We start from the raw sequence: 49,720 nt of genomic DNA on the forward strand, positions 1-49,720 counted from the left end.
CAAGACGCTCGACTGGGATACCCCAGCCGAGCGTCTACGTGATCTACTCACCACCTGAAACCAAGTGGTGTTGCGACGACCCCTTGAACCCAAGAGGACCGTGCGGGGCCCCGACCCGTCACCACCGCGCGACTGTTGCGCTTCCGTGGCCCGGCGGCCCTTCTGGCCTGCCGGGCCGCTCCGCATACTGACCGCGTGAGCATCGTCAAACACCTGCCGGACGCCGCGATACCCACGGGCGGCGCCCCGGCCTGGCGGGTGGCGGACGCCCAGCGCTGGTTCGAAGCGCGCGTACCCGCCGCCTTCGCCCCGATCGCCGTCGGCCGGATCCTCGCGCCGCTGGTGCTCCTCTCGGTCCTCCTCGTCGCCTGGAACCCCTCCGCCGTCCCGGAACCCGGCACCACCTGGGCCGGGTACGTGCCGGCGGTCCTCCTGCTGTGCCTGCCCGCCTGGTACCGGTTCCTGCCGGCCGCCACCCTCGTGTCCACCCCACTGATCGCCGCGGACACGCTGTGGAACGACCGCGTCCTCGATCCCGCCGACGCCGCGGCCCGGGCCGGCGGGGTGCTGGCGCTCGTCCTGTGCCTCTGGGCCTTCGTCGGGTCCGCGCTCAGGCTGCGCGCGCGGCGGCGTCAGCGGGAGCTCTTCCTCGCCGCCGTCGGGGACAGCCGGGTGCCGATCCCCGAGAACCTGCCGGAGGGCCACCGCGGCCGCGGCCGACGGCTGCTCGCCGCCGGGGCCGCGCTGTGCCTGGCCGCCGCCGCGCTGCTGGTGTGGGGTCTCGCGCAGGACCGCGGAGCCGGCCCGGAGCACCCGTACGACGCGACGGTCCAGCAGGTCCTGGCCGTACTGCTGCTCGCCCCGGGCGTCCCGCTGCTCGGCCGCGGCCTCACGGCGCGGCGCGCCGCCCGGCGGCTGCACGACGGGCCCCAGCCGGTGGTGCGTGTGGGCGTCCGGGAGCAGCCCGGCCGGCTCTCCTGGCTGGTCGCGGATGCCGACACCACGACCGCTCGGCCGCTGATCGCCTTCCGGGACCGCTTCGCGGACGGATACAGCAGCCACCTGCCGGAGACCCTCCTCGGAGCCGCGGAGAGCCGACTGCGGCTCGAACACCACGACATCGACAGCTACGCCGAGCCCTACGAGGCGCTCCTGTACGGGGTGCCCTGCGAGGGGGCCGAGGTGATCCTGAGGTACGCCGTCTACCGCGGGGACGGCCGGATCACCGACGCCGTCAGGGCGGTGCCGCTGCTGCCCTTCCGCCGGCACCCCCTGCTCTCGCCCTGGCAGCCGGCGGGCACCTCGTACGCCCTCGGGCTGCGGGCGGAGGCGGAGAAGCGCAAGCAGCGCGCGGCGGACCGGTCGAGCGGCTCGGGGAGCTCCTGCGGTTCCTCCGGCGGCTGTGGCTCCAGCAGTTGCTCCAGCAGTTGCTCCAGCAGCTGCGGTGGCGGCTGCGGAGGCGGCGACTGATCGGGCAGACTCCCGGCATGGCACCCAGGACCCGCAGGTACGCCCCCGTGAAGATCCGTGCGGCCGTGACCGCACAGTTCGCCCATGTCGCAAGAGCCGTGGGGGAGTTGGGCCCCGATCAGCTGGAGCGGCCCAGCGGGCTCGGGGACTGGAGCGTCGCCGAACTCGCCGCCCACGTCGCGTGGATCGCGGACTCGCTGGCCGCCGGCCTCGCACGGCCGCCCGCAGCCGTCCCCGAACTGACCGCGACCGAATGGCCCTTCGCCACCGCGTCCCTCGCCGGGAAGATTTCCGAGGCGGCCCGGGAGACGCTCACCGGCGCCCCCCTGCCCGAGCTGTTCGAGCGGGCGGCCGCAGCCATGGCGGAGGCGCTCGCGGCGAACCCCGGCGGGCGGGTGCTCCAGCTGTGGATCGGCGACATGACCCTGGCCGACTTCCTGGTCACCCGGACCGTGGAGCTGGTGGTCCACACCGACGACCTGAACCGGGCCGCGGGACTGGACATCCCGATCGAGCGGCAGGCGCTGGCCGCCTGCACGCGGCTCCTCGCCGACTCCCTCGCGCTGAAGGCGCCGGGCGGTTCGGTCGAGGTACGGATCCCGCCCTTCGCGGTGGTCCAGTGCGTCGAGGGCCCCCGCCACACCCGGGGCACCCCGCCGAACGTGGTGGAGACCGATCCGCTGACCTGGATCCGGCTCGCGACCGGCCGTACCGCATGGGCCGAGGCGCTCGGTACGGCTCAGGTGCGGGCCGGCGGCGAGCGGGCCGACCTGTCGGCGCTGCTGCCGCTGATGGGCTGATCGGGGGCGCGGCCGGGGTGGAACCTCCCGGAGACAGCGTTCGTCCCAAGGGCATGCGTACCTTCCGGCACGTCCCCATCCCCGCGGGGCTGGCCCTCGTACTCGCGCTCGCCGCGGCCGGCTGCGGCCGGGCCGAGGACCATGGCGCGGGCACGGTGCTCCCCGATCCCGTGGGCCGCTGGGCCGTCGAGTCCCTGACCACGGGCGGCCGCACCCTGCACGCACCCGAATCGGCCCGCCTCGACTTCGGCGCGGACCAGGTCAAGGGCAACTACGGCTGCAACGGCTTCACGGCCGCCGTCTCCTTCTCGGGCACCTCCGCGGTGACCGTGACCCCCGGCGCCACGACCACCATGGCCTGCGAGGACATGGAGTTCGAGACGGCCTTCGCCACGCTGTTCACCGGGCGCCTGACCATCGACCGGGGGCCCGACCGGCTCACCCTGAAGGCCCCCGACGGGAGCACCATCGCCATGACCTCGGCGCCCGCGGACCCGGACGCACCGCTCACCGCGGTCGAATGGACCGTTCAGTCCCTGATCAGCGGCACATCGGTGTCCTCGCTGCCCGCCGGGGCGGCCGGTACGGCGCGGTTCACGATCGCCGCCGACCTGTCCGTGAGCGGGACCCTGGGCTGCAACCGGTTCAGCGCACGGGTCACCCGCGACGGCGACCGGCTCACCTTCGGGCCGCTCACCACCACGCGGATGGCGTGCGACGGCCCGGCGGGCGAGGTCGAGGCGCAGCTGACCGACCTGTTCGCGAGCGGTCCCCTCGCCACCCGGATCGAGGGCCGACGGCTGACCCTCACCGCCGCCGACGGCACGGGCCTGATCGCCGAGGCGCCCTCCGACGCCGAGTAGTCCGCCGGCCGGCGCGATGGCGCCCGGGGCGGCCGGTTCTCGTACGAAGACACAGGCTGCCCGGGTTCGGTCCGCCGGGCGGCTCCGCCCCGCTCCGGGCGGGCTGCCGGGCGGCGCGCGGTGCGGCGGGGCGCGGCGGGGCAGGGCCGGGCGGGGGCGGAATCGGGCAACGTCGCGGCGGAGTTGCGGCGCCGCGGAATGGCAGCGGGCGCCGCTCGCGCCGCGGACCGGGTCCGGTCGCCGGCCCCGGCCGGGGGTGACGGCGCGGTCACCGAGGGGCGGTGCGGTCGAGCATCCGTGCGCATGTCTTCGTAGGTGTCGACAAGGTGATCCGAATACCGGGACGGAGGCGCCCGGTCACCCTCTGTGCTGTGACATTTCCCGGCCATCCCCAATTCGGACCAGTGGTCGATCTCGCCTACACTCGGGAGCGTGCCTCGTGGTGATGGACGACTCAACCACGACCTGCTCCCCGGCGAAAAGGGCCCCCAGGACGCTTGCGGCGTCTTCGGTGTCTGGGCTCCGGGTGAAGAGGTCGCCAAGCTCACCTACTTCGGACTGTATGCGCTGCAGCACCGTGGACAAGAGTCCGCGGGAATCGCTGTGAGCAACGGTTCCCAGATCCTCGTCTTCAAGGACATGGGCCTCGTTTCCCAGGTCTTCGACGAAACCTCCCTCGGTTCGCTCCAAGGTCATATCGCGGTCGGTCACGCCCGCTATTCGACCACCGGCGCGTCCGTGTGGGAGAACGCGCAGCCCACTTTCCGCGCGACCGCCCACGGCTCCCTGGCCCTGGGACACAACGGCAACCTGGTGAACACCGCCGAGCTCGCCGAGCTGGTCGCCGATCTCCCCCGTCAGGACGGCCGTGCCACCCAGGTGGCCGCCACCAACGACACCGACCTGGTCACGGCCCTGCTGGCCGGCCAGGTGGACGCGGACGGCAAGCCGCTGACCATCGAGGAGTCCGCCCGTGCGGTGCTCCCGAAGGTCAAGGGTGCCTTCTCGCTGGTGTTCATGGACGAGGGGACCCTCTACACCGCCCGTGACCCGCAGGGCATCCGCCCGCTGGTCCTCGGCCGCCTGGAGCGCGGCTGGGTGGTCGCGAGCGAGACCGCCGCCCTCGACATCGTGGGCGCCAGCTTTGTCCGCGAGGTCGAGCCGGGCGAACTCGTCGCCATCGACGAGAACGGTCTGCGCACCTCCCGATTCGCAGAAGCGAAGCCCAAGGGCTGTGTCTTCGAGTACGTCTACCTGGCGCGCCCGGACACCGACATCGCCGGCCGGAACGTCTACCTCTCGCGTGTCGAGATGGGCCGGCGCCTGGCCAAGGAAGCCCCGGTCGACGCCGACCTGGTGATAGCAACGCCGGAATCCGGCACGCCCGCCGCGGTCGGATACGCGGAGGCCAGCGGGATCCCCTACGGCTCGGGCCTGGTCAAGAACGCCTACGTGGGCCGGACCTTCATCCAGCCCTCGCAGACGATCCGCCAGCTCGGCATCCGCCTGAAGCTCAACCCCCTCAAGGAAGTCATCCGGGGCAAGCGTCTGGTGGTCGTGGACGACTCGATCGTCCGCGGCAACACCCAGCGCGCCCTGGTCAAGATGCTCCGCGAGGCCGGCGCGGCCGAGGTCCACATCCGGATCTCCTCGCCGCCGGTGAAGTGGCCGTGCTTCTTCGGCATCGACTTCGCCACCCGGGCCGAGCTCATCGCCAACGGCATGACGGTCGACGAGATCGCCACGTCGCTGGGCGCGGACTCCCTCTCGTACATCTCGATCGACTCGATGATCGAGGCGACGACGATCCAGAAGCCCAACCTCTGCCGTGCCTGCTTCGACGGCGAGTACCCGATGGAGCTCCCGGACCCGCAGCTCCTCGGCAAGCAGCTCCTGGAGACCGAGCTGGCCGGCGGCGCGGACGCCGCCGACGCGCTCCGTCGCCCGTAAGTCCCCGGCTCCACCTGCGCGGGGCCCCGTCTTTCAGGCTTTTCCCGGGGCCCCGCACCAACCGCAGTAACGACACGAAAGCTCTCTCCTGTCATGACAGAGAAGACCACCGGTGCCAGCTACGCAGCCGCGGGCGTCGACATCGAAGCGGGGGACCGCGCCGTCGAGCTGATGAAGGAGTGGGTGAAGAAGACGCAGCGCCCCGAGGTCCTCGGCGGCCTCGGCGGTTTCGCCGGCCTCTTCGACGCCTCCGCCCTCAAGCGGTACGAACGCCCCCTGCTCGCCTCGGCCACCGACGGGGTCGGCACCAAGGTGGACATCGCCCGCCAGATGGGCGTGTACGACACCATCGGCCACGACCTGGTCGCGATGGTCATGGACGACATCGTCGTCTGCGGTGCCGAGCCGCTCTTCATGACCGACTACATCTGCGTCGGCAAGGTGCACCCCGAGCGTGTCGCCGCCATCGTCAAGGGCATCGCCGAGGGCTGTGTCCTCGCCGGCTGCGCCCTGGTGGGCGGCGAGACCGCCGAGCACCCCGGCCTGCTGGGCCCGGACGACTTCGACGTGGCGGGCGCCGGCACCGGCGTCGTCGAGTACGACCGCCTCCTCGGTGCGGATCGCATCCGTACGGGGGACGCCGTCATCGCGATGGCTTCGTCCGGCCTTCACTCGAACGGGTACTCGCTGGTCCGGCACGTGCTCTTCGACCGCGCCGGGATGTCCCTCGACAGCCATGTGGAGGAGCTCGGCCGGACCCTCGGCGAGGAGCTGCTCGAACCCACCAAGATCTACTCGCTGGACTGCCTGGCGCTCACTCGGACCGCCGAGGTGCACGCGTATTCGCACATCACCGGCGGTGGCCTCGCGGCCAACCTGGCCCGGGTGATCCCGGACCACCTGCACGCCACGGTCGACCGTTCGACCTGGACCCCCGGCGCGGTCTTCGACCTGGTCGGCAAGGCCGGTCAGGTGGAGCAGCTGGAGCTGGAGAAGACCCTGAACATGGGCGTCGGCATGATGGCCGTGGTGCCCGCCGAGTCGGTGGACGTGGCGCTGACCGCACTGGCCGACCGGGGCGTCGACGCCTGGGTGGCGGGCGAGATCCTGGACCGCGGCGACCACGCCGAGGGTGCCACCCTCACCGGTTCCTACGCGAGCTGAGCAGCACTGAAACCCGGCCCGGGGCTATGCCCTGGACCGGGTTTCAGTTTTTGTCGTGTCGTGCAGACGCCTCGGGGCGTCAAGCGCCGCGACGCTGTGCCGACGGACCGGACTCGTCGTCCTCGTCGTCGTCATCGCTGTTGTAGAGGTCCGCGTACCGAGCGTACGGGTCGTCCTCGTCCAGCTCATCGTCGTCTACCTCGACCGGCTCGCTGACAGACAGCGGTTCCGCGGTCGATGCGCCCAGCTCGTTGGCCAGACGCGACAAGTCAGTCCCGCCGCTGCTGTACTTCAGCTGGCGGGCGACCTTGGTCTGCTTGGCCTTTGCCCGGCCGCGCCCCATGGCTCGACCCCCTCGGTGACGGGGCTCGACGGCCCCAGAGTCTGACACGCGTTCATGGTTCGGAGCGGGCTCTCCGTGGAGAGACCGTCCGTAGGGGTTTAACGGTACCTGCTTCCGCGGCCATACGGTACGCCGCCCGCATGACGCGCCCCGGTGCAGAACCAACGAGGCGCCCCGTCCTCGCTGGTCAGCTGCGATTTTAACCCTTTCCCGACGAGCGACCCGCCGAAGTGCAGTGAGTTCCGTCTCCCCGCACCCCGGCGAGCCCCCCGACGGGCCCCTAGGAGGCCGTCACCGGCAGGGTCCGGCGGCCGTCCGCCATGCGCTGCTCGGCGATCCGGTCGGCCGCGGCGGCCGGCGGGATACCGTCCGACTTCGCACGAGCGAAGATCTCCAGCGTGGTGTCGAAGATCTTCGTGGCCTGCACCTTGCACCGGTCGAAGTCGAAGCCGTGCAGCTCGTCCGCGACCTGGATGACACCGCCCGCGTTGACCACGTAGTCCGGGGCGTAGAGGATGCCGCGGTCCGCGAGGTCCTTCTCGATGCCCGGGTGGGCCAGCTGGTTGTTGGCTGCGCCGCACACGATCGCGGCGTTGAGGGCCGGGACCGTCTCGTCGTTCAGTGCGCCGCCGAGCGCGCACGGGGCGTAGATGTCGAGGCCCTCGACACGGATCAGTGCGTCCGTGTCGGCGACCGCGGTGACCTTGCCCGGGTGTTTGTCGAGGATGCGCTGCACCGACTCCTGGCGGACGTCGGTGATCACGACCTCGGCGCCGTCCTCGATCAGGTGCTCCACCAGGTAGTGGCCGACCTTGCCGACACCCGCGACGCCGACCTTGCGGCCGCGCAGGGTCGGGTCGCCCCACAGGTGCTGGGCGGAGGCGCGCATGCCCTGGAAGACGCCGTAGGCGGTGAGCACCGAGGAGTCGCCGGCGCCGCCGTTCTCGGGGGAGCGGCCGGTGGCCCAGCGGGTCTCACGGGCGACGACGTCCATGTCGGCGACGAACGTGCCGACGTCGCAGGCGGTGACGTAGCGGCCGCCGAGGGACTCCACGAATCGGCCGTAGGCCTCCAGGAGTTCCTCGGTCTTGATGACGTCGGGGTCACCGATGATCACGGCCTTGCCGCCGCCGAGGCCGAGACCGGCCATGGCGTTCTTGTAGGACATACCGCGCGAGAGGTTGAGGGCGTCGCGCACGGCCTCCTCGTCGGAGGCATAGGCGTGGAAACGCGTGCCACCCAGGGCGGGGCCCAGGGCGGTGGAGTGGATCGCGATGACGGCTTTCAGGCCGGTGGCTCGGTCCTGGCACAGCACGACTTGCTCGTGGCCGCCCTGCTCCGTGCGGAACAGGGTGTGCAGGACGCCGTCGGTCATTTCGGTCACGGTGGTGACTCCCATGGAAGAGATGCGGCGGGAAGACGCCCCCCTGCGGGTGGGGGAGGGCGTGCTGTGAGCAGAGTAAGACCTGTGGGCCGGATGGGGGTCTGCTGTCCGGGGATCGAAACACTCTCGGAGTACGGGAGCCGGTCCGGGCCCGGTGGGGGCGGGCCGGAGGTGAACCGGACCCCGGAAGCGGGGAGGACGAGAGGGTGACCGAATCGACCGATCCCCTGCTGCCCTCGGCGCGCTCGGCGCCGGCCGTCCCGTACGCCTCCTACCTGCGCGTCTACGAACCCCTGGCCGCCTTCGCGGAGCCGGAACGCACCCACTGGACGCGGTACGCCCGGCGTGCGACGGCTCCGACCGCCCAGGACGAACTGCGCGGCTCGCTGGCGGACTTGGTGCGGGTGCCCCTGGTGGGGGTGCCGGCGCACGAGAGTGCCGACGCCTTCACCGCGGAGGTCGACGGAGTGCTCCTGGTCTGCCCGTGGCGGACCCGGCTGCGCGGCTGGCTGGCACTGGAGGAACTGGTCGACCAGTTCCCGCGCCCGGTGCTGGACGCGGCGCTCCCGCCCGCGGTCCGCCGCCGGGCCGCCGAGGAGTACGAGCGCTGGCGCGAGCGGAACCCGGACGCCCGCCCGTGGATCCGTACCGGGGTGTGGCAGATCCCACTGCGCTGGTTCGTGCTGGTCGCGGACGAGGAGCGGGAGTACGTGCCGGGAGAGCGGTTGCGCTACCGGACTCCGATGGTGCAGGCGCGCCGGCGCCTCGCGCGGGCCCTGCGGACGCTGCGCGCCGCGGAGGGGTACGGGATGCTCGCCGAGGGGCTGGTCGAGGTGGGGAGCTGGCTGGAGGAGTTCCATCCCCGCTCGATGGTCGAGCTGGACTACGGAGGGCTGGTGCACGCCCTTCCGGCGGACCGGCTCGCCGTCGACCGCTCGGCGGGGGACCTCGCGGCGGGTATCGCCGCCCTGCGGGCGGGGGACGCCGAGGCCGCGGCGGAGAGGTACGGGGAGCTTGCGCAGCGTTGGCGGGCCGTCCGGGAGCGGCTTTTCGCGAATTAGGCTGAAAGTCGACGGTGTGGCTGGTTTCACCTTTCGGAGGTCCGTACGTACCGGAGCGTATCGGTCGTTCAGTTGAAACTGGCTGATCAGAGCCCCGATCGTGGCATTTGGGACGTAGTGCCAGGACCTACGTCCCGATACGGGCCATTGGCCCAAGCGTGACGGACCGCACTAACCACACCCTTGCGCCCTTCCCCTACCCTCGTGCCAAAATAGGACAAGGAGTCCGGGGAGGGTTCCTTCCGCCCAACTAAGGGCGGAATGCTCGGCATTGCACTCTACGGGGGGTCTGACGACTCCTGATCGCTCTGTGACTGATCGTCACAGTGGGGTGACTGTCCGTTATGGGACGGTCCATCGGGCTTCCGCCGCTGATGAACACCTCGGAGGGCAATTCCGTCGGTTTGGCCGTCGAGGCTGGACGGATGGTGTAGTTGTAGTGCCGAGGACAAGCCGTTCGTCCTATAACCGACTCGGCCCGCGTATGTCCATTTCGGGCAACGCGGGCCAAGGTGCAGAATTTAGAGGAAAGAACCGAGATGGTTCGGTTCTCCCGAGGAGGCCGCTCATGACCGCTCGCACCCCTGATGCCGAGCCGCTGCTGACCCCGGCTGAGGTTGCCACGATGTTCCGCGTGGACCCTAAGACGGTCACCCGCTGGGCCAAGGCTGGCAAGCTCACGTCCATCCGCACCCTGGGTGGGCACCGCCGGTACCGCGAGGCCGAGGTCCGCGCACTGCTGGCGGGAATTCCGCAGCAGCGCAGCGAGGCCTGAGGTCGCGTAAACACCCCGCTTTGAACGGGTCGCCATCGGGTCCCCCAATCCGATGAAACCCATATTGCTTCATACGACCCGGCCTGCCCCAACAGGTTCTCGGGTCGTTCGATCGCGCTGGACTCCGCCGGGTCCAGCGCGATCTTTTTATGCCCAGGTCAGGGGAGTGTCGGAAGCTCGCCGGGGCGCCTGACAGGTAGGTGCCATTGCACATATTAAATCGAGCAGGCGTATGGATGCGATAAAAGTGTGAGTCCCAAAAACTCATGCGGTGACACCCGTCACAGATGATCACTCTTGTATATCCGGCAATGCACCCCGTAATGGGGAGGGCTCTCGCGGTGACCATCAGGCGAACGGGGGATTCTCGCCCGGAGGGGCAATGCGGGAGGCGCGAGCGCCTGGCGGGGTTCACGGGCCGTCGTCACGGGCCGCGGTCCAGGGGCAGGAGTCCGACGAGGCCGAAGGGGCCGAAGGGGCCGAAGGGGCCGAAGGGGCGGCGCCGAGCCCGCTACGGGAGCCGGGAGAGGCAGTGTCGGGCCGCGGAGGGCACGGTCCGTGGCGGGTGAACCGGGGGCATCGCCGCGGGAGGCCCCGCGGCTGCCGAGCGGCCGCCCCCCAACCCGGCCTGGATGGAGGCGTCCGTCAACGCGTCAGGGCCCGCATCCCCGAAGGGATGCGGGCCCTGATTTCGCTGCGATCCTGACGGGACTTGAACCCGCGACCTCCACCTTGACAGGGTGGCGAGCTAACCAACTGCTCCACAGGACCTGGAATCGCAGCCGCTCGGCGGCTGCGAATCAGACTGTACAGCAGCTCAGGGGGTGCGGTCGAACCGATCAGGGGGCGGCCGCGTCCACCGCCTTCACGATCCGCTTGTCGGAGATCGGGTACGCCGTGCCGAGCGCGTGCGCGAAGTAGCTGACACGCAGCTCCTCGATCATCCAGCGGATGTCCGTCACGGCGGCGGGGACCGGCCGTCCCTTCGGCAGCTGCTCCAACAGCCAGGCGTACTCGTCCTGCATCTCGTGGACCTTCTCCATGCGCGTGGTGTCGCGCTGGACGCCCGTGGGCATCTGCTGGAGCCGCCGGTCCGCCGCCACCAGGTAGCGCATCAGGTCCGGCAGCCTGCGCAGCCCGGTGAGCGTCACGAAGCCGGCCGGCACCAGGGCCGCCAGCTGCGTCCTGACGTCCTGGATGTTCGCGACCAGCGCGAGGCTGGAGGTGGCCTTCAGGCGCCGCTCACAGGCCTGCCAGGCGGCCAGGACCTGTTGCACCTGGTTCACTGCCCGCACGGTCGTGTCCACCAGGTCCGCGCGGACGGCCTCGTAGAGCTTGCGGAAGCCGGCCTCGTCCCAGGCCGGGCCGCCGTGGTCGGCGATGAGCCGGTCGGTCGCCGCCGTGGCGCAGTCGTCGAACAGCGCCTGGACGGAGCCGTGCGGGTTCCTGGAGAGGGCCAGCTTCTGCTGGTTGCCGAGGTGGTCCGAGGCGAACTTCGCCGGGTTCACCGGGATGTTCAGCAGGATGAGCCGGCGGGTGCCCAGCCACATCGCCTGCTGCTGCTCGGCCTCGGTGTCGAAGAGCCGTACGGAGACGCTCGTGCCCTCGTCCACCAGCGCCGGGTAGGCCTTCACCGGTTGGCCCGCCCGCCGGGTTTCGAAGACCTTGCTCAGGGTGCCGATGGTCCAGTCGGTCAGGCCGGTGCGTTCCACCGACTCCCCGCCCGCCCGTTCGGCGGTGGCCGCGGCGGCCTTGGAGAGGGCCTGGCGGGCCTTCGGCTTCAGCTTGAGCCGCAGCGCCTCCAGGTCCTTGTCCTCGGCGATCTTGCGACGCCGCTCGTCGACGATCCGGAAGGTGATCTTCAGGTGGTCGGGGATCCGCGTCAGGTCGAAGTCCTCGGCCGTGACCGGCACCCCGACCATCCGCTGGAGCTCGCGGGCGAGGGTCACCGGCAGCGGCTCCCGCAGCGGCACGGCCGTGTCCAGGAAACGGCCCGCGTAGTTCGGTGCGGGCACGTAGTGCCGGCGGATCGGCTTGGGCAGCGAGCGGATCAGTTCGGTGACGACCTCCTCGCGCAGGCCCGGGATCTGCCAGTCGAAGCCCTCGCCGGTGACCTGGTTCAGCACCTGGAGCGGGATGTGGACGGTCACGCCGTCCGCGTCCGCGCCCGGCTCGAACTGGTAGGTCACCCGGAACGTCAACCGACCCTGCTGCCAGGAGTCCGGATAGTCGGCCTTGGTAACCCCGGCCGCCTTCTCCGTGAGCAGCATCTCCCGCTCGAAGTCGAGCAGTTCCGGCTCGTCGCGCTTCTTGTGCTTCCACCACGAGTCGAAGTGCGCCCCCGACACCACGTGCTCGGGGATCCGCTGGTCGTAGAAGTCGAAGAGGGTCTCGTCGTCCACCACGATGTCGCGGCGCCGGGCCCGGTTCTCCAGCTCCTCCACCTCGGTGAGGAGCTTGCGGTTGTCGGCGTAGAACTTGTGGTGGGTCCGCCAGTCGCCCTCCACCAGCGCGTTGCGGATGAACAGCTCCCGCGAGACCTCGGGGTCGATCCGGCCGTAGTTGATCTTCCGTTGGGCGACGATCGGCACGCCGTAGAGCGTCACCTTCTCGTAGGCCATCACGGCCGCCTGGTCCTTCTCCCAGTGCGGCTCGCTGTAGGTGCGCTTGACGAGGTGCTGCGCCAGCGGCTCCACCCACTCGGGCTCGACCTTGGCGTTCACCCGGGCCCACAGCCGCGAGGTCTCCACCAGCTCGGCCGACATCACGAACTTCGGCTGCTTCTTGAACAGCGACGAGCCCGGGAAGATCGCGAACTTCGCGCTGCGGGCACCGAGGTACTCGTTCTTGTCGGTGTCCTTGAGCCCGATGTGGGAGAGCAGACCGGCCAGCAGCGAGACGTGCACGACCTGCTCGGGGGCGTCCGCCTCGTTGACGTGGATGCCCATGCTCTTGGCGACCGTGCGCAGCTGCGAGTAGATGTCCTGCCACTCGCGGATCCGCAGGAAGTTCAGGTACTCCTGCTTGCACATCCGGCGGAAGGAGGAGGAGCCGCGCTCCTTCTGCTGCTCCCGGACGTAGCGCCACATGTTCAGGAACGAGAGGAAGTCGCTGGTCTCGTCCTTGAAACGGGCGTGGTTCTGGTCGGCCTGGGTCTGCTTGTCCGAGGGCCGCTCGCGCGGGTCCTGGATGGACAGGGCCGCCGCGATGACCATGACCTCGCGGACGCAGTTGTTCTTGTCCGCCTCGATGACCATGCGGGCCAGCCGAGGGTCGACGGGCAGCTGGGACAGCTTGCGGCCCAGCTGCGTCAGACGCTGCCCCTTCTTCCCCTCCGGGGAGGACTTCCCGCCCGTCTCCAGGGCCCCGAGCTCCTGCAGGAGCTGCACGCCGTCGCGGATGTTGCGGTGGTCCGGCGGGTCGATGAAGGGGAACTTCTCGATCTCTCCGAGGCCGGCGGCGGTCATCTGGAGGATGACGGAGGCCAGATTCGTCCGCAGGATCTCGGCATCGGTGAACTCGGGCCGGGCGCTGAAGTCGTCCTCGGAGTACAGCCGGATGCAGATGCCGTCGCTGGTACGGCCGCAGCGGCCCTTGCGCTGGTTGGCGCTGGCCTGCGAGATCCGCTCGATCGGCAGGCGCTGCACCTTGGTGCGGTGGCTGTAGCGGGAGATCCGGGCGTTGCCCGGGTCGATCACGTACTTGATGCCGGGGACGGTGAGCGAAGTCTCGGCGACGTTCGTGGCCAGGACGATCCGGCGGCCCGTGTGCTGCTGGAAGACACGGTGCTGCTCGGCGTGCGAGAGGCGAGCGTAGAGGGGGAGCACTTCCGTGAAGCGCAGCTTCTTCTTGATGAGGGCGTCCGCCGTGTCACGGATCTCGCGCTCGCCGGAGAGGAAGACCAGGATGTCGCCCGGCCCCTCGGCCTGGAGCTCGTCGACGGCGTCGCAGATCGCGGTGATCTGGTCGCGGTCGCTCTCCTCGCCGTCCTCCTCCAGGAGCGGGCGGTAGCGCACCTCCACCGGGAACGTCCGGCCGCTGACCTCGACGATCGGGGCGTCCCCGAAGTGCCGGGAGAAGCGCTCCGGATCGATGGTCGCCGAGGTGATCACGACCTTGAGGTCGGGGCGCTTCGGCAGCAGCTGGGACAGATAGCCCAGCAGGAAGTCGATGTTCAGGGACCGCTCGTGCGCCTCGTCGATGATGATCGTGTCGTAGGCGCGCAGCTCGCGGTCGGTCTGGATCTCGGCGAGCAGGATGCCGTCCGTCATCAGCTTCACGAAGGTCGCGTCCTGGTCCACCTGGTCGGTGAACCGGACCTTCCAGCCGACCGTCTGCCCGATCTCGGACTTCAGCTCCTCGGCGATGCGTTCCGCGACGGTGCGGGCGGCGATCCGGCGGGGCTGGGTGTGCCCGATCATCCCCCGGACGCCGCGGCCGAGCTCCATGCAGATCTTGGGGATCTGCGTGGTCTTGCCGGAACCGGTCTCGCCCGCGACGATCACGACCTGGTGGTCGCGTATCGCCTCGGCGATCTCGTCCTTCTTCTGGCTGACGGGCAGGTTCTCGGGATACGTGACCTCCGGCATCCGCGAGGCACGGCCGGCCAGTCGCTCGGCGGCCTTCGCGGCCTCCGCGGCGATCTCGTCGAGCACGGCCTGCTTGGCCTCGGGCTTGCGGATGCGGCGGGCGCCTTCGAGGCGGCGGCCGAGGCGGTGCGCGTCACGGAGGGAGATCTCACCGAGAAGCGTCTGCAGGGCGGCGAAGGAAGTAGACATACCTGATCGAGGATCTCACCTGGGCCCTCCGGGTGGCGAACGCATTTGTCGGGTGGACCCGTACCATTTCGGGACGAGTCCCTCGGCCGTACGAGTGAGAGGCAGCCCACCTTGTCCCGCCCCCGCCTGTTCGGCTGCGCCGTGCTCGCGGTCCTGGCGGTGCTGCTGGGCGGGGCGGCCCCCGCTGCCGCCGGACCGCTCCCGGCGGATTCCGCGCAGACCGGCCGCGCCGCGGCCCCGGCGGTGTCCGGCGACCCGCGTGCGGAACCGGCGCCCGGCTTCCCGGACCGGCCCCACGCGGAAGAGGCCCTGCCCGGCGGCGGCCCCTCCTGCGCCCCTGCGTTCCCCGGGCACGGCGGTACCCCCGTCGCCCCCGCGCGCGCCGGCGGCGACCACGCACAGGTCCCGCCCGCCCGGCCGGTGCCGGCGGAGCACCGGCCCCACGCCTCGCCACGCGCCCAGGTCCTCGTACGCGGTCCGGACCGGCCGGCGCCCGGCCCGCTGGAGCTCTCCGTGATGCGGCTCTAGACGGATCGGCCCCACACCGGTCCGTCTCACCACCCGTATCACTGGAGCACCCGCATGCCCTCTTCCACATCCGCCGTGAAGCCCCTGCTGATCTCCGCGGGGGTCGCCCTCGCCGCCGTCACCCTCGGCCTCGTCTCCTGGCAGGCCACCACCCCCGGGGACCGGGACCGGGACCCGGGCACCGCAGGCTCCGCGCCCGCCGCCACCGCGCCGCGCACCGACACGTCCGCCGAGCTCCAGGCCCTGGCCCGCCGGGAGGACGGCGACAAGCTCGCCGTCGGCCGCGCGGACGCGCCCGTCGTGCTCATCGAGTACTCCGACTTCAAGTGCGGCTACTGCGGCAAGTTCGCCCGGGACACCGAGCCCGAGCTGGTGAAGAAGTACGTCGACAACGGCACGCTGCGCATCGAGTGGCGCAACTTCCCGATCTTCGGCGCGGAATCGGAGGCCGCGGCCAGGGCAGCCTGGGCCGCTGGGCAGCAGGACCGGTTCGCCGCCTTCCACGCGGCCGCGTACGCCCACGGTTCCAAGGAGAAGGGCTTCGCCGAGCCGCGGCTGCTGGAGCTGGCCCGCGAGGCCGGGGTCCCCGACCTCGACCGCTTCGCGGCCGACATGGCCGGTGAGCAGGCCGCAGCGGCCCTGAAGAAGGACCAGGAGGAGGGCTACCGCATCGGCGTCACCTCCACCCCGTCCTTCCTGGTCAACGGTCAGCCGATCGCCGGAGCGCAGCCGCTCGGCGCCTTCGCCGCCGCCATCGCGCAGGCCGAGGCGGCGGCGAAGCAGTGACCGACATCGGATACCTGGCCGCCCTGCTGGGCGGCCTCCTCGCGCTGCTCAGCCCGTGCAGCGCGCTGCTCCTGCCCGCCTTCTTCGCGTACTCGATCGACTCCGCCTCACGCCTGCTGGCACGCACCGGCATCTTCTACGCGGGCCTCGCGAGCACCCTCGTACCGCTGGGGGCGGCCGGCTCGTACGCCGGGAGGTTCTTCCACGGCCACCGCGACGAGCTGGTCCTGGCGGGCGGCTGGCTGATCATCGTGCTCGGGGCCGCGCAGATCCTGGGCCTCGGCTTCGCCCCGAAGCGGATCTCCGAGCTGTCCGGGCGGATCCGGCCGACCACTGCCCTGTCCGTGTACGCGCTCGGCGCGGTCTACGGGCTGGCCGGCTTCTGTGCCGGCCCGATCCTGGGCAGTGTCCTGACGGTCGCGGCGGTCAGCGGCAGCCCGGTCTACGGCGGCCTGCTGCTGGCGGTCTACGCGCTGGGGATGGCCGTGCCGCTCTTCGTGATGGCCCTGCTGTGGGAGCGCTTCGACCTGGGCCGGCGGCGCTGGCTGCGGGGCCGTACCTTCCGCGCGGGCGGCCGGGAGCTGCACACCACCTCGCTGCTGTCCGGGTTGTTCTTCATCACCCTGGGCGTGCTGTTCCTCGCCTACGACGGGGCGAGCGCGCTCCCGGGGCTGCTGGACGTGGACGACTCGTTCGCGGTGGAACAGTGGGTGCGGACGCTGGCGGACGCCGTACCGGACTGGGCTCTGCTCGGGCCGGTCGCCGTCGGCGCGGCGGTCTTCGGCGTGGTGCAGTGGCGCCGCCGGGCGCGGGCGGAGGAGGCGCGGGAGTGACCACAGAAGGCCCCGTCCGACGGACGGGGCCTTCTTGGTGGTGGCTGGGGCCGGGGTCGAACCGGCGACCTATCGCTTTTCAGGCGATCGCTCGTACCAACTGAGCTACCCAGCCACGAGACCGTTTCCGGCCTCAGCGATCCTGACGGGACTTGAACCCGCGACCTCCACCTTGACAGGGTGGCGAGCTAACCAACTGCTCCACAGGACCTTGCGGTGTGCGAGACAAAGTCTTGCACACGGTAATGCGTACCCCCAACGGGATTCGAACCCGTGCTACCGCCTTGAAAGGGCGGCGTCCTGGGCCACTAGACGATGAGGGCTTATGGCCCGCCTGGGCGCTTTCCAGCGCGTCGGGGACGTGAGAAGCATATGGGATCCGGGGAGCTATCGCCAAAACGGTTTCCCCCGGAGGGACAATGGCCCGGTGCTGGAGATGACGCGCGAGGAGTTCGAGGAGCTCGTCGCAGAGGCCCTGGACCGGATCCCGCCGGAGCTGACGCGGCTGATGGACAACGTGGCGGTCTTCGTCGAGGACGAGCCGCCGGCCGGCGATCCGGAGCTGCTGGGGCTCTACGAGGGGACGCCGCTGACGGATCGCGGCGAGTGGTACGCCGGGGTGCTCCCGGACCGGATCACGATCTACCGCAACCCCACGTTGCGGATGTGCGAGGACCGGGAGAGCGTGGTCGCGGAGACGGAGGTCACCGTGGTGCACGAGATCGCCCACCACTTCGGGATCGACGACGAACGACTGCACGCGCTGGGGTACGGGTGAGCCGAAGAGGACTCCGGCCCGCCCCCGTCCCCGCCCGCGGCGCCGAGGCGATCGACCCGGACGTCGACCTGCACGTGCCCGCGCAGCGGGCCGAGCCGCAGGGCCGGGTGCTCGCGGCGGTGGCCGCCGGCGCCGCGGTCGGGGCCTCGGCCCGGTACGGCATCTCGCTGCTCTGGCCCGCCGTGCCCGGAGCGTTCCCGTGGGCGACCCTGTGGATCAACGCCTCCGGGTGCGGGCTGATCGGCGTACTCATGGTGCTGATCAGCGAAGGCGGGCGGTCGGCGCCGCATCCGCTGCTGCGGCCCTTCGCCGGGGTCGGCGTGCTCGGCGGCTTCACCACCTTCTCGACCTACGCGATGGACTTCTCGCGTCTGCTGGACGAGGGGGCGGCGCGCTCCGCGCTGGCCTATGCCGGGCTCACGGTGGTCGCCGCGCTGGGCGCGGTCTGGGCCGGGGCCTCGGCGACCCGGCTCGCCGTCCGGGGCCGGGGCGCGGGCCGGGAGGCGGGTCCCGGGCCGGACCGGGTGGTCCGGTGAACTGGCTCTCCGTGGTGGCGGGCGCGGTCGTCGGGGCGCCGCTGCGCTATCTGACGGACCGTGCGGTGCAGCAGCGACACGATTCCGTCTTCCCGTGGGGGACCTTCGTCGTCAACGCGGCCGCCTGCCTGATGCTGGGGGTGCTGGCCGGTGCGGCGCTGGCCGGCGCGGCCTCCTCGGGGGTGGTGCTGCTGCTGGGGCCCGGGCTGTGCGGGGCGCTGAGCACGTACTCGACCTTCTCGTACGAGACGCTGCGGCTGGCCGAACGCGGGTGGGGCTTCCTGGCCGCGGCGAACGTCGCGATGTCGGTGCTGGTCGGGTTGGGCGCGGTGCACCTCGGTTCGCAGGTGGCGCGACAACTGTTCGCCTGAGGGCGTGTCCCTCATGGGGGAAAGGGAGTTGGGCACGTCGACCCGCTGCTGCGGGCCTCATGTCCCCAGGCTCCCCAGGCTCCGGAGGTCCCCCCGTGCGCCAGTTGTCCGCTTCCCTCAGGCTGGCCGTCACCGCTCTCGCGGTCGCGGCGACGGCCGGCTGCATGAGCGTCGGCGAGGACGTGGCCACTCCGGGGCCCTCCGCCGCGGCGGACCGGCGTACCGGGTCGGAGGCGGATGTCGGGGCTGCCTCCGGCCGGGGCTCCGGGATCCGCGGCAACGGGCACGGTGCGAAGGACGGCCTGGAGGGCCAGGCCGGCGGGCAGCAGGAGGACGGCAAGGCCTCCGGTGCGACCGGCGCCTCCCCGAGCCCGGACGCGCCGAGTGCGACGCCGGGAGCGCCCGCTCCGTCGGCGGGACCGGGCGCCGGCGCGGGCGGGCAGAGCCCCCAGCAGCCGTCGACGGGCGGTTCCAGCGGTTCGGGTTCCGGTGGTCCGAGCAGGTCGGGCGGTCCGGGCGGAGGTCACCAGTCGGCGAGCCCGACGCCGGAGCCGCCGCTTCCGACGCCGCCTGTGACGGAACCCACTCCGCTGCCGTCGACCCCGCAGCCGGAGCCCAGCACCCAGCCCGGGCCCCAGGCCTAGGGCGGAGGCCGAACCCGTCTGGATGTCCGGAGGCGCGACCGAGCCCTTCCGATGGGGCGTCTGTGCAGGTCGGGGACGATTCTGCCGGAGCGACTTGCCAGACCCGGGGGAGGGTGCGTATGGTTATAGATCGTTTGATCCCATTGCCCGGCGCCGAATCCGAAGAGCGCCGCGTGGCGCGTACTCTCCCTAGCCGTGGCTGACCGCATTGAGGCGGTCGATTTGCGATTCACGGAGTTTGGGCGCGTGCCGAGACTCCGGAAGGTTTCGCATTTCGCATGTCCATTTCCAGTTCTGACCGTTCCGTCATGCCCGAGAACGACTCCAACGAGCTCATCGACGCCGAGGCCCTCGTGGTCACCGAGGCGATCGAGGCCGCTGAGGCCGAGGGAATCATCGAGGCTCTCGAGGCCGACGTGAGCGGCGGGTCCTTCGAGGACTCCACCGACGACTTCGCCGCCGATGCAGACGCTGACGCTGACGCCGAGCCCACGGTCACCTTCGGCGACCTGGGTCTGCCCGAGGGCATCGTGCGCAAGCTCGCCCAGAACGGTGTCACCACGCCCTTCCCGATCCAGGCCGCGACCATCCCGGACGCCCTGTCCGGCAAGGACATCCTCGGCCGCGGTCGCACCGGTTCCGGCAAGACCCTCTCCTTCGGTCTGCCGACCCTGGCCACCCTGGCCGGCGGCCACACCGAGAAGAAGAAGCCCCGCGCGATCATCCTGACGCCGACCCGTGAGCTCGCGATGCAGGTCGCGGACGCCCTCCAGCCCTACGGCGACGTCCTCGGCCTGAAGATGAAGGTCGTCTGCGGCGGTACCTCCATGAGCAACCAGATCTACGCCCTGGAGCGCGGTGTCGACATCCTCGTCGCCACCCCGGGCCGACTGCGCGACATCATCAACCGCGGCGCCTGCTCCCTGGAGAACGTCCAGGTCGCGGTCCTCGACGAGGCCGACCAGATGGCCGACCTGGGCTTCCTGCCCGAGGTCACCGAGCTGCTCGACCAGATCCCCGAGGGCGGCCAGCGCATGCTCTTCTCCGCCACCATGGAGAACGAGATCGGCACCCTGGTCAAGCGCTACCTGTCCAGCCCGGTCACGCACGAGGTCGACAGCGCCCAGGGCAACGTCACGACCATGACGCACCACGTGCTCGTCGTGAAGCCGAAGGACAAGGCGCCGGTCACGGCCGCGATCGCCGCCCGCAAGGGCCGCACCATCATCTTCGTCCGCACCCAGCTGGGCGCCGACCGCATCGCCGAGCAGCTCGTCGAGGCCGGCGTCAAGGCCGACGCACTGCACGGCGGCATGACGCAGGGCGCCCGTACCCGTGTTCTCGCGGACTTCAAGGACGGCTACGTCAACGCGCTCGTCGCCACCGACGTCGCCGCCCGAGGCATCCACGTCGACGGCATCGACCTGGTCCTGAACGTGGACCCGGCCGGTGACCACAAGGACTACCTGCACCGTTCCGGCCGTACCGCCCGTGCCGGCAAGTCCGGCGTCGTCGTCTCCCTCGCGCTGCCGCACCAGCGCCGCCAGATCTTCCGCCTGATGGAGGACGCGGGCGTCGACGCCTCGCGCCACATCGTCCAGGGCGCCGGCGCCTTCGAGCCGGAGGTCGCCGAGATCACCGGTGCGCGATCGCTGACCGAGGTCCAGGCGGACTCCGCGAACAACGCCGCCAAGCAGGCCGAGCGCGAGGTCGCCGAGCTCACCAAGCAGCTTGAGCGCCTGACCCGCCGGGCCGCCGAGCTCCGCGAGGAGGCCGACCGTCTGGTCGCCCGTTCCGCGCGTGAGCGGGGCGAGGACCCGGAGGCCGCCGTTGCCGAGGTGGCCGAGGCCGCCGAGGCCGAGGTCGCGGCTGCCGCCGCGGCCGCCGCGGCCGAGATCGCCGCGCAGGAGCGCCGCGAGGAGAACCGCGCCCAGCGTGACGACCGCGGCAACTTCGAGCGCCGTGACAACCGCGGTGGCGACCGTGGCGGCTACCGCCGTGACGACCGCCGTGACGACCGTGGTGACCGTGGTGGTTTCCGTCGTGATGACCGTCCGTCGGGTGGTTTCCGTCGTGACGACCGTCCCTCTGGTGGCTTCAACCGTGATGACCGTGGTGACCGCGGTGGTGACCGTGGTGGTTTCCGTCGTGATGACCGTCCGTCGGGTGGTTTCCGTCGTGACGAACGCCGTGATGACCGTGGTGACCGCGGTGGTGACCGTGGTGGTTTCCGTCGTGATGACCGTCCGTCGGGTGGTTTCCGTCGTGACGACCGTCCCTCTGGTGGCTTCAACCGTGATGACCGCGGTGACCGCGGTGGCGACCGTGGCGGTTTCCGCCGCGACGACCGCCCCTCCGGCGGCTTCGGCCGCCGCGACGACAAGCCGCGCTGGAAGCGCAACGGCTGACCTCGGCCGCTGAGCTGACCTCCTGACAGGGCCCCCACGACTCCGGTCGGCGGGGGCCCCGTCGCGTGGTGGGGCGCGGCCAGGAGCCATCGCGGCCGCCCGGGCGCCTTGCGTCGGCGCGCCGTGAACTGACGCCGACAGGCCGGTCGGTCGATACCCGATCGGCTGACCGGCGCTGTCCGGCTATGCTCTGGGGTGAGCACCCGGAGGGCCATTAGCTCAATTGGCAGAGCAGCGGACTTTTAATCCGTTGGTTGTCGGTTCGAGTCCGACATGGCCTACTGCTCGCGAGGCGGAGGAACCTTCCTCTGACCTGCGCCTTGGCGCCCCACCCGATCGCTTCGGGTGGGGCGCTTCGCCGTACCCGGGGCGTCCGCCGGCCTGATGTGAGCCCGAGGTGAGCCCGGCGGCACGAACGGCCCGCCGCGGGACCAGCCCTACGGCGTCCTCGGCAGCCGGCCGCCGCAACTGCGCGGTGACCCTGCCTGGTGGAGCCACCTGCCGTTTTCCTGCGTGCACACGCAGCCGGTGTCGACGTACGCCTCACCCCACGCGAGGCGCTCCCGCATCTGCCGCTTGCGGTGCCTCACACGCACCTTCACCGTCTCGGAGTCGAGGGCGACGACGTCGACCCCGCCCGGCGCGGCAGCAACGGCGTCGTGGCGTTCAGCGGCCGCCCGTACTGCTGCCCCGATGCCGCGACCGCCGAGCGGTGCATCGAGCATGTGCGCGCCGGCGACGAGCGGATGGGGAGTGAGGCGCGTGGCCCTGGGAAAATCGTTGGCCCCGCGGTGGGGCGGGCTGCCTATGATCGCCGCAAGCGGGGTCGTAGCACAGAGGTAGTGCGCCTACACAGCATGGAGGAGGACGCCGGTTCGAATCCGGCCGCCCCGCCCTTCAGCCTTGAGGAGCACGGTCAGCGGGCCGCGCAGCGTCATGGCCGTAGCGGCACGGACTCGCACACCCGCACGATAGGCTGCGCTGAATTGCCTGGTCAGCAGGTGCGTGGGTGCGGGAGTGGCTGTGTCTGAACACGATTCGGAGATGCTTGCGGCGCGGTGGTGGAAGTGGGCGATGTCGGCCCCGTCCGGACGCAGCCCTGTGGAGGACACCACGGGTGAGCACGCGCATTGGCGCCAACCGGCCGACGTCTGGTTCCTCGCAGGCACCTACGGCGGGAGGGTGGTGCGTCGCTGCACGGTCCCGGTCGACCGGCCGCTGTTCCTTCCCGTCTTCAACACGCGGCGCCTGGCCCTCGGCTTCTCTGCCGATCCCTGGCGCATGCCGGCATCGCGCGCCGAGGCAGACCTGAACGGCATCCCGCTGCCCCTCCACGAGGCGGCCTCGAAGCGATTCTTCGCCTCTGGCCTGCCCTGGGTTGCCTGGGGTCTTTGGAGCGCGATCGACCCCCTCGCACCGGGGGAGTACGTGTTGTCCATCAAGGCTCAGTCTGGCGATTTCTGGGTGGACACGACCTATCACCTGGAAGCCGTACCGTGCGGCTAGAACGGACGGACGCGCAGGTCAGGCCATAGGCGAAGGGAGCCCGCTGTGAGCTCGGACGCCTCGTACGACGTTTCGTACGGCGGTTCCCGGGGCCGCGGGCGGTGCGGGGATGCTGCGGTGGTGCTGGTGCAACGGATCGCTGAGGTGGCGGACGAGCCCCTGGTGCTGGAGCCGGATGACCGTCGGGTGGAGCGGGAGACCAACACCTGGTGGCCCAAGGTGGTGACGTTCTCCGTGTGGCATGACGCGCAGGCCGGTTAACGGGGTGAACGTCCTGGGTGGCGGCGGTAGCGTCGCCACCGTGACTCCGGTTCTGCGTACCGAACGCCTGCTGCTCGACCCGTACACCCCCGAGGACGAGGAGGCCTTCGTGGCCCTCTTCCAGGACACCCGGGTCTCCCGGTGGATGGGGGACGGCCCCGCCGCCGAATCCGAGGACCGTGCCCTGTTCGGGCGGGTCTTCACGAAGGTCTATGCCGAGGGCCTCTTCGACGTCTGGGCCGTGCGCAGGGACGGGCGGTTGGTCGGGCACGCCGAGATCAAGCGGACCGACGAGGTCGACGGCCACGAGATCATCTACGCCCTGGCCCCCGAGGCATGGGGATCCGGTCTCGGCACCGAGATCGCGGAGGCGGTCGTCGCGTACGCGTTCGCCCGGCTCGGGCTGACCGAGGTGCATGCCACGGTGGCCGCGCCCAACACCGCCTCCCTGGCCCTGCTGACCCGCATCGGCTTCGAGCACGTCCGCGACGTACGCGAGGACGACGGCTCCACCACCCGTGTCCTGACCCGCAGACGCGAACGGGCCACCGCCTGACGGCACGCGCGCCCAACGTGAAGCGCCCCGCCCGAGGGATCGGGCGGGGCGCTTCGGGGTGTGGGGAAGTGCGATCAGACGTTGGTGCGGCGGCGACGGCCGAGCCAGACGGTGGCCGCGCCGAGCGCGACCAGGGCCGCGGCGAGGCCGGCGTACAGGCCGGTGGACGAGCCGGCGCCGGTGGCGGCCAGGGAGCCCGTGGAGGAGCCCGTGGCGGCCAGGTTGGAGTTGCCTGTGGTGGTGGCGACGGCCTGCCGGACGTCGGTGGTGGAGGACGGGTTGGGGGTCGGGGACGGGGTGGTGGTCGGGTTGGTGGTCGGGTTGGCGGTCGGCTCGGTCGGCGCCGGCTCCGTGATCGGGGTCAGCGGGAACTGCACCGGGACGGTCACGAGCGGCCAGGTGTTGCCCTCGGCCTGGCGGACCTCGGCCTCCATCGTGATCGTGGTGCGCCCGGTCAGCTTGGTGTGCTTGCCCAGGCTGAGGCGCAGCGGCTGGGTGTGGACGCCGGAGGCGGCGCCGAAGCCCTTGGCGATGAGCGGGAGCTCGTAGCGGCTGTCCTTGGGGCTCAGGTCCTGCCAGCGGCCGCCGATCAGGGCCTGGAGCCGGAAGTCGGCGTCCTGCTGGCCCGGGTGCGACAGGGTCAGGCTGGTGGCGAGGGCGGTGCCGAAGGTGCCGTCACCGGTGGCCTGGTAGTTCAGGTCCAGGTAGGCGCGCTGCTCCTGGCCGTCCTTGCCCGAACTGACCTGCTTGAACCACGTCTTCAGCTCGCCCGTTTTGATCCGGGGGTCGACCGTGAAGAGGTGGGAGTCGGCGCCGCCGGGAGCGACCGAGTTGTTGGAACTGGTGGCGGTGAGTCCGAAGTCGCCGTTGTTGGTGGGGTAGTCCGCGCCGAGGCCGATGGTGACCTTCCAGGTCATCGCGCCGTTCGCGGGGATGTCGAAGCCCGCGCCGGGTCGGCCGGCGGACGGGGAGAACTCACCCTGCCACTCGCCGTCCTGCTGGCCGACGTGGGACGTGGTCGCCGGGGCGTCCACCGCCTCGACCTTGAAGACGATGTCGTTCTCGGCGAGCCTGCTCGGCCCCTTCGGGTCCAGCAGCAGCCACGGCTTGTACTCGACGGCCTTGCCGGTCGGGTTCTTCACCGTGAGGTCGAAGGTCTCGGCGGCGCCGCCGCGGGTCAGCGGGCCGCTGGGGACGGGAGCGCCCATCTCCGTGCGCAGCACGGCATGGCCGTCGGTGGCGGGTGCGGCGGACGCGGCAGTGGCCGAGAGCGGCAGCAGAGTGGTGACGACGCCGGCGACGACTGCGATGGCTGCTGTGGTGCGAACGGACATGGTGGACTCCCCCCAGGAATCGCGAGAGCATCGGCGGAGCGCCGAGGCGGTTGGTGTGGTCTGTGTCGTCCGGCCGGTTCGTGGTCCCCCTGGCCGCGGCGACAGATGAATCTTCACCCGGATCCGATCGCGGAATCATCCCCGCAGTGTCACCGCCGTGCAACAGAGATGATCTTGGTTCTCGGGTGCCGGCTTCAGGTCGGTTTTAGGTCTTTGAGCTGCGGCGATGTCGGCTTCGAGGCGGTCCGGCGAAGAATTGGCGAAGAGGCGCTCAGGGATGGCGTAGAGTTGTGTTCATCGACGCGGGGTGGAGCAGCTCGGTAGCTCGCTGGGCTCATAACCCAGAGGTCGCAGGTTCAAATCCTGTCCCCGCTACTCATAGCCGAAGGCCCGGCCCTCTTGGGGGTCGGGCCTTCGGCGCGTTCCCGGCCGCCGAAGGCTCGGCCCCTCCGCGTGTCCCACCGTCCTGACGGCCGCCGTAGGGCCGCCGCCATGCCGCTGCCGGGGGCGTGGCGGGCGGGCGGAGCAAAGATCCAATGTGACAGCGGGTAATGGAATCGCCGCTCTGTGCAAGCTGATTGACGGCCCATCATGGCGCTTTGGTGGCCGACGAGATGGCGTACTCGGCTGATTTTTGCCCGACTTGGCCGCTTTTTGAGCGAAAAGAGATGGCCAAAGCAAGCCAGGGCGTGGTCGATTGCCAGGAACGATCAAGCGCAACGGCTTGGAATCACTCCCCCACTTCTATTACCTTTCGATAACGCAGCGCGGTCGTCCCGGCCGTCGCAAGAGACGGCACCGTGCGCGTGCGTGTCCATGAGGAGTGTGCCCCGGTGGCCTCCAACTCGCCCGCTCCTGAAGGCATCGAGATCCAGGATCCGCCCACCGCGGGTGCCTGGGGCGAGTGGAACCCCACCGAGGACTCGGTCCGCCCGGTGAAGGGCAAGCACCGTGTCGCCAAGCAGCGCGGGGGACTCGCCCGCAGCTCCACCGTGCTCGGTGTCGGTGTCATCGCGGCCGTCGGTGCCAGCGGCATCGCCACCGCTCAGGACCGGCCTCAGGTCGCCATATCCGTGCCCTCCCTCCCCGACCTGCTGACCGGCGACGACGAGCGCCAGAGCGGCGGAGATTCCGGCGAGGACACCGCACGCGGTGGGACGGCGGGGGTCACCACCCAGCAGGCCGACCGCGGCGCGGACGCCGGCGAGGTACTGCGCAACCGCATCCTCCAGCAGGCCGAGTCGCAGTACGAGGCCGCCGAGGCCGAGGCGCGCGCGGAAGCCGAGCGCGTCGCCCGGGAAGCGGCGGCCCAGGAGGCCAAGGACAAGCTGGAGGTGGCCCGTCAGGCGGCCGAGGAGGCCAGGGCCGAGGCGGAGGCGAAGGCCGCGGAGGAGGCCGAGTCCGCGAGGAAGGCCGCCGAGGCGAAGGCCGCGCAGGAGCGCCGCGAGGCCTCGGCCGGGAGCTGGTCCCTGCCCACCTCCGCCTACACCCTCACCTCGCACTACGGAGTCTCCGGCTCCATGTGGTCCTCCGGCCACCACACCGGCCTCGACTTCGCGGCTCCCACCGGTACGCCCGTCAAGGCGGTCGGTGCCGGGAAGATCACCTCGGCCGGCTGGTCCGGGGCGTACGGATACCGGATCGTGCTGGAGCTCGAAGACGGTACGGAGGTCTGGTACTGCCATCTCTCCTCGATGTCGGTGACCTCGGGCCCGGTCGGCGCCGGAGACACCATCGGCCGGGTCGGGGCCACCGGAAACGTCACCGGACCCCATCTCCACCTGGAAGTACGCAAGGGCGGATCGACGACGGACCCGCTGGCCTGGCTGGAGTCCAAGGGCCTGAACGTCTGACGGACGGCTCCGCGCGCCGCGGCCCGGGCAACTGCTGCGGCCCGCACGGACCGGAGCGCGGCGGAAGCAGCTCCTCCATCGCCGCCGCCCGTGCCAGCGCGGGTCCCGCGGTCGCGCGGCTCCGCCACAGCCGCCGAAGCAGCTCTCCTTCCCGGCCCGCGAAGTCCGCCTCGCGCAGCGGCCCCCCGCGGCGCGCCCGGTGCCGCAGCAGCGCCAGGGCGAGAGCGTCCGCCTCGTACCGGGCCACCGCACGTCCGGCAGCCCGGCCCCCGCCGCGCCGTGCCAGCTCGCGGGCGAGCGACCGGGCCGGCACCGAGGCCAGGGCGGGCACTTCGGCGGGAGCCAGCCAGCCCGCGGCCGCGTACAGCGCGAGCTCCCCGGCCACGGCCCGCAGCCGGCTGCGCCGCATCCGCACGGCCAGCCACACCAGCAGCCCGAACAGCGGGACCATCACACAGCCGTAGACGACGTAGAAGCCGTGGTCGCCGAACTGCGAGGAGCCGTTCCACAGGGAGTGCGTCCCCATGGCGAGCGCCAGCCCGATCAGCGGCAGGCAGATCCTGCGCCAACGCTGCGCGCTGACCGCGGCCACGCCGAAACCCAGCCCGGTGAGCACCGTGAACAGCGGGTGTGCGAACGGCGACAGCAGGATCCGTACGAAGAAGGTCGCCGCGGTCACCGAGTCCAGGACGCCCGTCCCGTCGGCGAGGTCCTGCACGTAGGCGTTGCCGAGGTAGAGGATGTTCTCGGTGAAGGCGAAGCCGATGGCGGCGAAGCCGGCCACCACGAAACCATCGGCAGGGCCGGTGAAATGGCGTCTGCAGAACACGAACACCAGCACCACGGCAGCCGCCTTGGCGCTCTCCTCCACCACCGGGGCGATGGCGACCGAGCCGAGCCGGTCCGCTCCCGAGGGGTCGGCGGTCGCGGCGGCTATCCACCGGGTGGCGAAGTTGTTCGCCAGTATGGCGATCAGGGCGGCGGTGCAGGCGCCCCAGCCGAAGCAGAACAGCAGCTGGGACCAGGGCGCCGGCGCGGCCCGGCCCAGCCACCGGAAGGCCGCCATGAGCGCCGGCACCGGCAGCAGGGCCAGACCGAGGCCGACGAAGAAGCCCGGCGTGCCGGTCTGCTCCCGCACGAGTTCGAGGATGGCGACGCCGGTGGCGGCGAGCAGGACGAGGAGCACGCACGTGCGGAACGTGCCGGACGGACGACGCGCGAGAACGGGGCGGAGCGCTCGGAACACATCATGACCCTAGCGATCTGCTCGGACACGTGCGGTGACGTTGTCAGTTCTCCGTGCGACGGAAGAGCAAGTCGTGTACGACGTGCCCCTTGTCGAGGCCCTGCCCCTCGAAGCGGGTGAGCGGTCGGAAGTCGGGCCGCGGCGCGTAGCCGCCGTCGGGCTGGGTGTTCTCGAAGTCGGGGTGGGCCGTGAGGACTTCGAGCATCTGCTCGGCGTAGGGCTCCCAGTCGGTCGCGCAGTGCAGGACGCCCCCGGGTGCCAGGCGGGTGGCGGCCAGCGTGAGGAACTCGGGCTGGATCAGCCGCCGCTTGTGGTGGCGGGCCTTGGGCCACGGGTCCGGGAAGTACACGCGGATCCCGGCGAGCGCGTCGGGCGCCAGCATCTCGCGGAGCAGGATGATCGCGTCCCCGTTGGCGACGCGGACGTTGTCGAGGCCGCCCCGCTCGGCGAGGGCGAGGAGGTTGCCCTGGCCGGGGGTGTGCACGTCGGCGGCGAGGATGCCGGTGGCGGGGTCGGCCGCGGCCATCTGCGCCGTGGCCTCACCCATGCCGAAGCCGATCTCCAGGACGACCGGAAGGTCGCCGAAGAGCGTCGTGAGGTCGATGACCGAGTGGCCGTCGATGTCCAGGCCCCAGGTGCCCCAGAGCCGCTTGAGCGCCTCGCCCTGTCCGGTGGTGACCCGGCTGCGGCGGGGCTGGAAGCTCCGGATGCGCCGCTCGTGGTGCGAGCCGGCCGGGTCCGGCGCGGGGCCGTCGGGGAAGCGGGGCTCGGTGCGCCACTTCGGGGGCACGTACGAGTTCGCCTCCGGCGCGGCGTCGGCGGAGTAGTCGGCGACGGGGGCGTCCGGGACGGCGGGCGGCGTGGGGTTCAGGGACTCAGACACAATGCGCTGATTCTACGACGGGGGGTCGTGCCGGCGCCGCGCGAGCGGCGGGTGGGTCGGCTCCGGCGGCGGGGTGCTCCCCGGCGGCGGGGTGCGCTCCGATCAGGCCGCTGAGAGGGTGCGGAGGGCTCGGGTGGCGATTTCGCGGCCGATCGGGAGGGAGGCCGTTGCGGCGGGTGAGGGGGCGTTGAGAACGTGGATCGTGCGCGGGGCGTCGCGGATCAGGAAGTCGTCCACCAGGGTGCCGTCCCGCAGGACGGCCTGTGCACGGACGCCGGCCGCGGCCGGGTGCAGATCCGCCGCGGTGACGGCCGGCAGGAGGCGCCGTACCGCCCGGGTGAAGGCCTGCTTCGACAGTGAGCGGTGGATCTCGCCCGTCCCGTACCGCCAGTGCCGGGAGGCCATCCGCCAGGCGCCCGGCCAGGCCAGCTCGTCGGCGACGTCCCGCGGGCGCACCGTCGACCAGTCGTAGCCCTCCCGGGCCAGCGCGGGGACCGCGTTGGGGCCGACGTGGACGCCTCCGCCGATGCCGCGGGTGAGGTGCACCCCGAGGAAGGGGAACGCCGGGTCGGGCACCGGGTAGACCAGGCCCCGGACCAGGCCGGGGCGGGCCAGGTCGTAGTACTCGCCCCGGAAGGGGATGATCCGCATGCCCGGGTCGTCGCCGGTCAGGCGGGCGATCCGGTCGCAGTGCAGGCCCGCGCAGTTCACCAGCATCCGGGCCCGGAAGACCAACCCGGACCTGGTGCGCACGGCGACCGCCGACGCGCGGCGCGAAACGAGGTCCACTTCGGCGCCGTAGACGATCTCCGCGCCGGAGGACTCCGCCAGCTGGGCGCTCACCCGGCCGTAGTCCACGATGCCGGTGCTGCCGACGTGGATCGCGGCCAGTCCCTGCACCTGCGGCTCGTACTCGGTGATCTGGGCCGGGCCCAGCTCGCGCACCGGAATGCCGTTCTCCCGGCCGCGCTGGACCAGGGCGTGCAGCCGGGGCAGTTCCTCGCGCTCGGTGGCGACGATCAGCTTGCCCGTCACCTCGTGCGGGATCCCGTGCTCCGCGCAGAACTTCACCATCTCGGCGGCGCCGCTCACCGCGAAGCGCGCCTTCAGCGAGCCCGGACGGTAGTAGATCCCACTGTGGATCACACCGCTGTTGCGTCCCGTCTGGTGCCGGGCCGGGCCCGGCTCCTTCTCCAGGACGACCACCCTCGTCCCCGGAGCCAGGCGCGACAAGGCATGCGCCGTCGACAGGCCGACGATTCCGCCGCCGATCACCAGCACATCGCAGTCCACGCCACCACCCATGCCGACACCTCCCACCCCTGCATACTGCACCCCCGCACCGACAGCGGGGCCACGCGGGTCTACGCCGGAGCCACCAGGAGGGGCCGGGCCCGCTCGCGCAGCTCCGCGACGCGCGGCTCGTCACCGTAGGGTTCCAGGCGGTGCAGCAGGTCCCGCACGTATTCGGTCGTGCGTGCCGAGGAGATCCGGCCCGCCACCTCCACCGCCTGGGTGCCCGCCGCGCACGCCGCGTCCAGATTGCCCGATTCCAGCTCCGCGACCGCGCTGACGACCAGCCGCAGTCCGTGGGATCGCACGTACTCCTCCGTGGGCCGGGACAGCGCCTGCTCGGTGAAGCGCCGGACCTGCCGGGGGAGTTTGAGGTCCCGATAGCATTCCGCCGCATCCGCGGCGAAACGGTCGTATGAGTAGAAGCCGAGCCAGATCGGATCGGGGTCGCCCTCACGGGACCGCTCCAGCCAGCCCTCCGCGGCCCGCAGCGCCGCTCCGGCGGCCGTCGAATCGCCCGCTTTCGCGTGCGCCCGGGCCTCGACCAGCCGGAAGAAGCTCATCGTGCGCGCCGTGGCCAGGCCGCGGTTGCGCTCGACGGCGGCCTGCGCGAGGTCCACGCCCTCGTCCGGGAAGTCGCGGTAGGTCGCCTGGAGGGACATCGAGGCCAGTACGTATCCGCCGAGCGGTACGTCCGCGGCCGCGCGGGCCAGGCGCAGCGCCTGGATGTAGTACCGCTGGGCCGCTTCCTGCTGGCCGGTGTCGAAGGCCATCCACCCGGCCAGCCGGGTCAGTTCGGCGGTCGCGCCGAAGAGGGCGCGACCCACCTCGTCGGTGTACGAGCCCAGCAGCAGCGGGGTCGCGTCCACCCGTAGGCACTCGGGGACCATCGACGAACGCCAGTCGCCGCCGCCGTACTTGGAGTCCCAGCGGCGGGCGTCCTCGGCGGCCTCGCGCAGCTTGGCCACATCGCTGTGACCCACGCGCTGCACGTGGTCGCGCGGCGTTTCGGGGCCGGACTGCGCGGGCACAACGGTGGACGGCGGGCCTGCCGTCCGGCCTGCCGGAGCTGCCATCCGGCCCGTCGCCGGACCGGTCGTACGGCCTTCCGGGGAGGGTCGGGGAGCTGGCGCCGGTGCGTCCTGGGCCGGAGCGTCGTGAGTCGAGGAGGTCGCAGCCGCGGACGGGTGGCGTACCGGACCCGCCGATCCGGCCGGACCCGCCGATCCGGCCTGGGGCGCCGGAGGTGCCGGGGTCGCCGGACCTGTCGAGCCGGCCGGACCGGTCGAGGCCGCCGGCTCCCTCGCCACCGAGCTGTCGGCGGGAGATATCAGCCACCGCGACGCGGGCGTCGCATAGGCCGCCACGGAGAACGAGCCCGCGAGCGACTGCCAGATCCCGCCCCCGCCGCGCCGCCCTGCGAGGTCGAGCCGGTAGAGGTCGGTGGCCGAGCGCACGGCCGCTCCGACGTCGCGGGGGAAGGCCAGCCCCACTTCGGGCGCGGGGTCCGCGTCCGCCAGGCCGATCTCGTGCAGCGGCACCGGCCGCCCCAGTTTCGCGCCGATGGCGGCGGCGATCAGGTGCGGGGCCGCGCCCTGCGGCACCATGCCCTTCGACACCCACCGGGCCACCGAGGTCTTGTCGTACCGAAGCGTCAGGCCGCGCTGCGCGCCGAGGTCGTTGACGCGCCGGGCCAGCCCGGCGTTGCTGATGCCCGCGAGGGCGAGGACGGCGCCGAGCTTCTCATTGGGCTCGCGGAGCTCCCTGGACATGCGCCACCCCTCGTCACACGCGGAACGCACACAACGCATACGCCGCCGGGGCATAGGCGCCCGGCATTTCGTAAACCCAGCGTAGTTCCCCGCCTCCCAAGCGTTAAGGCCCTTACTTCCGTATGGCGGGATTGTTGTCCGTTTGCGCGGTCCGGCCCGGGGCAGGCGGCAGGGGCGCACGTTTCCCCGCGTGCTCCGCCTGTGTGGCCGTGCGCCCGCCCGTGCGCTCTGGCCGGTCCGCGGGCCCGGCGATTCGATGTGCGGTGCGTGGGTCGGTCCGCCGGGTGAACCGGGGTGGGCCGGGGGACGCCGCTACCTCAATCCCCGCGGGTGGCGGAACGGTCCGGGAGGCGGATCACGTCTCCCGGGCCGCGCCCGGGTGCCGGGCGCCGACCGCGCGCAACGACTCTCCGGGCGGCCCAAGAATGGCCGAAAGTGACCTATAGGGCGGTGGGAACGGAACGTCAAATACCGTGTGGCCGGGGCGTATTCGTTTGCTTGTGCGCCCCCTATAACCCCTCTCGCACGCCTGTCCCGTGGCAGCATGGACCCGAGCCACCGGGGTCCCGCAGGCTGCGCGCTCAGCGCTGTCCGTGCTGCCCATGCCCCGGTCATGTGCCCACAGGCTGGGGAGGCGGCGGTGCGCTGGTTGGTGGGGTGGAGCAGTATCGCCGCGAGCTTCGGCACGGCCGGCCGCGTCTCCGGCCAGGTTCCCGGCCACGGACCGGGCGGACACGGCGGCGCGCCCCTGGACGGCGGCATCGCCGACGCCGCCCACGCGGCCGACCCCGGCGCGGACGCGGAGCGCACCGTCCACCCCGTCGGTGCCCAGCTGCTCTGGGGCGACCCCGACCCGCTCTGGGCCGTCGGCGACTGGCGCCCCGACGAGATCCGCATGGTCACCGCGGACCCCTCGGACCCCTTCACCCGGCTCGCCGTGCTCGGCTGCTGCGGCGCGACCGACGCCGAGCTGCGCAGGGCCCTCTACGCGGCCCGCGGCGGTGCGCTGCGCCACCTCACCCAGTGGTCCGGCAGCTACACCGCCGTGGTCCAGGCCGGCCGCCGCATCACCGTCGTCGGCGACCTCGCGGGCGCCCGGCCCGTCTTCTACACGCCCTGGGCGAGCGGGACGGCCTACGCCACCGCCGCGCTCCCGCTCGCCGACCTCATCGAGGCCCAGCTCGACATCGGCCATCTCGCCGCCCTGCTGGCCTGTCCGGACAGCCCGGAGGCACTGGGCGACGGCACCCCGTACGCGGGCGTCCGCCGCATCCCGCCCGGGCACGCCCTCATCCTGCGCGAGGGCTCCCGCGAGATCACCGGCTACGAGCAGGTGGCCTCGCTCGCCGTGGCCGCGCCCGAGGCCGACGCCGACCGGGCGGTGGAGGGCGTACGGGAAGCGTTGGTGGATGCGGTGCGCGCCCGGCTCACGGCTCCGCGGCATGCTCCCGACACCCGGCCACCGTACGATCCCGGCCCCGTGCCCGGCATGGGACCGGCCGACCGGCGTGCTGCCCGCGGTGCCCCGGCCCCCGGGGTGGGCGCCGACCTGTCCGGCGGCAGCGCCTCCGCGACGCTCGCTCTCCTGGCGGCCGGTCTGCCGGGTGCCCCCGGCAGTCTCACCAGCCCTGCCGGGGCCCGGCTGCTCGCGGTCACCTTCAACGACCTGGCCACCCCGCAGGGGCGCGAGGACGAACTGGAACGCGCCAGGGCCGTGGCGGCAGACCCGCGCCTGCACCACGTCGTGGTCGCCGCCGCGGCCGAGGCCCTGCCGTACACCGACCTGGACGGCCCGCTCACCGACGAACCCGGCCCCTCGCTGGTCTTCGCCGCCCGCGAGCGGCGCAGACTCGCCGCGGGAGCGGCCGACCACTTCACCGGCCACGGCGCCCGGCAGGTCCTCGACGCCCATCCGGCCCGCATGGCCGACCTCCTGATGGACCGCCGTCGGCGCCACCTGCTGCGCCCGGTGGCGGCGCTGGCCCGCTCCGCCTCGGCCGCCGGAGCGGCCGGGGAGTCCCTGCTGGTGCCGCTCACCGTGTACTCGGCGGCCCGCAGACTGGCCCGTACGACGTACCGCGCGGGCATGGAGGCCGCCGCGGCCAGGCTCCGCGAAGGCGGGGTCACCGAACGAGCCTCCGGCCCGGTGGACGCTTCCCTCGCGGCCCTGACCTGGTCCCGGCCGGGTCCGGCGGCGGGCTGGCTCACCGGGGAGGCGCTGGCGGAAGTATCGATCCGGCTGTCGGCCGCGGCCGGGCGGCCGCCGCTGTCGCTGCGGCCGGGAGAGGCGCGGGCGCGTTCCGCACTGGCCCGCCAGGCCGCCGACCACCGGGTCTTCGAGCAGGCCGTGGAGGTGCGCAGCCAGCGCCTGCACGCCCCCTTCCTCGACAACCAGGTCGTACGGGCTGCGCGTGCCCTGCCCGAATCCCTGCGCGTGCAGCCCGGCGCCCGGGCGGAGATCCTGCGCAGCGTCCTGTACTCGGCCGGCGTGCGCGAACTCCCGCCGGGCTGGGGCGCCACCGCGCACGCGCCGAACGAGACGGCGACCAGGCTGGGGCTGCGCGCCGCCCTGGGTGACCTGCTGGACCTCTTCGCCGCCCCGCTGCTCGCGGACGCCGGGCTGATCGAGGCCCGGGTCGTGCGCCAGGCCCTGCTCGACGCGGCCGACGGACGGCCGGTCCCGCTGGACGGGCTCGCGGAACTCGTTTCGATGGAGCTGTGGCTGCACCGGCTGCTGGCCCGGCGCGGCACCTGCTGGACGGGTACCTCGGCGGCCCGACGGAGGGCCGTGCCCGAGGGGGTTCCGGTGCACCGCCCGGCGCTCTCCTGACCGGGCCCTACCGGCTGACCGGACCCTACCGGCCCAGGACCAGGGCGGTCGCGATCGCCGGGCCGAAGGCGCCGCCCAGCTGGTAGCAGAGGGTGAACAGGCCGATGGCCGTGGGGCGCTGGGCGTCGGGGGCGCTCGACGCGGCCTGCACCGACAGCACGGCACTGGCGCCGGCCGCACCGAACACGCCGCCGAGGGTGGCCGCCAGGAGCAGCGGGCCCGAGCTCCCGAACACCGCGAGCACCACGGCCAGCGTGCCGACCGAGACCAGTACGGCGCGTACGGCCGTCCGGCCCATGCGCGCCGAGCCCGCCGCCAGCAGCCAGGAGAGCGCGGATCCGGTGAGCAGCGTCACGAGCTGACCGGTGCCGGCCGCGGTGACGTCCCAGCCCGCGCGGTCGGTGAGCAGCCGGGGCACGGCGAACAGCAGGGTGAAGTACGAGGTCGACAGCGCGCACGCGAGCAGAGCCGAGCCGAGGAAGAGGCGGCTGCGGACCAGGGCGGCCGGGACGAATCCGTCGGGCCGGCGCCGCATGTGGAGCGTGAGGAGCCCGGCGGCGATGGCCGCGGAGCCCAGGGCGGCGGCCGGCGCGTGGGGGAGCAGGACGAGGGCGGTGGCCAGCACGGCCAGCAGTGCGGCGCCGCGCGTGTCGAACCGACCCTGCGGGGCGGCGGCCGGGGCCTGCGCGTACCGACTCACCGCGGGCACCGCCAGGAGCGAGACCAGGGACACCGAGAGCGAGAGCCGCCACGACACGGTGTGGGAGAGCTGCGCGCCGAGCAGCGGGCCGGACGCGCCCAGCATGCCGAAGCCGGCGCTGATGACGCCCATGCGGCGGGCCGAGCCGGCCAGGCTCATCGCGGCCGCCACCAGGCCGGCGCCGCCCACGGCCTGGGCGGCTCGGCCGAGGAGGACCGCCGCCAGCCAGGGGGATGCGGCGACGAGGAGTGTGCCGCCGAGGAGGAGGGCGGTGGACAGCCGGAGGACCGGGGTGAGGCCCCGGCGGCGCAGCAGCCCGGCCAGCAGCGGGACGGAGACGGCCATGGCCCAGGCGAAGGCGGCGACGAGCCGGGCCGCGGTCGAGGTGTCCACCCCGAGGGAGGCGGCCATGTCCGGAAGGATCAGCACGGGGGCGTTGGCCGTGGCGGCCACGGGGGTGGCGAGCAGGGCGAGCCACAGCACGGGGACCGGGGCGGTGCCGGGGGCGGGCTTCGTGGCGGTGGCGGCGGTCGTGGCCGTAGTGGCGGTCGCTGCTGTGGTGGCCGTGGTGGCGTTGACGGGTTTGGGGGTCATGTGGCGCCGGCTCCGATCCGTCTCAAGGTTCAGAATCTCAACGTTGAGATAAAAGCAGGGCCATCCTCTCAACGTCAAGTGTCTCAACGTTGAGATATTCTGGAGGTCGACAGACACGTCGACGGGCGCACGTCGACGGAAGAGGAGGCGGCATGAGCGACGCGGTGGACGCGATCATCGGCCAGTGGGCGCGGGAGCGTCCCGAGCTGGTACCGGGCCTGTGGCCGGTCGAGGTCCTGGCCCGGATCCAGCGGATGAACCGGATCCTCGACAAGCACCTCAAGGCCTTCGCGGCAGAACACGACCTGGAGGCGGGTGAGCTCGACATCCTCTTCACCCTCCGCCGCAGCGGCCCTCCGTACGCGCTCACCGCCGGAGCCCTCATCCCGGCCGCCATGGTGACCTCCGGGGCGATCACCAACCGCATCGACCGCATGGAGGCCAAGGGGCTGGTGGAACGGGTGCGGGACGGCCAGGACCGCCGTACCGTCCGGATCCGGCTGACCGAGCACAGCGTCGGCCTCACCGAGTCGCTGCTCGAAGACCACCTGCGCCGGTACGCCGAACTGCTCGCCCCCCTCGACGCCGCCACCTGCGCCACGGTCGCCGAGGCCCTGCGCACCCTCCTGGAGGCCGGCGGCGACACCTCGATCACCTGAGGCCGGGCCGCGCCGACGGTCACCACGCTCCCGGCGGCGCGACCGCCGGCGCGGGCCCGTCCCCGAATGGCGCCGCCACCCACCGCCCGGCCGGGCAGAATTGGCGGGTGCGGTACCTCATCCTCGGCGTCACCGAGGCACACGACGAGACCGGTGCCCCCCTTCCGATCGGCGGCGCCCGGCTGCGCGCACTCCTCGCCGCGCTCGCCCTGCGCGCCGGCCGGACGGCCGCCGTCTCCGCACTCGTCGACGACGTCTGGGGCGAGGCCCCGCCCCTGGACGCCCCCGCCGCCCTCCAAGCGCTCGTCGCCCGCCTGCGCCGGGCCCTCGGCGGCCGGGACGCCGTCCACGCCGCCCCCACCGGCGGATACCGCCTCGCCGCCGCCCCCGACGACGTCGACCTCCACCGTTTCACCCGCCTTGCCGCCGAGGGCGACCGGGAGCTGGCCGCCGACCCGGAGGCCGCCGCCCGCACCCTGCGCACGGCCCTCTCCCTCTGGCGCGGCCCGGCCCTCGCAGACCTGGCCGAGCCCGCCCGTACCGCACACGCAGCCGCCCCCGAAGCCCGCCGCTCGGCCGCCCTGCGCCGCCGCATCGAGGCGGACCTGCGCAGCGGCGCCACCGCCCCGGAGCTGCTCCTGCCGGAGATCGAGGCGCTGGTCCACGAGAGCCCGTACGACGAACCGCTGCGCGCCCAGCAGCTGCGCGCCCTGCGAGCCGCCGGCCGCAACGCCGACGCCCTCGCCGCGTACGAACGCACGCGCCGCGCCCTCGCCGACGGCCTCGGTACCGACCCCGGACCCGAACTCACCGCCCTGCACGCGGAACTGCTCCGGCCCCAGCCGCCGCAGACGTCCCTGCCGTCACGGACTCCGCGACCGCCGGGGACCGCACCGGCACCGCTGAAAGCCCAGAGCTCCCAGAGCTCCCAGAGCTCCCAGAGCTCCCAGCACACCGAGAACGTCCAGCCCCCGCCCGGCCGGCCGCCGCAGCCGGCCGGCCCGCCGGCCCCGTCCACCCGCCCGGAGGCCCCGGGCCCGGCCTCGGTGCCGGCCTCGGTGCCGGCGCCGCGCGGCAATCTCCGTCCCCGTCTGAACTCCTTCGTCGGCCGCGAGCCCGAACTGGCCGCCCTCCGCGACGACCTGGCCCGGCTGCGCCTCATCACCCTCACCGGCCCCGGTGGTTCGGGAAAGACCCGCCTCGCCGAACACGCCGCCGCATCCCACCCCGAGCCCGGCTGGCTCGTCGAACTCGCCCGCCTCGACCACCCCGACGCCGTCCCCGGCGCCGTCCTGAGCGCCCTCGGTCTGCGCGAGAACTCCCTGGTCGCCCGCGAGACCCCGGCCCCGACGGCCGCCGCCGACCCCACGACCCGGCTCGTCGAGCACTGTGCGCACCGCCGTCTGCTGCTGGTGTTGGACAACTGTGAGCACGTTGTCGAAGCTGCTGCGGCGCTTGCTGAACGCCTCCTTACGCAGTGCCCTGGTGTTCAGGTCTTGGCCACCAGTCGCGAACCCCTCGGTGTGCCTGGGGAGATGGTCCGTCCGGTGGAACCGCTGCCCGACCCGATTGCGCTGCGGCTGCTGGGCGACCGTGGGGCGGCGGCCCGTGCCGGGTTTGCGGTGGAGGAGGATCCGGTCGCCGCTGCGGAGATCTGCCGTCGTCTCGATGGGCTGCCGTTGGCGATTGAGTTGGCGGCGGCGCGGCTGCGGCTGTTGACCCCGCGGCAGATCGCGGATCGGTTGGACGATCGGTTCCGGCTGTTGACTGGTGGTTCCCGTACGGTCCTGCCGCGTCAGCAGACCCTGCGTGCGGTCGTCGACTGGTCTTGGGACTTGCTGGACGAGGCCGAGCGCACGGTCCTGCGCCGGCTGTCGGTCTTCGCGGGCGGCTGTGACCTCGCTGCCGCCGAGGCCGTGTGCTCCGATCCGGCCGGGGACGGCGTCGCGGACGTCGCCGACACCCTCGGCTCCCTCGTCGACAAGTCCCTCGTGGTCGCCGCCCCCGCCTCCGACGGCACCGGCATGCGCTACCGCATGCTCGAAACCATCCACGAGTACGCCGCCGAACGCGCCGCCGCCCACCCGGCCGAGGCCCGAGCCACCGCCCGCCGCCACGCCGCCCACTTCCTCGCCTTCGCCGAGCGGGCCGAACCCCTGATCCGCACCGCCGCCCAGCTCCCGTGGATCCGGCTCGTGGAGACCGAACTCGACAACCTCCGTGCCGCCCTGCACACCACGACCGCCCACGAGGCCGACGCCGAAACCGCACAGCGGCTCGCCTGCGCCCTCGGCTGGTTCTGGTGGCTGCGCAACTACCGCGTCGAGGGAGCCGAGTGGACGACCCGGGTCCTCACCCTCACCCCGGGCCGAGCGCCCGAGGGAACGCCCGCGTACTGGCGCCGCATGCACCTCCAGGTCCTCGGCATGTTCCTGCTCGCGGACAGCGACTCCGCCAGGAAGTTCCGCACGCCCGAATACCGGGAGCTCGCCGTCCGAATCAGGACGGCCTTCCGCCGGGACTCCCCCGAGACCGCGGTCTTCCCGGGGATCCTCTGGCCCGCCACGTCCTTCCTCGTCGGCGACGCCGTCGACATCGGGACCGACCTCGACCGGTCCGTGGAGAACTGCCGCCGGCATGCGAGCGAATGGGAACTCGGCATCGTCCTCATGCTGCGCGCCCGAACCGCCATCGACATCACCGGAGGGCTGTCCACCGTCGACGCCGACCTCGCCGAACTCCACGGCATCGCCCGGCGCGTCGGGGACCGCTGGACCCGCGCCCAGGTCGCCGGCGCCGCTGGGGAGATCGCCTTCTCGCGCGGCCGGTACGCCGAGGCCCGCACCGAGTTCGAGGAGTGCCTGCGCCTCGCCCGCGAGGTCGGGGACCACGGCGAGGTGCCTTTCGCCATCGCCCGGATCGCCGAGGCCGCCTACAGCGCGGGCGACCTCGACGACGCCGAGCGGCTCCTGGCCGAGGCCGGGGAGGAGACCGACCGGCACGGCGGCGCGCAGGATGTCAGTGCCTACGCCCGGTTCCTCGCGGCCCACCTCGCCCTCCAGCGGGGGGACGCCGTCCGAGCCAGAACGGAGTGCGAGCTCGCCCGCGTCCAGACCGAACGGATCACCGTGCCGGCCCAGCTCACCGCCGGGCTGGACACCGTCGACGCCCTCCTCACCGCACGCGAACACGGGCCGGAGGCCGCACTGGCTCTGATCGGACCCGCTCTGCACGCCGCCGTCACAGGGCGCTGCGCCGAGCGCGTCCTGGCCGGCGTCGCGGAGGCGGCTGCCCGGTTCCTGGCCGACGCCGACCGTCCCGCCGAGGCCGTACGGGCCCTCGCGGCGGCCACCGCCTGGCGCGCGGGCCTGCCCCGCTCGGTCCCCGAGGAAACCGTCGTGGACGGCCTGCCGGAGCGCACCCGGGCGCTGCTCGGCCCCGACCGCTGGGCGCGGGAGGAGGCGGCGGGCGCCGTGCTCACCCCGGCCGGGCTCGTCACCGCGCTCACCGCCGGCTGATCACCTGCCGCTGATCACGGACAGGCGTTCAGCGGCAGGTGATCACCGCGTCGGCCCAGCTCGCCAGCGTCGGCAGCCGGCCCGGGCCGGCCCGCTCCACCACCAGCCGCAGCGACGTGCGCCCTTCGAGGGAGACCTGGACGGCCGCGGGCGGATCCTCGTACCCGAGGGCCCCGGACTGCCACAGCCGCTGCCCGTCGGCGTAGACGGAGAAGCGCAGCGACCCGTCGGTGAGCAGCGACAGGCCGTCCACTCCGGCCCAGGCCGAGAGGCCGGTGCACTGCCGGTTGAGGGCGATCTCCACAGAGGAACGCGAGTTCACGGTGATGCCCTGCGCGAACCGCCGGTCGCCCACCCGCAGCCCCCACCGCTGCCACACCCAGCTGCTGTGCCAGGTCTGCAGCTCCGGGCCGCTGTGGTCGCCCCGCACCGAGTAGGGGAGGGCCGCCAGCCGGAACGACTGCGGCGGCTTCGGGACCGGCGCCGGGGTCGTCGGCGTCGGCGCGGGCGTGCTCGGGGACGGCGCGGGCGCGGGCTTCTCCCGGCTGGGGGAGGGCGACGGAGACACCGAGGGCGCCGCCGGGGACGGGGAGGCCGAGGCCGATGGTGCCGGCTTGCGAGACGGGGGTACGGAGGCCCGCGCGGGCTGCGGCTCCGGCTCCGGCGGGCTCGGCTCCGCCGAGGGCGACGGGGAGGCGGGTGCTCTGGGGACGGCGGGTGCCGCCACGCTTGGCGCCGGCTTCACCCGGGCCTGGGGCTCGGGCTCATCCCCGGCCAGCGCGAACACCACCCCGGCTGCAGTGGCGACCGCGATACCTGCGGCGAGGGCGGCCTTGGCCGGCAGCCCGAGTCCCTCGGCCGCCAGCGCACCCCCGGCCGCGGATCCGGAACCACCGGCTCCGGCCCCGCCGGCAGCGCCCCCTGCGGCCCCCGCCCCGGAACCGGCCGTACCTCCCGCAGCCCCGCCGGCCCCGGCCGCCGTACTGCCCGCGGCGGCCGCCGCGGCCCCGGCCCCGCCCGCGGCGACGGCCCCACCGGCCATCACCCCGGCCGCCTTGGCCGCGTACCCGGCGGCGAACCAACCGATGACCGCAACCGGAAGCAGCGCCGGAATCCCCGCGTTGACGTCTTTGAGCTCCCCGGCGGCCAGCCGGCACTTCACGCACTGCTCCAGGTGCTTGCGCAGCCCCCGCTCCGCCCGCATCCGCAGCCCACCCCGCGCGTAGGCGCCCAGCCGGTCCGCGTACCGCGCGCAGTCGCCGCCTTCGCTCAGCGCCGAGCTCACATGGGCCTGCAGGTAGGCCTGCTTGAGGCCTTCGCGGGCGCGACTGGCCAGCACCGCCGTCGCGTTGGCGCTCAGCCCGAACAGCGGGGCGATCGCACTCGGCGACGCCTCTTCGACGGTGGTGTGCCACAGCACGGCCTGCCACCGCTCGGGCAGGCTCCGGAAGGCCTGCATGGCCAGCGACTGCTCGGCCACCCGCATGGCCCGCACGTCGGCGCCCAGTTCGAGGGTGTCGTCCCCCGAGAGCCCGGACATCCCGGCGCCGCTCTCGGTGCGCGTGGCCGCCTGCTCCGCGAAGACGGCGAAGTCCTCGACGAGGTGCTCCCGCTTGGCCGTCTTGGCCCAGGTCGCCGCGACCCTGCGTACGGTGGTGAGCAGATAGGCCCGCACCGACTGGTCCGGCCCGGCCCCGCCCCGTACCGCCTGCAGGGTTCGTGCGAACACCTCGGCGGTCAGGTCGTCCGCGGTGTGCTGGTCCCGGCAGCAGGACCGCGCGTAGCGGCGTACGGCGTCGGCGTGGCGGCGGAACAGCTCCGCGTACGCGCCGTCGTCACCGGCTCGCATCCGGGCGATCAAGTCCCCGTCGGACGGCGGCAGCTCACCCCCGGAGCCGACCGGACCCGAGGGACCCGACGAACGTGCGCGCCGCCCGCCCGGTTCGCGCTGCGCAGGCACCTGCCGGGCGGGGAGGCTGCCCAGCTCGGTCTCGCCGCCGGCGCCACCGGACGACTCTTCACGCCCGTCAATGCTCATCGCGGAAGCCCCCGCACGACACGCTCAACCGGTACACCGATTAAGCGTGTCACATGGCGGACACGCGTCGAACCCCTCCGGGCGCCATCCACCCGTCCGGGAAGGTTTCGACACATCACCGAACACGCCGCCGCGCGTGCCGACGAACCATCGGCACCCGGATGTCCGTCCGGCACCGACCCCGTACCGGCCCGGCACCGACCCGTCACCGGCCCGGCACCGACCCGTCACCGGCCCGGCACCGACCCGTCACCGGCCCACCGGGATCACGCAGTCCGGGAACGCAGCCCTTCGAGCAGGATGTCGAGCAGCCGGGTCGAAGCCGCCGCCTGCTGCGCGGGGTCGGGCAGCGCGGGCGCCGCCGTCGCTATCACCAGCAGCACATCGGCCACCGTGACGTCACCACGCAGCTCACCGGCCTCCCGCGCCCGGTGCACCAGCCGGCCGACGACCTCCAGCAGCGCACCCGCACCCGCGTCGTCCGAAGGCTCGTCGTCAGAGGCGCTCCGCGCCGCTCCCACGACCCGCAGGCCGGGAGTCCCGGCCGCCTCTGCCGCCTGGCGCTGGTGCGGAACCCGCACCTCCTCCGCCTCCCCGGCCGCCTCCTCGGCGGTCGAGCCGACGCGCAGCACCTGAGGCGGCAGCAGCCGCCCGGCGCCCGAGGCCACGGAGGTGCGCAGGAAACGCGACAGCGCCTGCCACGGCTCCTCCTCCTGGCCCAGTGCCGTCTTGGCCTGCTCGGTCAGCCGGGCGGTCTCCTCCTCGGCTATCCGCCGCACCAGGACGTCCTTGCTCGGGAACCGCCGGTACACGGTTCCGACACCGACCCGCGCACGGCGTGCCACGTCCTCCATCGGAGCTCCGTAGCCGAGCTCGCCGAAGACTTCGCGGGCCGCGCGCAGCACGTGCTCCAAGTTGCGCTGGGCGTCGACGCGCAGCGGCGTGGACCTGCCCACACCGTGCGTGGTCGCGCTGGTCAGTGCGCGACCGCCGCCCTCGACCGAGAGAGCGGTCGCAGAACCATGGAAATCGGAAATGTTCATATGTATCCCCCGGTAATCATTTGTCTCCCCCCGGAGACACTCCCCGCCTTCACGCCGAGGGGGGCCACGGTCTCAGGCCCGGTCCTCGACGAGATACGAACATAGTTGAGCCAGAGTCAATTCAGAAGAGGCAGCCCCGGACGGACCACCGCCCGATCGGAGCATTCACCCCCACTTTTCCCTTCCATGCCCTCGGAACCTCCCTCTCCGCCCGCCCTGACCTGCGAAGTTCCGCCACCTCCAGAGGTCCTCCTCCGCCCCGCCCCAGGACCACCACCGGTCACACAATGTGCCGGGCCTGTGGACAAACTCCCGGCCACGTTGCGTCATGGGATGGTGAAGGCTGCTAACTCCCGGGGCGCGGCCCCCGGTACCCCGCCCCGCACGCGCATCCTGATCGTCGGCGGCGGCTACGTCGGCATGTACACGGCGCTTCGGCTCCAGCGAAAGCTCAGAGCGGGAGAAGCCGAGGTCACGGTGGTCACGCCCGAGCCGTACATGACCTATCAGCCCTTCCTCCCGGAAGCGGCAGCGGGCGCGATCTCCCCGCGTCACGTCGTGGTCCCCCTGCGCCGCGTCCTCGGCAAGTGCCGCATCGTCATCGGACAGGCCACGAGCATCGACCACGCCAGACGGACCGCGACCGTCAACACCCTCGCCACCGCCGACGAGGGCGTCGGCCCCATCGAGATCGAGTACGACGAGCTCGTCCTCGCCCCCGGCTCCGTCTCCCGCACCCTCCCCGTGCCCGGCCTCGCCGACTACGGCATCGGCTTCAAGACCGTGGAAGAGGCCATCGGCCTGCGCAATCACGTCATCGAGCAAATGGACATCGCCTCCTCCACCCGAGACCCCGCCATCCGCGACGCCGCCCTCACCTTCGTCTTCGTCGGCGGCGGCTTCGCGGGCGTCGAAGCCCTCGGCGAGCTGGAGGACATGGCCCGGTACGCGGCGCGGTACTACCACAACATCAAGCCCGAGGACATGAAGTGGGTCCTCGTCGAGGCCAGCGACCGCATCCTCCCCGAGGTCGGCCTCGAGATGGGCGTCTACACGGTCCGCGAACTGCGCAGCCGCAACATCGACGTCCGTCTGGAGACCCGGCTCGAATCCTGCGAGGGCCGCGTCGCCGTCCTCAGCGACGGCGCCCGCTTCCCCACCCGCACCATCGTCTGGACCGCCGGCGTCAAACCCCACCCGGTCCTGGCCGCGACCGACCTCCCCAAGAACGAACGCGGCCGTCTCGTCTGCACCTCCTTCCTCACCGTCGAAGGAGTCGAGCACGCCTGGGCCGCGGGCGACGCCGCCGCCGTCCCCGACATCACCGCCCCGCCGGACGCCGAGGGCCCCCGCCGCGAGTGCGCCCCCAACGCCCAGCACGCCGTCCGCCAGGCCAAGGTCCTCGCCGACAACCTCCTCGCCGCCTTGCGCGGCGAGGTCCTGACCGAATACGCCCACAAATACGCCGGCTCGGTCGCCTCCCTCGGCCTCCACAAGGGCGTCGCCCACATCTACGGACGCAAGCTGAAGCGCTACCCGGCCTGGTTCATGCACCGCGCATACCACCTCAGCCGCGTCCCGAGCTTCAACCGGAAAATGCGCGTACTTGCCGAATGGACCCTCTCCGGCCTCTTCAAGCGTGAGATCGTCTCCCTTGGCTCACTCGAACACCCCAGGGCAGAATTCGAACTGGCCGCAGGCGGCGGCCCCAAGTCACCTCCCCCGCCCCTCGCCCCCAACCCCCCGAAGAACGGCCAGGGCTGACGTTGTCAGTGCGGTCGGCCACACTGGACGTGTGACCATAGGTGTGCTCACACCTGCACAGAGTGACAGCGTCCCGTCAGCGACCGCCCACGAGCGACACAGCGACCACTCGCGACACCACGAGGCTTGAACGCAGTGAACTTCACGCGCTGGAGCGCCCGGTTCCCCGGAACACAGCGCCGCGCCGCCGCCCGGACCGAACACGCCGCAGCCCAGGCCAAGCGGGGCGAAGGCGCGGTCCCGGCAGCCCGCGGCGGCCGCCCCGACCCCGGAGCGGAGCGGTCCGCGTCCGCCACCGACGGCCACCCGGCGGACCCCACGGTCTCCGGCACAGGAACGGCGACCGGGACGGCCAAGGGCAGCACCGGACCGGGCACCGGCACGACCCCGGCCCGGCGGACCGGCGCCCTCACCGCCGTGCCCTCCCTCGACGAGCTCCCCGCCCGCGAGGTCCTCGCCCGGCTCCCCGCCCTGGTCGCCCTCGTCCACGGCCCCGAACACCGCGTCGCCTACGTCAACGACGCCTACACCGCGGGCTTCGGCACCCGCGTCCCCGGCGCCCCCGCCCACGAGGCCCTCCCCGAACTCGGAGAGCTCGGCCTCCTCCCGCTCCTCGACCAAGTCCAGCGCAGCGGCAAGCCCCGCACCGCCAAGAACCGCTCCGCACCGGGCGGCGGCAACTCGTACACCGTCACCTGCACGCCCGTCGAGTTCCCCCGCACCGGGACGGAGACCGGGAGCGTGCCCGAATCGGAAGCCCACGACAGCGGCGTCATGATCCACCTCGCCGACGTCACGGACCACGCCGAGGCCGTCGAGCGCCTGCGCGCCAGCGAACGCCGCCAGCGCGAAGCCGCCGTCACCCTCCAGCGCTCCCTGCTCCCGCAGGAGCTGGAACAGCCCGACGACCTGCGCATCGCCGCCACCTACCAGCCCGGCGGCACCGAGGCCGCCGTCGGCGGCGACTGGTACGACGTCATCACCCTCGGCGCCGGACGCACCGCCCTCGTCATCGGCGACGTCATGGGCCGCGGCGTCCGCGCCGCCGCCGTCATGGGCCAGCTGCGCACCGCCGTCCGCGCCTACGCCCGTCTCGACCTGCCCCCGCACGAGGTGCTCCAGCTCCTCGACGGACTCGCCGCCGAGATCGACGCGAGCCAGATCGCCACCTGCGTGTACGCCGTCCACGACCCCAGTGAGGGCCGGCTCGCGTATGCCTCCGCCGGACACCTCCCGATCCTCGTCCGCGACGAGCACGGCACCGTGCGCAGAGCCGCAGACCCCACCGGCCCGCCGCTCGGCACCGGCGGCTGGCTGCACACCTCCGGCACCATCCCGCTCGGCCCCGGCTCCACCGCGGTCCTCTACACCGACGGCCTGGTCGAACGCCGCGGAGAGGACATCGACGAGGGCGTCGCCGCGCTCGAACGCGCTCTCGCCGGAGCCCAGGGCACCCCCACCGTCATCTGCGACCGCCTCATGCGCGCCCTCGGGGTGGACGCCGACCACGACGACGACGTCGCCGTGATGGTGCTCCAGCAGCCCGCGCGCAACGGCGCGGACGCCGAGCTCTTCCACAACGCCGCCCTGGAACTCCTGGGCGGCATCGAGGCAGCCCCGCGCGCCCGGGCCTTCGCCCAAGGAGTCCTCGCCTCCTGGCGCTTCCCCGTCGAGCTGTGCGACCTCGGGGTCCTCGCGGCGAGCGAACTCGTCGCGAACTCCCTCCAGCACGGCACCCCGCCCATGCACCTCCGGCTGCGCCGTACCGACCGCCGGCTGATCATCGAGGTCACCGACGGCGACGACCACCTCCCGCGCCGCCGCCGCGCCGAACCAGCCGACGAGACCGGCCGCGGCATCTCGATCGTCGCGACCATCGCCTCCTCCTGGGGCTCCCGCCGCACCCCGGGCGGCGGCAAAGCCGTCTGGTGCGAGTTCGCCCTGCCGGACAAGTAGCCCGAGCGCCCGGACACGCCGAAGGCCCGGGTCCGCGCGGACCCGGGCCTTTCGCCTGCGCACCTACCGCCGCGCCTCCGCGTGCACGGGCTGCGCGGACTCCTTCACCGCGGCGGCCGGACCGCCCTGCGCGACGATCCTGCTCGCCAGCACGGGGTTGTCCTGCATCGGCGTGAGGCCCTTGCCCAGTCGCAGCGCCAGGCCGGCGATCCCGAGCGACACGAGTACGAAGACCGCGATGTACAGCATCGGAACACCCGCACCCAGCGGCACCCCGAGCGGCCCCAAAGCCAGCGCCATCTGCTTGACCAGCGCGAACGCCGAGTTGTACTGCCCCACCGAGCCCTCGGGCGCCAAGTCGGCGACCAGCGGGGCCAGCGTCGGCGACAGCATGGCCTCACCGATACCGAAGAGCGCGTACGTGGTGATGAACGCGGCGGCGGCCATCATCGCGCTGCCATGTCCCAGCCCCGAGAACCCGGCGATCAGCCATGCCCCCGTCCAGATCAGCCCGACGAGCGCGATCACCCGCGACCGGCGGCGCTTCTCGACCAGCTTCAGCACGACGAACTGCGCGAGGACGATCGCACCGGTGTTGGCGGCCAGGGCGAAACCGAGTGTGGAGGGGGAGATCCCGGCTGCCTCCGTACCGAAGGCGGCGAGACCCGACTCGAACTGCCCGTAGCAGGCGAAGAACACCACGAAGCCCAGCACGCACAGCTGCACCATGGTCTTGTGGCGCAGCAGCCGCTTCCAACCGCTGCCACCGGCCTGTGCCGGGTCCTTCGGCACGGCGTCCTTGATGGCCGGCACCTGCGGCAGCCGCACGGTGGCGACGACGCCCGCCAGCACCAGGAACATCACGGCCTCGATACCGAACAGCAGGGTGAAGCTCCCCGGCCGGCTCTCGTCGACGATCTGACCGCCGAGGAGACCGCCGATGCCGAGCCCCAGGTTCTGCATGAAGAACTGGAGGGCGAAGGCACGGGTACGGGTGGACGGCGTGGAACACCACACGATCATCGTGGCCAGGGCCGGCTGCATCACGGCCTGACCGGCGCCGAGGGCCAGCGCGGACAGCAGGATGGGCACGACTCCCGTGGCGAGGCCGAGCGCGAGCGCACCCGCCGAGGCGGCCACGGCCGCACCCATGACCACGGGCACCGGACCACGTCGGTCGATGATCCGACCGGTGAAGGGCAGCGCGACAAGGGCGCCCAGGGCGAAGGCCACGAATGCGCTCGTGGCCGCCATGGAGCCCAGACCTCGCACCTGCGCCACGTAGATGTAGAGGAACGGAACCGTGAAGCCGATGCCGAACGCCGTCAGCGCGTTCCCGGCCTGGATCCGCCGCATCGCGGCGCCCATCACCTTGGTCACTTCTCACCTGCCTTGATAACTGAAGACTGAAGACTTCATACCTAAAGTTCGATCCTTAATAGTACACACCGAAGGAGTTAGACGCCAACGCGTTCGTGCCATACTTCGATGCATGGGTGACACCCCCGACGGCACGACGTCCGTCCCCGAGCCGAGCCTCGACGAGCAGATCGCCGTCTACCAGCGCGAGTTCCAGGACCTCGACCCGCAGGTCGAGAAGGTCGTCTCGGCGCTGAGCCGCCTGAACCGCCGCATGAACGTCGCGTACGGGCGCCAGACCGCCGCCCTGGGCATCAGCAACGCGGAGTGGGAGGTCCTCAAGGCTCTGGTCATCTCCGGCGCTCCCTACCGGATGGGCCCGAGCGAGCTCGCGAAGCAGTTGGGTCTCACGCCGGCGGCGATGACCCACCGGATCGACCGCATGACGGCGGAGGGCCTGGTCACCCGCGAGCGGGACGAGTCCAACCGGGTCCGCGTGATCGTTGAGCTGACCGACGAGGGCCGCAGTAAGTGGCTGGACGCGATGCGGGCGGCCACCATCTTCGAGGAGGACCTCCTTCAGGACCTCTCGACGGCGGAGCGCGGTGTGCTGGGCGACATGCTCGCGCGCCTGCTCGACCGGGTGGAGGACCTCCAGTCACCCAGCTGACCGTGCGGGTTGACACGGGCTCGGCGGGTCCGTAAGGTTCTTCGAGTTGCCCCGGAGTCGGAAGGTTTCGGAAACAACGAATCCGCCGCCTCGTTGCGGTACTCAACTCAGCAGGATCTCCCACCGGGAACGATTTCGGCATGTCCGAATTCATTTCCGAGACGCGATTATGAATCGCCGGGGATATCCACTAGAGTTTGGGAGTCGGAAGGGCCCAACAGCCCGGAAGGCAAACCCCGCTGACTGGGAGTCAGGCCCGAAAGAGTCTGATAGAGTCGGAAACGCAAGACAGCAGAACGAAAGCCCGGAGGAAAGCCACAGCGAGTGTCGCTGGGGTGAGTACAAAGGAAGCGTCCGTTCCTTGAGAACTCAACAGCGTGCCAAAAATCAACGCCAGAAGTTGATACCCCGTC

The 49,720-nt window shown here is 72.2% G+C and carries 38 protein-coding genes and 7 tRNA genes; 28 read left to right on the top strand and 17 right to left on the bottom strand.

The genetic code is table 11. The features are described 5' to 3' along the window. Positions 1-195: 195 nt before the first annotated feature. From ACFW2G_RS25270 to purM, 5 genes are all read left to right on the top strand, one after another. Entirely contained in the window at positions 196-1,470 is a 1,275-nt protein-coding gene (locus ACFW2G_RS25270) for a hypothetical protein (protein WP_384584793.1), read from the top strand. A 17-nt stretch (positions 1,471-1,487) separates the two neighbouring features. Further along, the gene (locus ACFW2G_RS25275; protein ID WP_384584796.1) at positions 1,488-2,270 is read left to right on the top strand and encodes a sterol carrier family protein; all 783 of its coding nucleotides are present in this window, start codon (positions 1,488-1,490) and stop codon (positions 2,268-2,270) included. 53 nt (positions 2,271-2,323) lie between these two features. After that, positions 2,324-3,133, top strand: coding sequence for an META domain-containing protein (locus tag ACFW2G_RS25280; protein ID WP_384584799.1), 810 nt, complete (start codon positions 2,324-2,326; stop codon positions 3,131-3,133). A gap of 432 nt (positions 3,134-3,565) precedes the next feature. After that, positions 3,566-5,083, top strand: coding sequence for an amidophosphoribosyltransferase (gene purF, locus ACFW2G_RS25285; RefSeq protein ID WP_037920099.1), 1,518 nt, complete (start codon positions 3,566-3,568; stop codon positions 5,081-5,083). Between the two features lie 93 nt (positions 5,084-5,176). Next, positions 5,177-6,247: a phosphoribosylformylglycinamidine cyclo-ligase gene (gene purM, locus ACFW2G_RS25290; RefSeq protein ID WP_384445658.1), complete on the top strand. Its 1,071-nt coding sequence runs from the start codon at positions 5,177-5,179 to the stop codon at positions 6,245-6,247. 79 nt (positions 6,248-6,326) lie between these two features. On the opposite strand, the gene ACFW2G_RS25295 is transcribed toward purM, so the two are convergent. Further along, positions 6,327-6,590, bottom strand: coding sequence for a DUF3073 domain-containing protein (locus ACFW2G_RS25295; protein WP_030957046.1), 264 nt, complete (start codon positions 6,588-6,590; stop codon positions 6,327-6,329). Between the two features lie 280 nt (positions 6,591-6,870). Then, entirely contained in the window at positions 6,871-7,989 is a 1,119-nt protein-coding gene (locus ACFW2G_RS25300; RefSeq protein WP_078556234.1) for an amino acid dehydrogenase, read from the bottom strand. Between the two features lie 191 nt (positions 7,990-8,180). Here ACFW2G_RS25300 and ACFW2G_RS25305 point away from each other — a divergent pair, with 191 nt between their 5' ends. Then, positions 8,181-9,035, top strand: coding sequence for a hypothetical protein (locus tag ACFW2G_RS25305; RefSeq protein ID WP_384584802.1), 855 nt, complete (start codon positions 8,181-8,183; stop codon positions 9,033-9,035). A 568-nt stretch (positions 9,036-9,603) separates the two neighbouring features. Continuing rightward, positions 9,604-9,810, top strand: coding sequence for a developmental transcriptional regulator BldC (gene bldC / locus ACFW2G_RS25310; protein ID WP_003949541.1), 207 nt, complete (start codon positions 9,604-9,606; stop codon positions 9,808-9,810). A 697-nt stretch (positions 9,811-10,507) separates the two neighbouring features. Here the strand turns inward: bldC and ACFW2G_RS25315 are convergent. Together ACFW2G_RS25315 and hrpA are read right to left on the bottom strand one after the other, a co-directional pair. After that, positions 10,508-10,581, bottom strand: a tRNA-Asp gene (locus ACFW2G_RS25315). 68 nt (positions 10,582-10,649) lie between these two features. After that, positions 10,650-14,588, bottom strand: a complete 3,939-nt coding sequence (gene hrpA / locus ACFW2G_RS25320) for an ATP-dependent RNA helicase HrpA (protein ID WP_384445656.1) — start codon at positions 14,586-14,588, stop codon at positions 10,650-10,652. Between the two features lie 111 nt (positions 14,589-14,699). Between hrpA and ACFW2G_RS25325 the strand changes: the two genes are divergently transcribed. The 3 genes from ACFW2G_RS25325 to ACFW2G_RS25335 are packed head-to-tail and all read left to right on the top strand — an operon-like array spanning position 14,700 to position 16,735. Beyond that, a complete protein-coding gene (locus ACFW2G_RS25325; protein WP_384584805.1) occupies positions 14,700-15,116 on the top strand; it encodes a hypothetical protein in 417 nt (138 codons plus the stop codon). A 54-nt stretch (positions 15,117-15,170) separates the two neighbouring features. Then, entirely contained in the window at positions 15,171-15,902 is a 732-nt protein-coding gene (locus ACFW2G_RS25330) for a DsbA family protein (RefSeq protein WP_384445653.1), read from the top strand. Beyond that, positions 15,899-16,735 (top strand): cytochrome c biogenesis CcdA family protein, encoded by an 837-nt coding sequence (locus tag ACFW2G_RS25335; RefSeq protein ID WP_384584808.1) that lies wholly within the window; start codon positions 15,899-15,901, stop codon positions 16,733-16,735. The genes ACFW2G_RS25330 and ACFW2G_RS25335 overlap by 4 nt, the downstream gene beginning before the upstream one ends. Positions 16,736-16,773: 38 nt before the next feature. Here ACFW2G_RS25335 and ACFW2G_RS25340 read toward each other — a convergent pair. The 3 genes from ACFW2G_RS25340 to ACFW2G_RS25350 all read right to left on the bottom strand — a co-directional run bounded on the left by ACFW2G_RS25340 (position 16,774) and on the right by ACFW2G_RS25350 (position 17,058). After that, positions 16,774-16,850 (bottom strand) — tRNA-Phe (locus ACFW2G_RS25340). A 22-nt stretch (positions 16,851-16,872) separates the two neighbouring features. Further along, positions 16,873-16,946 (bottom strand) — tRNA-Asp (locus ACFW2G_RS25345). 39 nt (positions 16,947-16,985) lie between these two features. Further along, positions 16,986-17,058 (bottom strand) — tRNA-Glu (locus ACFW2G_RS25350). 104 nt (positions 17,059-17,162) lie between these two features. Here ACFW2G_RS25350 and ACFW2G_RS25355 point away from each other — a divergent pair. From ACFW2G_RS25355 to ACFW2G_RS25380, 6 genes are all read left to right on the top strand, one after another. Continuing rightward, positions 17,163-17,513: a metallopeptidase family protein gene (locus ACFW2G_RS25355; protein WP_037920091.1), complete on the top strand. Its 351-nt coding sequence runs from the start codon at positions 17,163-17,165 to the stop codon at positions 17,511-17,513. Next, positions 17,510-18,049 carry a CrcB family protein gene (locus tag ACFW2G_RS25360; RefSeq protein ID WP_052030338.1) on the top strand — a complete coding sequence of 180 codons (540 nt, stop codon included), beginning with the start codon at positions 17,510-17,512 and terminating at the stop codon, positions 18,047-18,049. The genes ACFW2G_RS25355 and ACFW2G_RS25360 overlap by 4 nt, the downstream gene beginning before the upstream one ends. Then, positions 18,046-18,420: a fluoride efflux transporter FluC gene (locus tag ACFW2G_RS25365; RefSeq protein ID WP_384584811.1), complete on the top strand. Its 375-nt coding sequence runs from the start codon at positions 18,046-18,048 to the stop codon at positions 18,418-18,420. The genes ACFW2G_RS25360 and ACFW2G_RS25365 overlap by 4 nt, the downstream gene beginning before the upstream one ends. A gap of 95 nt (positions 18,421-18,515) precedes the next feature. Then, positions 18,516-19,064, top strand: coding sequence for a hypothetical protein (locus ACFW2G_RS25370; protein ID WP_063890574.1), 549 nt, complete (start codon positions 18,516-18,518; stop codon positions 19,062-19,064). Between the two features lie 308 nt (positions 19,065-19,372). Continuing rightward, the gene (locus tag ACFW2G_RS25375; RefSeq protein ID WP_384584814.1) at positions 19,373-21,472 is read left to right on the top strand and encodes a DEAD/DEAH box helicase; all 2,100 of its coding nucleotides are present in this window, start codon (positions 19,373-19,375) and stop codon (positions 21,470-21,472) included. A gap of 208 nt (positions 21,473-21,680) precedes the next feature. Continuing rightward, positions 21,681-21,753, top strand: a tRNA-Lys gene (locus tag ACFW2G_RS25380). A 156-nt stretch (positions 21,754-21,909) separates the two neighbouring features. Here the strand turns inward: ACFW2G_RS25380 and ACFW2G_RS25385 are convergent. After that, complete coding sequence (locus ACFW2G_RS25385; protein WP_384584817.1) at positions 21,910-22,197, bottom strand: hypothetical protein; 288 nt, start codon at positions 22,195-22,197, stop codon at positions 21,910-21,912. A gap of 95 nt (positions 22,198-22,292) precedes the next feature. Between ACFW2G_RS25385 and ACFW2G_RS25390 the strand changes: the two genes are divergently transcribed. The 4 genes from ACFW2G_RS25390 to ACFW2G_RS25405 all read left to right on the top strand — a co-directional run bounded on the left by ACFW2G_RS25390 (position 22,293) and on the right by ACFW2G_RS25405 (position 23,795). Next, positions 22,293-22,367 (top strand) — tRNA-Ala (locus ACFW2G_RS25390). 128 nt (positions 22,368-22,495) lie between these two features. After that, positions 22,496-22,978: a hypothetical protein gene (locus ACFW2G_RS25395; RefSeq protein WP_236647587.1), complete on the top strand. Its 483-nt coding sequence runs from the start codon at positions 22,496-22,498 to the stop codon at positions 22,976-22,978. A 45-nt stretch (positions 22,979-23,023) separates the two neighbouring features. Further along, positions 23,024-23,239 (top strand): hypothetical protein, encoded by a 216-nt coding sequence (locus ACFW2G_RS25400; RefSeq protein ID WP_384584820.1) that lies wholly within the window; start codon positions 23,024-23,026, stop codon positions 23,237-23,239. A 40-nt stretch (positions 23,240-23,279) separates the two neighbouring features. After that, the gene (locus tag ACFW2G_RS25405) at positions 23,280-23,795 is read left to right on the top strand and encodes a GNAT family N-acetyltransferase (RefSeq protein WP_037921283.1); all 516 of its coding nucleotides are present in this window, start codon (positions 23,280-23,282) and stop codon (positions 23,793-23,795) included. Positions 23,796-23,869: 74 nt separating this feature from the next. On the opposite strand, the gene ACFW2G_RS25410 is transcribed toward ACFW2G_RS25405, so the two are convergent. Continuing rightward, the gene (locus tag ACFW2G_RS25410; RefSeq protein ID WP_384584823.1) at positions 23,870-25,129 is read right to left on the bottom strand and encodes a hypothetical protein; all 1,260 of its coding nucleotides are present in this window, start codon (positions 25,127-25,129) and stop codon (positions 23,870-23,872) included. Positions 25,130-25,430: 301 nt separating this feature from the next. Here ACFW2G_RS25410 and ACFW2G_RS25415 point away from each other — a divergent pair. Both ACFW2G_RS25415 and ACFW2G_RS25420 read left to right on the top strand, forming a co-directional pair. Further along, positions 25,431-25,504, top strand: a tRNA-Met gene (locus ACFW2G_RS25415). A gap of 458 nt (positions 25,505-25,962) precedes the next feature. Continuing rightward, positions 25,963-26,982 (top strand): M23 family metallopeptidase, encoded by a 1,020-nt coding sequence (locus tag ACFW2G_RS25420; protein WP_384584826.1) that lies wholly within the window; start codon positions 25,963-25,965, stop codon positions 26,980-26,982. Here ACFW2G_RS25420 and ACFW2G_RS25425 read toward each other — a convergent pair. The 4 genes from ACFW2G_RS25425 to ACFW2G_RS25440 form a co-directional block, all read right to left on the bottom strand. Next, positions 26,891-28,228, bottom strand: coding sequence for a PrsW family intramembrane metalloprotease (locus tag ACFW2G_RS25425; protein ID WP_384584829.1), 1,338 nt, complete (start codon positions 28,226-28,228; stop codon positions 26,891-26,893). The two genes, ACFW2G_RS25420 and ACFW2G_RS25425, sit on opposite strands and share 92 nt — an antisense overlap. 43 nt (positions 28,229-28,271) lie before the next feature. Further along, a complete protein-coding gene (gene trmB / locus ACFW2G_RS25430) occupies positions 28,272-29,111 on the bottom strand; it encodes a tRNA (guanosine(46)-N7)-methyltransferase TrmB (protein ID WP_037920080.1) in 840 nt (279 codons plus the stop codon). A gap of 102 nt (positions 29,112-29,213) precedes the next feature. After that, complete coding sequence (gene lhgO / locus ACFW2G_RS25435; RefSeq protein ID WP_384584831.1) at positions 29,214-30,416, bottom strand: L-2-hydroxyglutarate oxidase; 1,203 nt, start codon at positions 30,414-30,416, stop codon at positions 29,214-29,216. Positions 30,417-30,475: 59 nt separating this feature from the next. Continuing rightward, positions 30,476-32,176, bottom strand: a complete 1,701-nt coding sequence (locus ACFW2G_RS25440) for a sporulation protein (protein WP_384584834.1) — start codon at positions 32,174-32,176, stop codon at positions 30,476-30,478. A 640-nt stretch (positions 32,177-32,816) separates the two neighbouring features. Between ACFW2G_RS25440 and ACFW2G_RS25445 the strand changes: the two genes are divergently transcribed. Beyond that, positions 32,817-35,006 carry an asparagine synthase-related protein gene (locus ACFW2G_RS25445; RefSeq protein ID WP_384584837.1) on the top strand — a complete coding sequence of 730 codons (2,190 nt, stop codon included), beginning with the start codon at positions 32,817-32,819 and terminating at the stop codon, positions 35,004-35,006. A 25-nt stretch (positions 35,007-35,031) separates the two neighbouring features. Here the strand turns inward: ACFW2G_RS25445 and ACFW2G_RS25450 are convergent, their stop codons facing one another. Continuing rightward, positions 35,032-36,300, bottom strand: a complete 1,269-nt coding sequence (locus ACFW2G_RS25450) for an MFS transporter (RefSeq protein ID WP_384445635.1) — start codon at positions 36,298-36,300, stop codon at positions 35,032-35,034. A 152-nt stretch (positions 36,301-36,452) separates the two neighbouring features. On the opposite strand from ACFW2G_RS25450, the gene ACFW2G_RS25455 reads away from it, so the two are divergent. Together ACFW2G_RS25455 and ACFW2G_RS25460 are read left to right on the top strand one after the other, a co-directional pair. Then, positions 36,453-36,959: a MarR family winged helix-turn-helix transcriptional regulator gene (locus ACFW2G_RS25455; RefSeq protein WP_037920073.1), complete on the top strand. Its 507-nt coding sequence runs from the start codon at positions 36,453-36,455 to the stop codon at positions 36,957-36,959. 107 nt (positions 36,960-37,066) lie between these two features. Then, positions 37,067-40,477 (top strand): BTAD domain-containing putative transcriptional regulator, encoded by a 3,411-nt coding sequence (locus ACFW2G_RS25460; protein ID WP_384681063.1) that lies wholly within the window; start codon positions 37,067-37,069, stop codon positions 40,475-40,477. 28 nt (positions 40,478-40,505) lie between these two features. Here the strand turns inward: ACFW2G_RS25460 and ACFW2G_RS25465 are convergent, their stop codons facing one another. After that, positions 40,506-42,515: a sigma-70 family RNA polymerase sigma factor gene (locus ACFW2G_RS25465; protein ID WP_384585493.1), complete on the bottom strand. Its 2,010-nt coding sequence runs from the start codon at positions 42,513-42,515 to the stop codon at positions 40,506-40,508. 266 nt (positions 42,516-42,781) lie between these two features. Further along, positions 42,782-43,558 (bottom strand): TetR/AcrR family transcriptional regulator, encoded by a 777-nt coding sequence (locus tag ACFW2G_RS25470; protein WP_037920070.1) that lies wholly within the window; start codon positions 43,556-43,558, stop codon positions 42,782-42,784. A gap of 333 nt (positions 43,559-43,891) precedes the next feature. On the opposite strand from ACFW2G_RS25470, the gene ACFW2G_RS25475 reads away from it, so the two are divergent. Then, the gene (locus ACFW2G_RS25475) at positions 43,892-45,322 is read left to right on the top strand and encodes an NAD(P)/FAD-dependent oxidoreductase (protein ID WP_384585490.1); all 1,431 of its coding nucleotides are present in this window, start codon (positions 43,892-43,894) and stop codon (positions 45,320-45,322) included. Positions 45,323-45,457: 135 nt separating this feature from the next. Then, positions 45,458-47,278 carry a SpoIIE family protein phosphatase gene (locus tag ACFW2G_RS25480; protein ID WP_384585499.1) on the top strand — a complete coding sequence of 607 codons (1,821 nt, stop codon included), beginning with the start codon at positions 45,458-45,460 and terminating at the stop codon, positions 47,276-47,278. A 63-nt stretch (positions 47,279-47,341) separates the two neighbouring features. On the opposite strand, the gene ACFW2G_RS25485 is transcribed toward ACFW2G_RS25480, so the two are convergent. Further along, entirely contained in the window at positions 47,342-48,646 is a 1,305-nt protein-coding gene (locus tag ACFW2G_RS25485; RefSeq protein ID WP_384445852.1) for an MFS transporter, read from the bottom strand. 124 nt (positions 48,647-48,770) lie between these two features. Here ACFW2G_RS25485 and ACFW2G_RS25490 point away from each other — a divergent pair, with 124 nt between their 5' ends. After that, positions 48,771-49,307: a MarR family winged helix-turn-helix transcriptional regulator gene (locus ACFW2G_RS25490; protein WP_384445628.1), complete on the top strand. Its 537-nt coding sequence runs from the start codon at positions 48,771-48,773 to the stop codon at positions 49,305-49,307. Positions 49,308-49,720 lie beyond the last annotated feature (413 nt).

The sequence above is a fragment of the Streptomyces sp. NPDC058880 genome (assembly GCF_042742535.1).
GTDB lineage: Bacteria > Actinomycetota > Actinomycetes > Streptomycetales > Streptomycetaceae > Streptomyces.

Coding starts and splice junctions, on each gene's coding strand:
- ACFW2G_RS25475 (WP_384585490.1), top strand. CDS start 43,892: ATGGTGAAGGCTGCTAACTCCCGGGGCGCGGCCCCCGGTACCCCGCCC.
- ACFW2G_RS25470 (WP_037920070.1), bottom strand. CDS start 43,558: ATGAACATTTCCGATTTCCATGGTTCTGCGACCGCTCTCTCGGTCGAG.
- ACFW2G_RS25450 (WP_384445635.1), bottom strand. CDS start 36,300: ATGACCCCCAAACCCGTCAACGCCACCACGGCCACCACAGCAGCGACC.
- ACFW2G_RS25455 (WP_037920073.1), top strand. CDS start 36,453: ATGAGCGACGCGGTGGACGCGATCATCGGCCAGTGGGCGCGGGAGCGT.
- lhgO (WP_384584831.1), bottom strand. CDS start 30,416: ATGGGTGGTGGCGTGGACTGCGATGTGCTGGTGATCGGCGGCGGAATC.
- ACFW2G_RS25330 (WP_384445653.1), top strand. CDS start 15,171: ATGCCCTCTTCCACATCCGCCGTGAAGCCCCTGCTGATCTCCGCGGGG.
- ACFW2G_RS25375 (WP_384584814.1), top strand. CDS start 19,373: ATGCCCGAGAACGACTCCAACGAGCTCATCGACGCCGAGGCCCTCGTG.
- ACFW2G_RS25300 (WP_078556234.1), bottom strand. CDS start 7,989: ATGGGAGTCACCACCGTGACCGAAATGACCGACGGCGTCCTGCACACC.
- ACFW2G_RS25490 (WP_384445628.1), top strand. CDS start 48,771: ATGGGTGACACCCCCGACGGCACGACGTCCGTCCCCGAGCCGAGCCTC.
- ACFW2G_RS25485 (WP_384445852.1), bottom strand. CDS start 48,646: ATGGGCGCCGCGATGCGGCGGATCCAGGCCGGGAACGCGCTGACGGCG.
- ACFW2G_RS25280 (WP_384584799.1), top strand. CDS start 2,324: ATGCGTACCTTCCGGCACGTCCCCATCCCCGCGGGGCTGGCCCTCGTA.
- purM (WP_384445658.1), top strand. CDS start 5,177: ATGACAGAGAAGACCACCGGTGCCAGCTACGCAGCCGCGGGCGTCGAC.
- ACFW2G_RS25465 (WP_384585493.1), bottom strand. CDS start 42,515: ATGAGCATTGACGGGCGTGAAGAGTCGTCCGGTGGCGCCGGCGGCGAG.
- ACFW2G_RS25410 (WP_384584823.1), bottom strand. CDS start 25,129: ATGTCCGTTCGCACCACAGCAGCCATCGCAGTCGTCGCCGGCGTCGTC.
- ACFW2G_RS25275 (WP_384584796.1), top strand. CDS start 1,488: ATGGCACCCAGGACCCGCAGGTACGCCCCCGTGAAGATCCGTGCGGCC.
- ACFW2G_RS25440 (WP_384584834.1), bottom strand. CDS start 32,176: ATGTCCAGGGAGCTCCGCGAGCCCAATGAGAAGCTCGGCGCCGTCCTC.
- ACFW2G_RS25295 (WP_030957046.1), bottom strand. CDS start 6,590: ATGGGGCGCGGCCGGGCAAAGGCCAAGCAGACCAAGGTCGCCCGCCAG.
- ACFW2G_RS25385 (WP_384584817.1), bottom strand. CDS start 22,197: ATGCTCGATGCACCGCTCGGCGGTCGCGGCATCGGGGCAGCAGTACGG.
- bldC (WP_003949541.1), top strand. CDS start 9,604: ATGACCGCTCGCACCCCTGATGCCGAGCCGCTGCTGACCCCGGCTGAG.
- hrpA (WP_384445656.1), bottom strand. CDS start 14,588: ATGTCTACTTCCTTCGCCGCCCTGCAGACGCTTCTCGGTGAGATCTCC.